Origin of the sequence: Pseudomonas sp. NFX1 (assembly GCF_051123555.1) — a bacterium.
Classification (GTDB): domain Bacteria; phylum Pseudomonadota; class Gammaproteobacteria; order Pseudomonadales; family Pseudomonadaceae; genus Aquipseudomonas; species Aquipseudomonas capeferrum.
On record NZ_CP169366.1, the window covers coordinates 2053768 to 2111438 of the forward strand.

The following is a 57671-nucleotide window of genomic DNA, read 5'->3' on the forward strand; positions in this document are numbered from 1 at the left end:
GACGGGTTTCGACGTCCGGGTACTCGCCCGCCTCGGCCAGCGCCAGCAGGTGCGCGTAGTTGCGCTCCAGCACCAGGCGCAGGCCATCGACGATGATCGTCGCCTCGGCCACCGTGGTTTGCGCCACCGGGTCGTCGGCCGTGCGCATGCCATGCTTGCCAATGTGTGCGGCGGCGTTGGCACGGAACTCGTTGATGGCCCCTTGCAAGGCGCCGATGGCCGATGACGACACGGCACGGGTAAACACCTGGGCAAAGGGAATGGCGTAGATCGGGTTGGTGTTGACCAGGCGCCCCGGTGTCGCCTCAAGGGTGCAGTTGTTGGTGCGCTGCACGCGGTGCGCCGGCACGAAGGCGTCTTCGACCACGATGTCGTGGCTACCGGTACCGCGCAGGCCCAGGACGTCCCAGTTGTGTTCGATGCGGTAGGCACTGCGCGGGATCAGGAAGGTGCCGTGCTCGGCAGGCTGCTCGCCGCTTGCCGGCAATATGCCGCCGAGGAAGCACCATTGGCAGTGTTCACTGCCGCTGGAAAACCCCCAGCGGCCGCTGATGCGGTAACCGCCTTCAACCGGCTCGACCTTGGCCACAGGCATGTAGGTGGACGAGATCAATGTGGCTTGGTCCTGGCCCCATACCTCGCGCTGGGCCTCGACCGGGTAGCGCGCCAGTTGCCAGGGGTGCACACCGATCACCCCGTAGATCCAGGCCGTGGACATGCAGCCTTCGGCCAGGGTCATCTGGATTTCGAAGAAGGTGCGCAGGTCCACTTCGTAGCCACCGAATGCCCGCGGCTGCAAGGCCCGCAGCAAACCGGCCTGCTGCAGCTCGAACATCGTCTCGTCAGGTACCCGGAACTCTCGGTCCGCCTGCGCCGTGCGGCTTTTCAGCGCGGGCACCATACGCCGGGCGCGTTCCAGCAGTTCGACTTCTTCGGGCGTTTTTACTCGCATGCTGTCCATCCGTTCGTTCTCCCAATCTCGTTGCGCGGTTGCGCGGGCGGTGATTGATGATCGAACGCAGCAAACGATTATTCATCGTCAAAGCGGACTAGAGCACAGGCCTGTGGCGCCTTCCGTGGCACCGTCCGGGTTACACCGGGGCGCGTCGTGCAGCCCAGGGGCGGTCCTGTTCCAGTTGCGAAGCCAGGCGCAGCAGCACGTCCTCGCCCCCGAGTCGCGCGGTGAACATCATGCCCACCGGCATGCCGCTGTCGCTCATGCCCAGCGGCAGTGAAATCGCCGGTTGGCCACTGACGTTGGCGAGCACGGTGAAGCCGGCACTGCCCATGGCTTTTTGCGCATAGGTTTCGTAGGGCTGATTCAGCGACAGCTCCCCCAGGGCCGGGGTAAGGCTGGAGGTGACGGGCGACAAGATCACATCGAATCGCTCGAACTGTTGCTCCATGGCCATGCTGATATCTTCGAACGATTGCCGTGCGCGCACCACGCCCTCGCCCGTGACTTTGCTGGCGCGCGCCAACACGCCGAAGGTGATCAGCTCGAGGTCTTGCTGGCCCAACGCACGGCCGAGCGCTTTCTCCCGGTCATTGACCATGGCCAGCAAGGCATTGCCCATCGCCGCGCCATGCGCGCCGAACAACTGCTGGGGCGCAATGGGCAAACGCAATTCTTCAATCTCATGGCCCAGGCCGAGCAATTGCTTGACGGTTTGCTCAAGCACCTTGGCAACCGCAGGGTCCAGCGCCGCACCGGTCATGGACTCGCGCACCAGGGCCACCCGCAAGCGGCCCGGGTCGCGGCCAAGCTCTTGCACGTAGGGCCGTTGCAGCGGTTGCGTCCAGTAGGGGCTGCCAAGCTCATGCCCTTGCCCGGCGTCGAGGAACAAGGCCGTATCCCGCACGCTGCGCGACACCACGTTGGCGACGCTGGCACCGAACGAGGCTTCCAGGCGCATCGGCCCGCTGGGTGTGCGGTAACGCGTCGGCTTGAGCCCCACCACACCGCAATAGGACGCGGGAATACGGATCGAGCCACCGCCGTCGGTGGCATGGGCGACCGGGACAATGCCAGCGGCCACTGCGACGCTGGAGCCACCGGACGAGCCGCCGGCACTCATTGCCAGGTTCCATGGGTTGCACGTTTGCCCCCAGAGCAGCGACTCGGTGGTGGTGGTCAGGCCAAACTCGGGGCTGGTGGTCTTGCCGAACGGCACCGCGCCGGCCGCTTCATAGCGGCTGATCAAGGTGCTGGTGACACTGGCCGGCGGCGCATCCTTGAACAAGCGGCTGCCGTTACTGGTGCGGGTGCCCTGCAGGAAGGTGTTGAGGTCCTTGAGCAGAATCGGCACCCCTGCCAGCGAGCCCTGGCTCAGGGTGCCCGCCTGGCGCCTGGCGGCAAGCAGCGCCTTGGCGTAATCATCGTGGCGCATATTGACCGCGTTGAGCTTCGGGTTGACCTGCTCGCAGCGCGCAATGGCCGCCGCCAGCAGGTCTTCGGCGCTGAACTGGCCGGCCTGCAGGCCCTTGACCATGTCCCAGGCGTCCAGGCCAAGGTAATCGCTGGCCGACAGGCCCGCCGCCCGAGCATCGGCAAAACGCCCCAGCAGCCCTACCCCCACGGCCACGGCACCGGCCTTGAGGACCTGGCGCCGCGGCCACACCTGCACGGCCCCCTCAGCTGCCAAGCCTGCACTGTCGCCGAGGGGCAAAGAGTTCTTATCCATGTACTGAATTCCGCTTTTTTGTTGTGATTGTCATATGGTCGATGCACCCGCGGGCACAACCGCGCTCAGTCCGGGGTGATCTGCGCCACCATGGCTGCCAGAAAGTGCTCGCTGTACGGCGGCAACAAGCCCCATTCGCGGCGTGGGTCGTGCTCGGGCGCCTTGAGCACCGTGCGCATGTGGCTGAATTCGAGAAAACCTTCACGGCCGTGGTAATGGCCCATGCCAGAGGCGCCCACACCGCCGAACGGGGCGTCATGCAGGGCGGCATGCATCATGACGTCGTTGAGGGTGACACCGCCCGACAGGCTGTGCGACAGCACGTGCTGCTGCTCTTGCGGGTCAGTGCCGAAGTAGTACAGGGCCAGCGGCCGCGGCCCGGCGTTGATCCGGGCCAGCACGGGGTCGACCTCGTCATACGGCAGTACCACCATTGCCGGGCCGAAGATCTCTTCCCGCAGGATCAGGCTGTCGGCAGGTGGGTCGATCACCAGTTGCAGCGGACGGCGTCGGTTGCCCGCATCGACCGCTAGCGCGTAAGGCAGGCTCACCACGCGGGCACCGGCGCCCTGGGCCTGCTGAACCAGGTTTTCAACCCGCGCCAGGTGCCGGGCATTGACCACCGCGACCACATCCGGGTTGTCGCTGACCTCAGGAATCAGCTCGCGGTAGGTACTGGCAAACGCGTCGAGAAACCCTTCAAGCTGCTCACGCGGCACGTAGACCAGGTCCGGGTTGATGCACACCTGGCCACCGTTGGTGGTCTTGGACACGGCAATGCGGTACGCCGCCGTGGCCATATCGGCACTGCGCCCGACAATCACCGGCGACTTGCCGCCCAGCTCCAGGGTTACCGGCACCAGGTTGTCGGCGGCGTGGCGCATCACCGACTTGCCCACCTCGGTGCCGCCGGTGAACACAAGATGGTCGAAAGGCTGCGCGGTAAACGCCTTTGCCAGGTCTTCGCCACCGGTGACCACGGCCACTTCGAGCGGGTCGAACCAATCGCCTATCAGCTGGGCAATGAGCGCGGCGGTATGCGGTACCACCTCCGAAGGCTTGAGGATGGCCCGGTTGCCCGCCGCCAGGGCCGAGGCCAAGGGGCTCAGCAAGGTATACAGCGGGGCATTCCAGGTACCCAGGATGCCCACCGTGCCCTTGGGCTGATGCAGCACCCAGGCCTCGGCGCCCAGTTGGTCGTACGGCGTGAAGACTTTCCGAGGCTGATCCTGCATCCAGCCCTCCAGGTGATCGCGCGCATGCTTGAGCGACCCCAGCGAACCCAACACATCGTTCATCAGTGAAAAGCCTTGGGGGCGGCCGCCAAAATCGGCATCCATGGCCTCGGCCAACGCCATGTGGTGCGCAACCAGCATGTCGATCACGCGCTGGATACGGGCCCGGCGCGCCTGCGCGCTAACGGCCCCTGCTGCGGCAAACGCAGCCTTTTGCTCTGACAACAGGGCCGACAGACCGTCGACGGATGAAATTGCACAACCCATTGGTGCCTCCTCAACTGTTCAAAGGCCAGCATGTGCGCGCTGTACCCACCATGGCCGCCCACCTCGACGCCCTCACCGCAAACTAGCCCCAGACCTGCGCCGGGCGCCTCGTCCATGTAGACGAGTAGGCCGCAAACGTTAGTCCATTGAGACGATGTAAAGCCCCGCAACGCTGGGAATACTGCAAACACGCACAACCACTCCATGAGGCCCATCATGGCAACGCCTGCCTGTTTCGACCCCCAAGCGTTTCGCGCCGCGCTCGGCACCTTTACCACAGGGGTGACCATCATCACCACTCAGGCTGAAGACGGCACGCCGGTTGGCATCACCGCCAACAGCTTCAACTCGGTTTCGCTCAACCCGCCGCTGGTGCTCTGGAGCCTGGCGAAGAATGCCAGAAGCCTGCCGGTGTTCAGCGGTGGCCGCCACTGGAACGTGCACGTGCTGTCCACCGAACAGGAATGCCTGTCCGGGCGCTTCGCGCGCCAGGGCGAAGACAAGTTCGCTGAAATCGAGCTGGACACCGGCATCAGCGCCGCGCCCTTGCTGCAGGACTGCACCGCGCGCTTTCAATGCCGCACCGCCTTCCAATACGAAGGTGGCGACCATGTGATCTTTGTCGGTGAAGTACTGGCCTTCGACCACAGCGACCGCGCGCCGCTGGCCTTCCAGAGTGGCCAGTACGCCCTGGCGATGCGCAAGCCGCGCAGCGAACTGCGCCTGGCCACCACCCCGCCGCCGCCTGAATGCAGTTACACCGAAGACCTGCTTGGCTACCTGCTCGGCCGCTCGCACTACCAGATGCTGTATGCCTTGCGCCGGCTGTTGAAAAACCAACAGCTCGACGAGCACGCGTTCTTCATCCTTTCGACGCTGTGCATCCGCGACAACCTGAGCCTTGATGAAATCAACGCATTCGTCGGCTACACCGGCCACGTGGTCAGCGCGTCGAGCATGCGCTTTCTCGAACGGCAGAACCTGGTGGCCAGGGAAATCGACGACAACCAGGTGCGCTATGTGCTGACCGCCGATGGCCGCGCCGCCTCACTGCAGGAAGTGGCACTGGCCAAGGCCGTCGAGCAGGACATCGCCGCACGCCTGGGCGCCGGCGATGCCCAGGCACTCAAGGTGTTGCTCAAGCGCCTGATCGCCACCTCGGACCCTGGCTTGCCGGACCTCTGGGCGCCACGTTGAGGCAGCCCCGGCAGCACCCCGATAGCCCCCTGGATTGAAAGGACAGCCATGAGCATTCTGCAACGTTTCAACCTCACCGGCAGTGTCGCCATTGTCACCGGCAGCGGCCGCGGCATCGGCCGTGCCATTGCCCTGGCCTACGCCGATGCCGGCGCCGATGTGGTCTGTAGCGCGCGGTCACTGGCCGATGTCGAAGCCGTCGCCGATGCCGTGCGCAGCCGAGGGCGCCGCGCCCTGGCGATCAGCTGCGATGTCACCGACAGCGAGCAACGCATCGCCCTGGTCAGCCAGGCCCGCGAACAACTGGGGCGCGTCACCCACCTGGTCAACAACGCCGGCGGTGGCGGCCCGAACGACCCGCTGACGATGAGCCCCGAGGCCTTCGAGCAGGTGCTCAGCTTCAACGTCAGCGCCGCCTATGCGTTGTCCCAGCTGTGCGTGCCGCTGATGCGCGAAGCCGGCGGCGGCAACCTGATCAACATCACCTCGGTGGCAGCGCGCTATGCCCAGCGCCACTTCAGCGCCTATGGCACGGCCAAAGCGGCATTGACCCACCTGACACGGCTGCTGGCACAAGAGTTTGCACCGCAGATCCGGGTCAATGCCATCGCCCCTGGGCCGATCCTCACCGACGCCTTGGCCGGCGTGATGCCGGCTGCCATGCGCAGCGCGATGGAAGCCAACACCCCGCTCAAGTGCCTGGGCCAGCCAGAGGACATTGCCGCAGCAGCCCTGTACCTGGCGTCGCCCGCCTCGGCCTGGGTCACCGGCAAGATCATCGATGTCGATGGCGGCGCCGACGCCAGCGTCTGGCCGGGCTGAGCCTCGTTGCCGCGGCTGGCGCAAGCAGGCTGGCCTTTCGTTCACTTGTCACAGAGCGACCTTTTTATGGATGCGCACCTGATTGAAGCCTTGGGCGACGAGCTGTTCAGCGCCCTGCAAACACGCAAGAGCGTGGCGCCGCTGAGCCAGCGCCACGCCGACATCAGCCTGGACGATGCCTACCGCATCTCCCTGCGCCTGCTCGCCCGGCGTGAAGCCATGGGCGAGCGGGTGATCGGCAAGAAGATCGGCGTGACCAGCCGGGCCGTGCAGGAAATGCTCGACGTGCATCAACCGGACTTCGGCTTTCTCACGGATCGCATGCAGGTTGCTGGCGACAGCGACGTCAGCTTTGCCACCCACCGGTTGATCCAGCCCCGTGCAGAAGGCGAAATCGCCTTCGTGCTGGGCGACGACCTGAAAGGCGGCGAGGTCAGTGCAGACGATGTACTGGCGGCCACCGAGTGGGTGCTGCCGTGCTTCGAAATCGTCGACTCACGCATCGACAACTGGCAGATCCGCATTCAGGACACGGTGGCCGACAACGCCTCCTGCGGGGTATTCGCCCTGGGCCAGCAGCGCATCAACCCGCGCGAGCTGGACTTGGCCCAGGTTCAACTGCAGCTGTTCAAGAACGGCCACACCGCCGGCAGCGGCCTGGGCGCCGCCGTGCAAGGTCACCCTTGCAATGCCGTGGCGTGGCTGGCCAACACCCTGGGCAAGCTGGGCATCCCCTTTCGCAAGGGCGAAATCATCCTGTCCGGTGCCCTGGCACCCCTGGTGCCCGTCGCAGCGGGGGATTTCGTCAGCCTGTCATTGAGCGGCATGGGCGTGCTGCACCTGAACTTCGTGCCCTGACCCGCTCGCTTCAACTTCTTCTGATCGAGAACAATGCCATGCGCCAAAAGATCAAATGCGCCCTCATCGGGCCCGGCAATATCGGTACCGACCTGCTGTACAAGCTCAAACGCAGTGAAGTGCTGGAGCCGGTGTGGATGGTGGGCATCGATGCCAACTCCGAAGGCCTTGCCCGCGCCGCCGAACTGGGCCTGAAAACCACCAGCGACGGTGTCGACGGCTTGCTGGCACATGTCCTTGAAGACGGTATCCAGATCGCCTTCGATGCCACCTCCGCATATGTGCACGCCGAAAACAGCCGCAAGCTCAATGCCCTGGGTGTGCTGATGATCGACCTGACACCCGCCGCCATCGGCCCTTACTGCGTACCGCCGGTCAACCTCGAACATAACCTTGGCCTGGGCGTGATGAACGTGAACATGGTCACCTGCGGTGGCCAGGCGACCATTCCGCTGGTGGCTGCGGTATCCAGCGTGCAACCGGTGGCGTATGCCGAAATCATCGCGACGGCAGCGTCCAAGTCGGTGGGCCCCGGCACGCGCAAGAACATCGACGAGTTCACCCGCACCACCGCTGCGGCGGTCGAGCAGGTGGGCGGGGCGAAAAAGGGCAAGGCGATCATCATCGTCAACCCTGCCGAGCCGCCGCTGATCATGCGCGACACCGTGCATTGCCTGACCGAAGACGAGCCCGACCAAGCCGCCATCAGCGCCGCCATCGCGCAGATGATCGAGCAGGTGCAGCGCTATGTGCCGGGGTACAAGCTGGTCAACGGGCCGGTGTTCGACGGCAACCGGGTGTCGATCTTCATGGAAGTCGAGGGCCTGGGCGACTACCTGCCCAAGTACGCCGGCAACCTCGACATCATGACCGCTGCCGCCGCGCGCACCGCCGAAATGTTTGCCGAAGCGATGCTCAAGGGCGAACTCGCGCTGCCCCGCCCTGCCCCCCAACCTGCCACCGTTTAAGGAACGCGCCATGGACCTTCACGGCAAACGCATCACCGTACACGACATGTGCCTGCGCGACGGCATGCACCCCAAACGCCACCAGATCTCCCTGCAGCAGATGAAAGACATTGCCTATGGGCTGGACGCCGCTGGTGTGCCGCTGATCGAAGTGACCCACGGCGATGGCCTGGGCGGCAGTTCGGTGAACTATGGCTTCCCTGCGCACACCGACGAGCAGTACCTGTCGGCGGTCATTCCGTTGATGACCCACGCCAAGGTCTCGGCCCTGCTGCTGCCCGGGATCGGCACGGTCGACCACCTGCGCATGGCGTTCGAGCTCGGTGTCAGCACCCTTCGGGTCGCCACCCACTGCACCGAAGCCGATGTTTCGCAGCAGCACATTGCTGCTGCGCGAACGCTGGGAATGGACACTGTCGGCTTCTTGATGATGGCCCATATGAACAGCCCGGAAGGCCTGGCCCAGCAGGGCAAGCTGATGGAAAGCTACGGCGCCAATTGCATCTACATCACCGACTCGGCCGGCTACCTGCTGCCCCACGATGTCAGCGCACGGGTGGCGGCGCTGCGCGCAGCGCTCGAACCCGGTACCGAAATCGGCTTCCATGGCCACCATAACCTGTCGATGGGGGTGTCCAACTCCATCGCCGCCATCGCTGCGGGTGCCACGCGCATCGATGCGGCCTGCGCCGGCCTGGGCGCCGGTGCCGGCAACACGCCGATGGAAGTGCTGGTTGCGGTGTGCGACCGGATGGGCATCGAGACCGGGGTCAGTGTCTTCGGCATCCAGGATGTGGCCGAAGACTTGGTGGTGCCGATCATGGACTTCCCCATCCGCAGCGACCGCGATGCCCTGACGATGGGCTATGCCGGCGTCTATGGCTCGTTCCTGCTGTTCGCCAAACGCGCCGAGCAGAAATACGGCGTGCCGGCACGGGAGATTCTTGTGGAAATGGGCCGCCGTGGCATGGTCGGCGGCCAGGAGGACATGATCGAAGACACCGCCCTGACCCTGGCCAGGCAACGCAAGGCACACGCCTGACCTCCCCTGTGGCCCGGGCGCAGCCTGGGCCTTCGCGCTCGGCACCTGCAGGAGTCACCCATGCGCACTACGCCTGTTTCGCCCCTTGGCTGGCGCAGCCATGGGCTGCTGCTGCTGCTGGCGATGATGTACGCCGACAACTTTGTCGGCCGGCAGATCATTGCCGTGATGATAGAGCCGATCAAACAGGAGTTCGCAGTCAGCGACACCGCCATGGGTCTGGTTTCAGGCCTGGCATTTGCGGCCGTGTATGTACTGCTGGGCCTGCCCGCCGGGCGGTTGGCCGACCACATGCCGCGGACCCGCCTGCTGGCCGCGTCCACGCTGTTGTGGGCGCTGGCGACCGTGGTCTGCGGCCTGGCCGGCAGCTTCGCGATGCTGGTGATCGCCCGCATGGCCGTGGCGGTCTGCGAGTCGCCCAGCACCTCTACCTCGATGTCGATCATTGCCGACCTCTATCCACCCCACCGACGTTCGTTCGCCATCGCCTGCTACACCGCTGCGCCGACTTTTTCCACGATCATCGCCTTGTGCGTGGGCGCCTGGGTCGTGGATGAATACGGCTGGCGCAGCGCCTTTTTTGCGGTCGCCGTGCCCGCTTTTGTCATCAGCGCGCTGTGCGCCTTTGTCGTGCGCGACCCGGCACGCGGGCGTTTCGACCTCACGGTACAGGCCGCCCATCCCTTGCCGGGCCTGTGGGCCAGCGCCCGTGAACTGTGGGCGCAGCCGCCTTACCGCTGCCTGGTGCTGGCCTGCGGGCTCACCACCTTCAGCGCCTATGGCTATGCGATGTGGAACGCCAGTTTCCTGGTGCGCTCGCACGGTATGCCGCTGCAGTACGCCGGCATCCTCGCGGGGCTGGTGGGCGGCACCTGTGCCGGGCTCGGGGCCTTGTTCAGTGGCTGGCTGACCGACCACCTGGCCGTGAGGAGCCTGCGTTGGCACATTGGCGTACCGGTGATCGGCCATCTGCTGGGCAGCAGTGCGCTGATCATCTACCTGCTGTGGCCCCGCGATATCCTGATGCAGGTGGGTAGCGTTCCGGTACCCAGCGCGATGCTCTGGTGCGCACTGACCAGCTTCTTCTCGGTGTGGTGGGTGGGCCCTTCGTTCTCACTGCTGACGCAGATGGTACCGGCCTCGCGCCGGGCAACGGCGGTAGCGTTGCAAACCATTGTCTCGACCTTGTGTGGTGTCGGTATCGGCCCGCTGGCCACAGGGTTGCTCAGCGATGCCCTGATGCCGGTGTTTGCCGAGGAATCACTGCGTTACGCCTTGCTGCTGGTCAGTTGCACGATCGTCATACCGCTGGCGTTGCTGTGGCGCACCCACCAGCACCTGAACGGCCTCGTCCGGGGGGCCAGCTATGCCTAAGCAAGGCAACCTGGCGGCGGATGCCGAATGCGCACGGTTCATCATTGACGCGGCCACCGAACTGCTTGCCGAGGTGGGTTACGGCGCCATGTCCATGCGCCAGCTGGCAAGCCGTGCCGGCTTGCTGCCAGGCAGCCTCTACCACCATGTAGCGAGCAAGCAGGACTTGTTGTCGTGGGTACTCATGGACCTGCTCGAAACACGCGACAGCGCCTGGCGCGCGTTCCCAAAGCGTCGTGGCGTACTGGGTGAATTGCACAGTTTCATACGCTTCGTTCTGGCTTGGCAGGCCGCGCACCCGCTGCACGTCAAGGTGCTGGAGCGCGAACAGCATCACCTGGAACCGCACCTGCAGCACTGGCTGGCACGCCGTCCGGATAACCTGCGGCTGCAGTTGCAGGCCCTGGTGCACAAAGGCCTCAAGCAAGGGATTTTTGCAGGTATCGAAGCCGAGTTGGCCGCGCTGGCGATCATGGCCCTGGTGGGCACCGCCGACGCGCTGCGCCACACATCGCCCGCGTGGACAGCCTCACGCCTGGAAGCGCACTTCGTACAGATGACCCAGCGCCTGCTCAACGTGCAGGGCCAGCCGAACCTCTAGCAACTGTTCACACCGTTGAAACTTTCCCAGCGCAAGCCCAGTCCAGACCCCTATCGACCACAGCACGGGAGCAGACAATGACGGGCACGGTAGGCGACTTTCTGGTGGAGCGTTTGTATCAATGGGGGGTGCGGCGCATCTTCGGCTACCCCGGCGACGGCATCAACGGCGTGTTCGGCGCGCTGAGCCGGGCCAACGGCAAGATCCAGTTCATCCAGGCGCGCCACGAGGAGATGGCCGCGTTCATGGCCAGTGCCCACGCCAAGTTCACCGGCGAACTGGGCGTGTGCATTGCCACTTCAGGCCCCGGCGCATCGCATTTGCTCACGGGCCTGTACGACGCGCGCATGGACCACATGCCGGTGCTGGCCATCGTCGGCCAACAGGCGCGGGCGGCACTGGGTGGGCACTATCAGCAGGAGCTGGACCTGCTGTCGATGTTCAAGGACGTGGCCGGTGCATTCGTCCAGCAGGCCTCCACACCTTCGCAGGTACGCCACCTGCTCGACCGCGCCGTGCGCACTGCCGTCGGCGAGCGGCGGGTGACGGCGGTGATTCTGCCCAACGACCTGCAGGACCTGCCCTACCACGAACCGCCACGTGCCCACGGCACCGTGCATTCGGGCATCGGCTACAGCAAACCCAAGGTGGTGCCCTATGACAGCGACCTGCAACGCGCCGCCGAAGTGCTCGACGCCGGGCGCAAGGTCGCCATCCTGGTGGGCGCCGGGGCCTTGCAGGCAACCGAAGAAATCATCGCCATCGCAGACACGTTGGGCGCTGGGGTGGCCAAGGCGCTGCTGGGCAAGGCTGCAGTAGCCGATGACCTGCCTTGGGTGACCGGCGCCATCGGCTTGCTGGGGACCGAGCCCAGTTACCAGATGATGAACGAATGCGACACCCTGCTGATGGTCGGTTCGGGGTTCCCCTATGCCGAGTTCCTGCCCAAGGAGGGCCAGGCCCGTGGCGTGCAGATCGACCTGCAACCCGACATGCTGAGCCTGCGCTACCCCATGGAGGTCAACCTGGTCGGTGACGCTGGCGAGACCTTGCGTGCATTGCTGCCCCTGCTGCAACACAAGACCGACCGGCGCTGGCGCAAGAAGGTCGAGGGCTGGCGCGCACGCTGGGACAACACCCTGGCCAAACGTGCCATGGTCCATGCCGAGCCGATCAACCCGCAGCGCGTGGTGTACGAGCTGTCCCCGCGCCTGCCAGACGACAGCATCGTGACCAGCGATTCCGGCTCTTGCGCCAACTGGTATGCGCGCGACCTGCAGATACGCCAAGGCATGCAGTGTTCATTGTCCGGCGGCCTGGCCTGCATGGGCGCCGCCGTGCCCTATGCCATTGCCGCGAAATTCGCCCATCCGCAGCGCCCGGTGGTGGCCCTGGTCGGCGATGGCGCGATGCAGATGAACAACCTGGCCGAGCTGATCACCGTGGCCAAGTACTGGCAGCAGTGGGAGAACCCGCAATGGATCTGTGCGGTGTTCAACAACGAGGACCTCAACCAGGTCACCTGGGAACAGCGGGTCATGGAAGGCGACCCCAAGTTCGAAGCGTCGCAGTCGATTCCCGACGTGCCCTACCACCTGTTCGCGATCTCCATCGGCCTGCAGGGCATTTTCGTCGACCGTGAAGAAGACATCGCAGCCGCCTGGGAACGCGCACTGAACGCCGATCGCCCGGTGCTGATCGAGTTCAAGACCGACCCCAACGTGCCGCCCCTGCCGCCGCATATCAAGCTGGAACAGGCGAAGAAATTCGCCAGTACCTTGCTCAAGGGCGACCCCGACCAGGCCGGGGTCATCGTGCAGACGGCCAAGCAGGTGCTCAGTTCGGTGTTACCGGGGAAGAAGTGACGGCAGCTGGGCAGAAACGCTGAACGTTTGCCCGCCGGGGTCAGTCGCACACCGTAGACGCAGTCGACTGTGCGACCCCCAACCGTGAGGACACCCAATGAGCGCAAACTCCCCCCAGGGTGGCGAAGCACACCCCCTCCGCCTGACGATCAACGGCCAGGCCAGGTCGCTGCAGGTTCACCCCTGGACGACACTGCTCGACTTGCTGCGCGAGCAACTGGACCTGATCGGCACCAAGAAAGGCTGTGACCATGGCCAATGCGGTGCCTGCACGGTGTTACGGGACGGCAAACGCGTCAACGCCTGCCTGACCCTGGCCGTCATGTGTGACGGCGCCGACCTGGTCACCATCGAAGGCCTGGCCGTGGGTGACGAACTGCACCCCCTGCAGCGCGCATTCATTACCCATGATGCCTTTCAGTGCGGTTACTGCACCCCAGGCCAGATCTGCTCCGCCGTTGGCCTGGCAGAAGAAGGGCGCGCCTGCACGCGCGACGCCATTCGCGAGCAGATGAGCGGCAACCTCTGCCGCTGCGGGGCCTACAGCAACATCATCGCGGCGGTGGAAGAAGCACTGCCGCTGATGCGCGCCAAGGCCAACCTGCAGGGAGGGCCGCGCGCATGACGCCGTTCAGCTACCACAAGCCGGCATCGGTCGGCGAAGCCGTCGGCCTGGCCGACGCGTCCTCACGCTTCATCGCCGGTGGCACCAACCTCGTCGACCTGATGAAAGAAAACGTGGTGCGCCCCGAGCGCCTGATCGACATAACCGGCCTCGGGTTGAACGGTATCCAGGCCACCGCGAACAGTGGCGTGCTGATCGGCGCACTGGTCAGCAATGCCGAGCTGGCCTGGGCCTCTGTGATCGAACTGCACTATCCCCTGCTGGCCGAGGCCATTCTGGCAGGCGCCTCGCCGCAGTTGCGGAACATGGCCAGTACCGGCGGCAACCTGTTGCAACGCACCCGCTGTTACTACTTTTATGACACCGGCACACCCTGCAACAAGCGCGAGCCAGGCAGCGGCTGCCCGGCGCGCACAGGCCTGAATCGCATCCACGCCATCCTCGGTGCCAGCGATGCCTGCGTTGCGACACACCCTTCGGACATGTGTGTGGCGCTGGCGGCGCTCGAGGCCGTGGTCCATGTGCAGGGCCGGGCCGGCAAACGCCAGATACCCTTCGCCGACTTCCACCGCCTGCCCGGGGACGCACCGGAGCGCGACAATCAACTGGCCGCCGATGAGCTGATAACCGCCATCGAACTGCCGCCCCCCACGTTCGAAGACCACTACCGCTATTTGAAGATCCGCGATCGGGCGTCTTATGCGTTTGCACTGGTATCGGTTGCCGCCGGGTTGAACCTCGATGGCGGCGTGATCCAGGACGCACGCCTGGCGCTGGGTGGCGTGGCCCACAAGCCCTGGCGAGACCCGGCTGTCGAACGCACGTTGATCGGCCAGGCGCCCACGCAGGCGCTGTTCACCCAAGCGGCCGACGCCCTGCTGCAAGGCGCAGAACCCTTGGCCCACAACGGCTTCAAGGTGCCCCTCGCGCAACGTGCCATCGTGCGCGCATTAAGCGATGCGGCGCTCGGGGCAAAAGCCAGGGGGGCAACGTCATGAACATCAAAACAGCGGTAGTGGGCACGGCCATGGACCGTGTCGACGGGGTGGCGAAAGTCACCGGGCAGGCGCGCTATGCGGGCGAGTACCCAGAGGCCGGGTTGCTGCATGGCAGCGTGGTGTCCAGCACGATCGCCCGTGGGCGGGTGCTGAGCATCGACACTGCCCAGGCACTGAGCGTGCCGGGGGTAATCGCCGTGCTGGACCATGCCCATCGCCCTCGCGTTTCCAGTTACGACGACGATTACAGTGACGCCGACTCGGCCGAGGGCACGCCATTTCGGCCGTTGTTCAACGATCGCGTGCTGTACAGCGGCCAGCCCCTGGCGCTGGTGGTCGCGCAAAGCCTGGAGCTGGCAAGGTATGCAGGCTCGCTGGTGAAGGTCGAGTACCTCGAAGAACCCCATGAAACCGACCTGGCCAGCGTACTCGACAAAACGCACCCGGCACCCGCCGAAACGCCCGCCCCTCGCGGCGATTTTGCCGGGCAGTTTGCCAACGCCGCGGTGCAGGTAGACGCGACCTACCTCACCGCCAACGAACACCACAACCCGATGGAGCCCCATGCTTCGACGGTGCTGTACCAGGCCGACGGCAGCCTGGAAATCCATGACAAGACCCAAGGTACGCAAAATTGCCAGGACTACCTGCACAAGGTATTCGACCTGCCCAAGGAAAAAGTCCGGGTGCTGGCAGCGTTCGTCGGCGGTGCCTTCGGCTCGGGGTTGCGCCCGCAGTACCAGCTGCCCCTGGCGGTGATGGCGGCCTTGCACCTGCAACGTTCGGTGCGTGTCACGCTGACCCGCCAGCAAATGTTCACCTTCGGCTACCGGCCCCGCACCCAGCAACGGCTGCGCCTGGGGGCCGATTCGCAGGGGCGGTTGCTGGCGATTGCCCATGACGCGCTTGGCCAGACCTCACGCTTCGAGGACTTCACCGAGCACCTGGTGGAATGGAGCGGCATGCTCTACCAGTGCGACAACGTTGCCCTGAGCTACCGCCTTGCGCCCCTGGATGTGTACACCCCGCTGGACATGCGCGCACCGGGTGCCGCGTCCGGGATGATCGCCCTGGAATGCGCCATGGATGAACTGGCATGCGCAGCCGACATCGACCCGCTTGAGCTGCGCCGTCGCAATTTCACCGCTATCAATGGCAACGAGGGCAAACCCTATTCGAGCAAGGAGCTGCTGGCCTGCTATGACCAGGGTGCCCAGCGTTTTGGCTGGGGCAACCGCCGCCCACAACCCCGCAGCATGCGCCATGGGCAGCAGTTGGTTGGCTGGGGCATGGCAGGCGGGGTCTGGGAGGCCATGCAGATGAAAGCCAGTGCCAAGGCGCGCATCGATGGCGCAGGGCATTTGACCGTCAGCAGCGCGACTACCGACATCGGCACCGGCACCTACACCGTCATGACGCAGATCGCGGCCGACGCCGCTGGCGCCCGTGTGCAAGACGTGACCTTTGTGCTGGGGGACTCTTCGCTGCCGACCGCGCCGCTGCAGGGTGGGTCTTTCACGGTGTCGTCGGTAGGTTCGGCCGTGCGCCAAGCGTGCCTGGCCCTGCGCAGCAACGTGCTTGCGCATGCACGCCAGCATTACCCTGAGGTCGGCAACACGCCGGTGGAAGCAATCACGTTCGCTGACGGCTACCTGCTGGCAAGTAACCACCGCCTTGCACTCGCGGACATCGTGGCCAGTGCCCCCGAGGGGTTTTTCGAGGTGCAGGTCGAAGCAGCGCCCAGCGCCAAGCGCAAACCCTTCGCCACCGCGACCCATTGCGCCGTGTTCGTCGAGGTGCAGGTCGATGAAGACCTGGGCTCGGTCAAGGTCACCCGGGTGGTCAGCGCTGTGGCAGCGGGCCGCGTCGTCAACCCCAAGACCGCACGCAGCCAGATCCTCGGCGGTGTCATCTGGGGTATCGGCATGGCATTGCACGAAGCGACGCAAACCGATCACCGCTTGGGGCGAATCCTCAACCACAACCTGGCGGAATACCACATACCGGTAAACGCCGACAGCGGTGAAATCGAGGTCATCTTCGTCGAAGAGCACGACGACATCGTCAACGAGCTGGGCTCCAAGGGCGTGGGGGAAATCGGCGTGGTCGGTGTGGCGGCGGCGGTAGCCAACGCCATTTACCACGCCACCGGCAAGCGGGTGAGGGAATTTCCGATCACGCTCGATAAACTGCTGTAGCACGCCCTCAGCTCAGGCAGGCCAGCGTTGTCAGGGCATTGCCCAAGGCTGCGCCCGAAGCGGTATTGTCGAAGATGCACCAGGTCGGCACCCCCGCAGCATGGCTGCGCTGCAGCCGTGCCGCCAGGTTTTGCATCGGCCTCAAACCGCGCCGGGCTGGCAGCCACTCAGGCGACCTGAAAATCAATCATCCTGGTGTTCCTGAATGAGGTGCCGGCGCGGTACCACGCCCGTTTGCATGCACAACGGGGGGATGACAAGCATGATAATCCAGCCCCGCAACCGCCTTGAGAAAGGCCCAATCGGCCAGGCGCCGCAAGTCACGCCACTCTTGCCATTGGATCAGGTGCAAGCGGTCCATTTCATCGGCCTGGCGTAGCAGTTGCTCGTGATAGCTGCTGGGGCAATCGCGGCGCAATTGGTGGTCGTCGAAATGCTGGAACCATCGATTGATGGCTTCGAGGCGGCGCTGCGCCAGCCCTGTCTGCTGTGTAAACGCATTCATCCCGGTCATCCCGCGCGCTTCTGACAATCGAGCCGTCGGCAGCAAAATAGGTTCATTCAGAACTATCAACGGTCGAAGTCGCCGCTGAACCTGTTGGTCTGAACTTTGCGGTGCCCGTCAGTTTCCTCTGCATAGCCTCGTACATCCACCACTGCAGGAGATGCATGCCATGAGAGCGTTGACCTATCACGGAGCCAACGATGTCAGGGTCGATACCGTGCCTGACCCCAGCCTTCAGGAGCCGGACGACATCATCCTCAGGGTGACGGCCACCGCCATCTGCGGCTCGGACCTGCACCTCTATCGGGGCAAGATCCCGCAGACCGAATCGGGCGATATCTTCGGCCACGAATTCATGGGCATCGTCGAGGCCACCGGCAAGGACGTCACCCACCTGCAGGTTGGCGACCGTGTGGTGATCCCCTTTGTCATCGCCTGCGGCAGTTGTTTCTTCTGCCAGCACGATCTGTTTGCCGCGTGCGAAACCACCAATACGGGGCGCGGCTCCATCGTCAACAAAAAAGGCATCCCACCGGGGGCAGCCTTGTTTGGCTACAGCCATCTGTATGGCGGCATTCCTGGCGGGCAGGCCGACTATGTGCGCGTGCCCAAAGCCAATGTCGGCCCGTTCAAAGTGCCCACCGACCTGGCCGACGACAAGGTACTGTTTCTCTCCGACATCCTGCCGACCGCCTGGCAGGCGGTGATCAATGCTGAAGTCGGCCCAGGTTCGTCGGTGGCAATCTACGGTGCCGGGCCGGTGGGGCTGCTGAGCGCTGCCTGCGCGCGAATGCTTGGGGCACAGACCGTGTTCATGGTCGATGACAATGACTACCGCCTGGCGTATGCCCAGGAGGCTTACGGAGTGGTCCCGATCAACTTCGAGCAGGATGACGACCCGGCCGACAGCATCATCCGCCACACGCCAGGGATGCGCGGAGTGGATGCCGTGATCGATGCAGTCGGTTTCGAGGCCAAGGGCAGCACCGCAGAGACCGTGATGACGGCGCTGAAGATCGAGGGCAGCAGCGGCAAGGCCTTGCGCCAGAGCATCGCTGCCGTTCGTCGCGGCGGCGTGGTCAGCGTGCCCGGGGTGTACGCCGGCTTCATTCATGCCTTCATGTTCGGTGACGCGTTCGACAAGGGCCTGACGTTCAAGATGGGCCAGACCCATGTGCACAAGTACCTGCCTGAACTGCTGGAGCATATCGAGGCCGGGCGCCTGCAACCGGAGATGATCGTTACGCACCGACTTGCCCTGGAAGAAGCAGCCCTTGGCTACAAGCTGTTCGACCAGAAACAGGACAGTTGCCGAAAAGTCATTCTTGTTCCGGGGGCGGCACCCGGAACCCTGGGCAGCGACTTCGCATAGCGCTGATGAGGGCGGTGCAACCAGGCCCCGCCCTCCCCAACCGATCAGGCCAGCTGGATGTACACCGCGTAAGTGCCCAATAGCACCCAGAAGCCGAGAAAGATCCAAGGCGTGCGAAGTGAGAACAGCAGGGATTTGCGATGCCCTGCCCGGGAGGTTTCAGCCTCACAGAACAGCGGCGATTCGTCGTAGGCCAAGCCCATCATCGGCTCACTGCGCAGCAGGTGGCTTTGCTTGAGCTGCCAGTGATCGATGATCCGATAGGCAGCGCGAATACCCGGCCAGGCATTGAGCGAACTCAAAACACCCAGCAGCGCGAGAAAGGCAGGCACGATCAGGGTGAACATCTCACCCCAGCTCTGGTTCAGGTTGCCCATGGATGACACGAACGCAATCACCAGAAAAGACTGTGCAGCAAGATAGGCGTCGGTACGGTTGGCCAGGATGGTGGTTTCGTACTGGATTTCCCTTCGATAGAAATCAAGACGTTCCTTGGCGGTACCAAACATTCTTGCATTCTTTTCCTCGATCTCATGTTCGGGCGTCGATGGCGTGATGATACGAGGCACTTGCAGGCTCCGGTGTCGTTAAGCGTTGCGCGAAATGCGGGCTGTTCAGCGATAGAGCCATCGAGCGAGCGAAAAATTCAGTGCATCTGCGTGGCCTGACCGTCCGTCGTTGAAACCCGGCATCCACTCCAACACTCGCGTTACCCCCCTTTCGAATCGGTATGAACGTTCTCAACTGATGGAGCTTCTGCCATGCGCGACTACCCCACCCCACCCTTCCCGTCACAGCCGCAAAACGTGCCAGGCGCTCAACGCAAGATGGAGCCCTACCCCGATTGTGGCGAGCAGACGTACACCGGCAGCGGCCGGCTCGATGGCAAGATCGCGCTGATAACCGGTGCCGACAGCGGCATCGGCCGTGCGGTGGCCATTGCCTATGCCCGCGAAGGGGCAGACGTTGCCATTGCCTATCTCGATGAGCACGACGATGCGCAGGAAACCGCGCGCTGGGTCGAGGCCGCAGGCCGGCAATGCCTGCTGCTGCCCGGTGACCTGCGGCAAAAACAGCAGTGCTACGACATCGTCGACAAGACCGTGGCGCAATTTGGCCGTATCGACATCCTGGTCAACAACGCGGCGTTTCAGATGGCACATGAGTCGCTGGATGAAATCGACGATGACGAGTGGGTGATGACCTTTGATGTCAATATCACTGCCATCTTCCGCATTTGCCAACGGGCCTTGCCGTCGATGCCCAAGGGCAGCTCGATCATCAACACCAGTTCGGTCAACTCCGATGACCCCTCGCCCAAGTTGCTGGCCTATGCCGCCACCAAAGGCGCCATCGCCAACTTCACTGCAGGCCTGGCTCAGTTGCTGGCAGACAAGGGCATCCGGGTCAACAGCGTGGCACCTGGGCCAATCTGGACGCCGCTGATCCCGGCGACCATGCCCGATGAGGCTGTGAAGAACTTTGGCTCGGGCTACCCGATGGGCAGGCCGGGGCAGCCCGTCGAAGTGGCGCCGGTGTACGTATTGCTCGGGTCCGATGAGGCCAGCTACATCTCTGGCGCGCGCTACGCAGTAACGGGCGGCAAGCCTGTGCTGTGAAATGCCTGGCCCTTGCCAGCTCAACCGCTGCCGGCGAAGTTCACATCATTGGCATCGTCGTAAGTGTTGCGGGTTGCACATTCGAACTCGGCTTCGGCGCGTGTTGGAAAACTCAAACTGAGGCGGATTTTGTCTTGTGTGTCGTATAAGTCGTAGCCCTCGCCCAGGGCACTGGGGAAACCGATGCGCCGAGGCAAGATCTCTTTCTGACGAGGTACGGCGGGAACCACAACAAAGCGCCTATGCATGATCAGCCCTCTTCCGGCAGTTCTTTAGTATTAGTCCGACTATGACAAAGACTCAAGACGACTCATGCAAAGTTTTTTAATTCGCGGCACCCAATGCCAACAGCACCGAGGCTATTGGAGCCACAAATGCCGCTCCCCCAGTTGTTCAGGCGTTTTGTCTGAATCTGAAGCAATAAATGAACAGCCTCAAACGGTCACGGAGTCACAAATGAACACAGACCTTCCTGTGTTCGAATAGAGGTATGCGGTCATGGCTAACAATCAGGACAGGGGCGCAAATCAAGGCGACAACGCCGACTCCAAGGCCGGCGATGCAGGCCAAAGAGGTGGCCAGGGTGCGGGCGGTGACATGCCCGACAAACAAAAAGGCGGCCAGCAACCTGGGCAAAAGCCTGAAGACAAGATGAACAAGGATTGGGAACGCTCCAGGGACACCGGCAGCCAGGGTGGGCAGGCAGGTACCGATCAATCCACCGGGCAAAACCCGTCTGACCCTGGCCGTATGGGCGGCGGTCAAGCCGATCAAGGCGATACGCAGCACCAGGACAAGAATCGTTGATGCCAGTGGCCCCGGGGTGGCATTGCTGCCCTGGGGCCATAACGCAGGCGTATGTTGCTAGAGTTTGAAGCGCACGTGAATCGTGCTTTTACGTTCACTGCGATCCACCGTAATCGCCAGACTGCCATAGCCCGAATAGCTTTTTACCAGGCGCATGCCCAGCCCGGTGCCGGTGGGTTTGGGGTAAGACTCCGGAAAGCCATCGCCCTCGTCCGATACCGTGATCAGGGCATGATCACCGTGGCCCATTACGCTGACGTCCACCGTGCCTCTTCCATACTTCAGCGAGTTGGTGATCAGTTCGGATATCACCAGGCCCAGTGGCGCCATTCTTTCGGGCGCAAGAATGAACGTGTCAGCATGCAGCACTATCTTGCGGTCGGCCAATGCCTTGCCCAGATCACCCAGCAGCGCCTCCAGATAATCCGAGACGCGCACGTGCTGCGTTTCAGCATTCTGATAAAGACGCTCATGGACGCTGGCAATGGTCAATACGCGGGTCGCGGCTGTTTCCAGTTGCAATTTGACCGCTTCATCAGCGGCCATATTTGCCTGCAACAGCAATAAGGTGTTGACCAAGTGCAGGCTGTTCTTCACCCGGTGGTGGATTTCTTCCAGGTGCAGGTCGGTTCTATTCAACTTGGTATTTTGTGCATCGATCAACGATAACAATTGGGCTTCATGATGCCGACGTTCGGTAATGTCACGCGACACTGCGATGATCTTTGCAAATTCGCCTTGTTCACCAAATATAGGCGCCACCGTCACATCCCACCATTTCGGCTCGTTCTGCAGCGTTGGGCAGAAGGCCTCGAAACGCGCTGACTCCCCACTCGTTACTCTTCTGATAGCGTCCAGCACCACACTGCGGGATTCATCTGGCCAGATCTGCGGCCACGCCACCCCACGTATCTGAGCGAGGTCGCCGATGTGCAACAGGCACATGCCGGCATCGTTCATGAACTCGATGTCGCCGCTCGCCGAGAGGATTTTCACGCAGTCGGGGCTGGCGTTCAGCACACTTTCGGAATAGGGGTCCGAAGACTGCATTTCTGCGCCTGCAGTGATCCTTTCCACCGCCATGGAGATGACGTTGGCAATGCCTTCCAGGAACACCAGGTCGCTTTCGATGAAGTCTTCGCCATTACTGCTGTCCGCTTCGAGTACTCCAAAGGGGGCAGTGGTGCCTCGAATAGGCACGTTGATCGCTCGCTCGATGCCGTACTTCTTGAGCAGCGAGGGGGTTCTGAAACGTTGCTCCTGCCCCAGATGGTTCGACAGCACAGGCCTGTAGGTCGAAATGGCGTAGCCCGCAGGGCTGGCGATATCGCCACCTACCGTGGCGTGCCCGATATCAGCGTCATCCCAACCCACACCATGGGACAGCAGAAACTCATCGCTGTCGGGTATCGGCGTAAGCACCTTGGCAAAGCGGGTGTCCATGCCCTTGGCCACGGCAGAGCAGGCTTGGGTCAGCAACCCATCCAGGTCAGACGACTTGAGTGACATGACGCCGTACTCGACCACCAGTTCATGCTGGCGATGAAGCCTGGCGTGCGACTTCTGCAACGCGGCGCGAATCGTTTCGTCAGGGGTTTGATGCATGGGGACGATATCCAAAGCTGGTTGAGATGCACGCTGAAACGGTTGCGCCGCTGTGCCAGACGCCAAGTAACATAGCAGCAGATGCCAAGCTAAGAACATGGCTGACAGACGTGAATTCAGCTATCTGGTTTATCACCGCTTATCGCCTGGGCGCAACGACGAAAACAGTCTAACTGCGCGGCAAGCAGATACGCCCTGCGCTACCCAAGGCCTATTCGCACCTTGTCGAGCAGGTCACTGACCTGAAACGGTTTGATCAGCAGGTCCATCCCGGTATCCAGGAACGCCTGACGATCCAGCGCAGTCTCGGCGTAGCCGGTCATGAACAACACCGGTAGCGCCGGGCGGTAACTACGCGCCATATCCGCCAGTTCGCGGCCGCTCATGCCTGGCAGCCCCACATCGGTCAAGAGCAATTCGATACTGGCGTCTTCACGCAAGCAGTCCAGCGCTTGTTCGGTGGTTTCCGCCAAGGTGCAACGATAACCCGCATCGGCCAGCACTTCGGCCACCGACAGGCGTACCGAGGCCATGTCCTCGACAACCAGCACATGCTCGCCGGCACCCTGCTGGTCCAACGGCGACGCTTGCTCCTCACAGGCCACCTGACGGCTACTGGCCGGCAACATCAACGTCACCTCGGTGCCCTGCCCTGGCACGCTGCGGATCGACACATGCCCGCTCGATTGGCGGGCAAAGCCGTAGATGGTCGACAACCCCAGCCCGGTACCTTGGCCGACCGGTTTGGTGGTGAAAAAGGGGTCGAAGACCCTTTCCAGAACCTCTGGCTCGATGCCAGCGCCATCGTCGCGTACGGTCACCGCCACATAGGGGCCGTCTTGCAGGTAGGCATTGCCGTGCGACCAACTCGCGGCAGTGTTGACCCAGATATGCCCACCTTGGGCCAAGGCATCACGGGCGTTGATCACCAGGTTGAGCACTGCGCTCTCCAGCTGGATCGGGTCGACCAGGGCAATCGTCGGCTCGCTGGAAAGCTCCAGCTGCAGCACGATACGTTCGCCAATGGTGCGGGTGATCAGCTCTTCAAGCGAGCGAACCCGTTCGTTGACGTCCACCGGGCGGGTGTCGAGCGGTTGCTGGCGTGCGAACGCCAACAGCCTGTGGGTCAGCGATGCCGCGCTCATGGCCGAACTGAGCGCAGCGTCTGCGTAAGTGGGGATTTTCTCCAGTTGGTTTTGCCCCACCCGTTTGCGGATCAGTTCCAGGCTGGTAATGATACCGGTCAGCAGGTTGTTGAAATCATGGGCGATCCCGCCTGTGAGGCTGCCCAGGGCATCCATCTTCTGCAATTGCAGCAATTGCGCCTCGGTCTGCGCCCGCTGCGCCATTTCCCGCGCCAGGCGGGTATTGGCGTCGTCCAGGCGCGCCAGGTGCGAGCGCTCGCGGTGGCGATGCTCGGTGACGTCCTCGACAAACACCAGGCATAACCCCGGCGCCCGGTAGGGCGAGAGCTGCCATTCGGTGTCGCGTTGCACGCCGCGCACGCTCATGCCGAGGGTGCCACGCCAGCGCCGGCCATCGGCCATGTGCTGGCGCAAGGCGACAATGGCGGCTTGCTGGCCGTCGACAAAGCACTCCTGCAGTGTGTCGGGGTTGCAGTTGTCCTGGATCAGCTGGGCAAATGCACGGTTGCACTCATGCACCTTGAGCCCGGCATCGAGCACGGCGATCGGTGCCGACACATTGTTGAAAATTTCCCGGAAGTTGGCCTCGCTTGCGCGCAGCGCCCGCTCGGTATCGCGCACCCGCATCAGGGTCCGCAGGGTGGCGACCAGCACATCCGGGTCCACCGGGTGCACCAGGTAGGCGTCGGCACCGGCATCGAGCCCGGTAATGATGTCGCCGGTCTGGATCGACGCCGCCGACACGTGAATTACCGGCAGCAAGGCGGTCTCAGGGTCGGCACGGAGCAACCGGACAATATCGAAGCCGCTCATGTCGGGCAGGTTGACATCCAGGATCAACCCATCGATCTGCTCACTGTGGATCAGTGCCAACCCCTCGCCACCGGTGCCCGCTTCGAGGATCTGGTAGCCATGCAACGCCAGGCGCCGGCGCAGCGCATAGCGGGTGGCTGCGTTGTCGTCGACGATGAGCAGGCGAATGTCAGGGTTCATCAGCGCTCTCCTGAGCCAGAGCCAGCGGAATGATGACAAAGAACGTGGAACCGGCGCCCGGTACGCTCTCCACCCCCACCTCGCCGCCCAGCAGGGCCGCGAAGCGTTTGCACAGTGACAAGCCAAGGCCGGTGCCGCGCAGGCGTTTCTGCAGCGGCGAGTCGATCTGGGCGAAGTCTTCGAACAAGCCACCCAGCAGCTCAGGGGCGATGCCGATGCCGGTGTCGGTGACAGCAAAACGGATCTGGTCGTTGCCCAGCAGTTGCGCCGACACCCGCACCTCTCCGCGGGTGGTGAACTTGAGCGCATTGGCGATGAAATTGCGCAGGATCTGCGCCAGCTTCTTGTCATCGGTGTAGATCTGCGGCAACCCCTCTGGCTCTTCGAAGATCAGGTCCACGCTACCGGTGTCGACGATTGGCCGGAACATCCCGCGCAAGGCGGCGAACAGGTCGAGCATGTCGAACCAGGCTGGCGAGATGGTGATACGGCCGGCCTCGATCTTGGCCAGGTCGAGCAGGTCGTCGACCATGTCGCTGAGTTCGCGCGTTGCAATGCTGACGAAGGCCACCTGCAATTGCTGCTCCTTGCTCAGCGGCCCGTCCACCTCATCGGCGAGCAGGCTGGTGATGCTCAGGATCGAGCCCAGCGGCGTGCGGAACTCATGGCTCATGTAGGAAAGGAAGCGGCTTTTCAGGTCCGATGCCTGGCGTAACTGCTCGGCTTGGGTGTCCAGCTCTGCGTAGAGCGCCAGCACCCCCTGGTTGGTTTCTTCCAGTTCTGCGCGCAGCGCTTCATTTTCGGCCTGCAGGCGTGCCACACAGGCAGCCTGCGCGGCGCGGTTTTCGGGCGTTGACTCAGGCATGCACGGTCTCCAGGTCGAGCACCAGCACAGTCACATCGTCCCGCCCACGGCAGAAGTCGCGATGCAGTACCGCAGCGATCACGGCCGGGTGGCGGTGCAGCAGGCCCGGGTAGGCTTGGAGGTTCCAGCGAGATTGCAGGCCGTCACTGAACATGATCAACAGATTCCCCTTCACATGAGCGTAGTCGAACACTTGCCCCTTGCGGTACTGACCACCGACGATGCCCGGGTGAGAGGCCAGGCCACGCGGTCTATCGCCACCGACCAATGTTGCGCCAATGTTACCGATGCCGATGAACTTCACGCTGTCGTGCCCCCCTTCATACTGGGCAATCGCAACAGCCCCACCGCGCGTACCTGCCATGGCCTGGTGCAATTCGCCCAGCAGATGTAGCGGTGCACTGAACGGGCTCTGGGCGAACGCCTGGGCACCGGCCTTGGCGGCGCGTTCAGCCTCCTCGCCATGGCCCAGGCCGTCGATCAGCAACGCACTCAAACGCTGCTCGCCGAGCGTCACGTGCCACGTATCACCGCAGGCCGGGTCGTCATGCAGCGAATGCTGGCTGATACCCAGGCGAATGTCCCTGGGCGTATCAGCCTGTTTATAAAGGCGCGCCAGCACCACGGCCCCTTGGGCATCGCTGTGCACATCGAATACCTGCGCCAAGCGGCTGACAGCGCCCAGGCCAATACCCGCGGTTGCGCCGGTGGAGTAACCGTCGACCAGGCAATGGTTGAGGTCGAAACCTTGGCCGCGATCCACCGCCAGCAGTTCGATGCCAGGCTGGCTGGCAGAGCCAAGCACGCGCAGGTGCAGTTCGCCGCATTTGGCATGCTTGAGCACATTGCTGGCCAGTTCGGTCGCGACAATGGCCGCCCGGCCCGCATCGGTGGCGTCAAAGCCCTGCTGTTCGGCGAGTTTCTGCGCGACCCGTCGGGCGTGCCCGACCTGGGTGCCATCATCAATGCGCAGGACCTGGGTCAGGCTTGCGGTCAGGTTCATATCCATCGGGTGATCATTACCCGGGTGCCTTGCCCGGGCGCGGTATTCAGCTCGAACTCATCGACCAGGCGTCGCGCCCCGGTCAGGCCAAGGCCCAAGCCACTGCCGGATGTCCAGCCATCGGTCAAGGCCAGTTTGATGTCGGCAATGCCTGGCCCCTCATCCCGGAAGACCAGACGTACACCCGTACGCCCAGCCTCTTCGATGACCTCCCAGTCCATGTCGCCGCCCCCGCCGTACACCACGGTGTTGCGGGCCAGCTCACTCACGGCCGTGACCAGCTTGGTCAGGTCGACCAGGCGCATGCCGCAGTCACTGGCGAGCTTGCGCGTCAATTGGCGGGCCAGCACGACGTCCTGTTCGATGCGTACCGGCTGGCTGCCATGCTCGCGAATGGTCATGGGCGGCCTACCCGCTTGCGCAACAGGTGCATGCCACGATCGACATTGAGTGCAGTGCTGACCCCGGACAGGGTTAGCCCGAGCTCCACCAGCGTGATCGCGACCGCTGGCTGCATGCCGACCAGAACGGTCTCGGCATCCATGATCCGTGACAACCCCGAAATAGTGGCGATCATGCGGCCGATGAACGAATCGACCATGTCCAGCGCCGAGATGTCGATCAGCACGCCCCGGGCGCTGGTGTGTTCGATGCGATCGGTAAGATCGTCCTGCAGGCGCAGTGCCAGTTGGTCATGCATGTCGACCTGGATGGTCACCAGCAGGAACTCGCCCATTTGCAATATGGGGATACGCTCCATTGCCTCACACTCGCTCGCCAGCAGTGGTACCCAGGCGCGACAGCGCCAGTTTCAGCGCATCGGCCAGGTTGGACTTGGTGGTCAGGGTGCCCAGGTCCAGGCCCAGGTGCACGATGGTTTGCGCAATCTGCGGGCGCACGCCGCTGATGATGCAGTCGGCGCCCATCAGGCGGATGGCGGTTACGGTCTTGAGCAGGTGCTGGGCCACCAGGGTATCGACCGTCGGCACACCGGTGATGTCGATGATGGCGATTTCCGAGCCTGTGTCGACGATGCGTTGCAACAACGACTCCATCACCGTCTGGCTGCGCTGGGAGTCAAGCGTGCCGATCAATGGCAGCGCCAGTACGCCCTCCCACAGTTTCACCACCGGGGTGGACAGCTCCAGCAGTTCCTCTTGCTGACGCTTGATCACTGCCTCGCGGTTTTTCTGGTAGGTGCGGATGGTATGCAACCCGAAGGCATCGAACAGTGAAGAAATTTCCCATAGCTGTTCGGCCAGCAGCGCGGGCTGCTCGCGGTAATGGGCTTGCAGCAGGTCGAACAGCGGCCCTTTCAGGGCAAAGATGAAGAACGCGGTCTGGTGGGATTCCTGACCGACCTGCGCACGGCTGGCAGAGAGTTTTTCCAGGAAGCGGCGCGTCTCCTCCCAGCCTTCGGCGCCAATGTTGGTGCCGCTCTCACGGCCCAGGCCGTCGATCACCAATTGCAGGAAATCACGGGTCTCCTGGCGCAGGTCCTGTTCACGGATATTCCGCGCCGCCCCCTTGGCTTCGAGTGCTTCAAGCCAACTACGCTGCAATTGCGCCTGATTGCCGACAATCGCTTCCAACGTACTGCTTTGCAGTGCTGCCATGTCAAGTTCGCTCCGATATGCCTCGCCGGTGCCTCGAGAATCGTGCCGGCTCCGGAAAGTGACATTTGCCAATGAAAATAGTTGTGGCGATCGGCAATTAATTGCATTGCGCCGCCATGCGTGCCGCTAACTCTAGGCCATGTTTACGGCCCGCGTTGGCGACGAGCTATCTCCCGACAAGCAAATCGCAGCCCCCTACTTCCCCAGCCATGCATGAACCGCCGTTTAAACCTCGCCATCGTCGTGACCGCCGCCTCGCGGGCGCTACTGCCCGCCGGCTGCGGGCAAGCTGGCTAGAAATTCAGCGATCTGCCGGCTGCCGCGCAAGTGCACGGTAGCAACATCGGGCCCGATCGCCTGGCGCAGTGCATCGATACCTGGGCGGTAGCCACGGTCGAACTGCCACACGAAATTCAGGAACGTCAGGAACGCCCGGTCGAGCTTCTCTGTACACCCCGCGGGCAGGTCAGGCCGGGGCCGGTTCATCACGCTGCGTACGATCACCCGCTTGAAGCAGGTCAGCCGAGGCGTATCGAGCCAGATGACCAGGTCGGCACGGGGCAGGCGCAGGTCGAAGGTGCGCCGGGCATAGTTGCCTTCACACACCCAGGCCTGCCCCGCAATCGCCTCGCCGACCCGGGTGCGGAACTGCTCGGCGTCAGGCTCGACCCAGCCGGCCTCCCAGAACAAGGTGTCCAGGTGAACCACCGGCAGGCCGAGGCGCTTGCCCAGGGCGCGGGCAAGGGTCGACTTGCCGCTGCCGGCATTTCCCAGAATCACAATCCGTTGCATGGCGGCTTCCTGTGGCGAAAAAAGCCGGCAAGTGTACAAGTTTGGCCGTGCATTCCCCCTATCCATGCATTGATGAATGCGTTCAGCCCGCTCATGCCCCCATGTGCATCTCGCGAATCAGCTTCTTGTTGATCTTGCCAATGCTGGTCTTGGGGATGTCGGCAACGAAATGCACCTGCCGCGGAATCGCCCACTTGTTGATCTGCCCGCAGTCGACGAACTGCTTCAGGTGCGCCTCGAGCATCGGCTGGTCAAGGCTGCCGCCTGATGCACGCACCACCAGGGCGATAGGCCGCTCGCCCCACTGCTCGTCAGGGATGCCGACCACCGCCACGGCGCTGACCGCCGCATGCTGGCTGATCAGGTTTTCCAGGGTCAACGAGCTGATCCACTCCCCGCCGGTCTTGATCACGTCCTTGATCCGGTCCTTGATCTCCAACACCCCGTGGCGGTCGATCGAGCCCATGTCACCGGTGTGCAGCCAGCCGTCCTGCCACAGTTCGGCGCCTTTGAGCGGCTCGTGCAGGTAGCCCTGGGTCAACCAGGGTGAGCGCACCACGATTTCACCCAGCGACTCACCGTCGTGGGGCATGGCGTAACCCTGGGCATCGATGATGCGCAGGTCGACCATCGCCACGGGGGCGCCGGTTCTGATCCGCTGCGTGACCTGCTCGGCCATGGGCAAGGCCAGGTCGGCTTCGCGCAAGTGGGTCAGGGTCAGCAGCGGGCAGGTCTCGGACATCCCGTAGCCACTGTAGATCAACATGCCACGCTCGCTGGCCTGGCGGGCCAGGCCGTGGGTCAACGCGCTGCCACCGAGCAGGATCTTCCAGCGGCTGAAATCGGTGTGCTGGCCTTGCTCGCAGTCCAGCATCATCTGCAACAGGGTCGGCACGCAGTGGGAGAACGTCACCCCTTCGTCGCGGTACAACCGCACCAGGGTGTTCGGCTCGTAGCGCCCGGGGTACACCTGCTTGACCCCCAGCATCGTGGCCACGTAAGGCACGCCCCATGCGTGCACATGGAACATCGGCGTGATGGGCATGTACACGTCGCTGGACCGTAACAGTGGCTGGCCATCGTAGGCGGCGAAGGTGCCCAGTTCGTTGAGGGTGTGCAGCACCAGCTGGCGGTGGGAGAAGTACACCCCTTTGGGGTTGCCCGTGGTGCCGGTGGTGTAGAACAGCGTCGCCACCGAGTGCTCGTCGAAGTCGTCGAACTCGGCTTCAGGGCTGGCGGCGGCCAGCAGCGCTTCGTACTCGCCCAGCACGGGCAACGAAGTGGCCGGCGCCTGCGCGTCCGTAAGCTGCACGTAGCCGCGCACAGTCCCCAGCTGACCGTGAATCTGCTCCAGCAGCGGCACGAAGTCGTCATGCACCAGCACCACTTCGTCTTCGGCGTGGTTCATGGTGTAGGCAACCTGCTCGGGGGACAGGCGCACGTTCACCGTGTGCAACACCGCACCCAGCATCGGCACGGCAAAAAAACACTCGAGCGAGCGGTGGCTGTCCCAATCCAGTAGCGCCACGGTATCCCCGGCCTGCACCCCGGCCGCACGCAGCGCATTGGCCAGGCGCCGGACCCGCTGGTCGAGGTCGCGGTAGGTGTAGCGCAGCTTGTCGGCGTAGACGATCTGCTGTTCCGGCTGGTGGCGGACCCCTGACATCAGCAGGCGTTTGATCAGCAGGGGGTAGGCATAGGCACCGGCTGCCGGCGGCATTATTTTTGTCTTGGCCATGTAGGTAGCTTCCAGTTGTTCGTGTTCGGTTCGACTAAAAGGCACTCACGCGCTCATCCGCGTGGGCGCCTGGGGTTGGCACACGCGCTCGTCAGGTGGCGTCGGCGCAGCACACGTCTCGGGCTCGGCGGCAACAAAGCGCTTGTCCGGCAGCAGGAAGTACGACAACGCCGGGATCAGCACCAGGGCACCCAGCATGTTCCACAGGAACATGAAGGTCAGCAGGATGCCCATGTCGGCCTGGAACTTGATCGGCGACCAGGCCCAACCGACCACGCCCGCCGCCAGCGTGATGCCGACCAGGCCGACCACCCGGCCTGTGAAGGCCACGGCGTTCTGGTAGGCCTCGCCCAACGAGCGGCCCTGGCGCTGGTAGTGCAACTGCACGCTGAGCAGGTACAAGGCGTAGTCCACGCCAATCCCGACACCCAGGGCGATGACCGGCAACGTGGCCACTTTCACGCCAATGCCCATCGCCACCATCAAGGCCTCGCACAGCACCGAGGTCAGCACCAGCGGCAACAGCGCCACCAAGGTCGCCCGCCAGCTGCGGAAGGTGATCAGGCAAAACAGCGTGACCGCCAGGTAGACGAACAGCAGCATGGTGCGGTTGGCGTCTCGGACCACGATATTGGTTGCCGCCTCGATGCCGGCGCTACCGGCCGCAAGCATGAACTGGCGCTCTGGGGTGCTGTTTTCGCGAGCAAAGCGGTCGGCGATAGCCACCACATCGTCGAGGGTCTGGGCCTTGTGGTCCTTGAGGTAGGCGATCACCGGCATCAGCGAACAGTCGTTGTTGAACAGCTCCGGGGCGTTGACCGACGCTTGTTGGGCGGCATAGTTGAGCATGTCCTGGTTGCGCTGCAGGCTGCTCATCTTCGGGTTGCCCTCGAACGAGCCTGCGGTGATCTGGCGCACGGCGTTGACCAACGAAACGGTGGTCTGCACGCCCGGGTACTGCTGCAGCTCCCAGGCCAGGCGGTCGGCGAGCATCAGCGTCTGGTAGCTCAGGCAACCTTCCGGTGGGGTCTTGATCATCACCGCAAACAGGTCGCTGGACAGTGCGTAGTGGCGGGTGATGTAGGCGTTGTCGCGGTTGTAGCGCGAGTCGGCGCGCAGCTCCGGCGCGCCGCTGTCGAGGTCACCGATCTTCAGTTGCAGGCTTGCCCAGAAGCCAACTGCGCCCATCAGCACGGCCACCAGCACCGCGCCGGTCGCCCACTTGCGCGTGGTGAAGCGGTCGAGCGCATCCCACAGCTTGCCAAAGCCGCGGTGCTCTGCGGCGCGGCGGTCGATGCGCAGGGCACGCTCGGCGGCCTTGCGGCCCACGCCGACATACGACAGCGCCACCGGTATCAACAGCAACGAGGTGAAGATCAGTACCGCAACCCCAATGCTCGCGGTGATCGCCAGGTCCTTGATCACCGGGATGTCGATCAGCATCAGCACGGCAAAGCCCACGGCGTCGGCCAGCAGCGCGGTGACCCCGGCCACGAACAGGCGCCGAAAGGTATAGCGCGCGGCTACTTGCCTGTGCGTGCCGCGGCCGATGTCCTGCATGATGCCGTTCATCTTCTGCGCCGCATGAGAGACGCCGATGGCGAAGATCAGAAACGGCACCAGGATCGAATAAGGGTCGATGGCATACCCCAGCCAGCCGACGATACCCAGTTGCCACACCACCGCCGCCAGCGAACAGCACACCACCAGCAAGGTACTGCGCACACAGCGGGTATACAGGTAGATGATCAGCAGCGAAGTGCCCACCGCCAAGGCGAAGAACATCATCACCTGGACCAGCCCGTCGCTCAGGTCGCCCATCAGCTTGGCAAAACCGATGACCCGCACCTTGTACTTGCCGTGGCCCTCCTCGCCTGCCCTGCGCGCCTTGCTGTCACCGGCGTACTCGTACTTGTCGCGCAGTTGCTGTTCGAGCATCTGCGAGAACTGCCGGTAGTCGATGCCGCGGCCGGTGGCCAGGTCGTGGTCGAGCAGCGGCACCACCAGCATGCTCGACTTGAAGTCGGTCGCCACCAGGCTGCCGACGATGCCGGCACGGTTGATGTTCTGCCGCAGCTGCTCGATGTCGGCCGGCTTGCCCTGGTAGTCGTCGGGCATCACCGTGCCGCCCTGAAAGCCCTCCTCGGTGACTTCGGTCCAGCGCACCCCGGGGCTCCACAACGACTTCATCCAGGCGCGGTCCACGCCCTGGGCGAGAAACAGCTCGTCGTTGATCTGCTTGAGCACAGTCAAGTACTCAGGGTCGAAAATGTCGCCCTGGGTGTTCTCCACCACCACCCGCACCGAGTTGCCCAGGCCGCGCAGCGATTTGCGGTTGTCCAGGTAGTTCTGGATGTAGGGTTGGCTCTGCGGGATCATTTTCTCGAAACTGGGCCGCAACTCCAGGCGGGTCAGCGCCAGGTAGCCCAATACCCCCGTGACCAGCACCATGAACAGCATGAACAGCGGGCGGTAGTTGAAGACCATGCGCTCCAGCAGGTTGCCGGAGCGGGGATCGAAATCCTTCAGGTCGCGGATCACCGGCAGGGTGTCTTGCTTGATGTTGGCCATCACGAGTTCTCTTCGAATGCTCAGGGTTGTTATCGGGCCGGTAGCACGCGTACACCGCGTTCACCCACCAGTACGGTGCCGTTGCTGCGGGCCTGCACCGCAGCGGTCACCGGCGCCGGCGGCACCTGCGGCTGCACGGCAAAACTCAGGCCGCCGTCGCGGCTGCGCAGTACCTGGCCGGCCTGGCTGAACAACCAGTAGTCGCCGTTGCTGTCGATGCTGGCAGCCGTGATGCTTTGCGTAACCCCCGTGTTCACCCGGGCCCAGCTCTGCCCGCCGTCACTGCTGCGCGCCACATGGCCACGCAGGCCATACGCAAGCACTTCGCCGGGTTTGCCGAGCACCCCGAACCAGGTCCCCTGGTAGGGGCTGGGCAAGCTGACGAAACGCTGTTGCCCAGCCTGCCACTTGAGCAGCAAGCCCTGTTCACCGGCCACGTACAGCTCATCACCGATTGCATGGATGGCATTGAGGTGCAGGCCTTGCGGGTTGTCGGTGCGGTCCTGCATCGGCACCCAGCTGTTGCCGCCGTCGTCGGTGCGCAGGATCAGGTTGAACACGCCCACTACGTACCCGTGCCGGGCGTCGACGAACCACACGCCAAGCAAGGGTTTGTCGGCGCCCTCCTCCACCAGCCGCCGGCCTTCGGCGGCAAATGCCGGCCATTGGGGGTCGTCCGGATGCGCCTTGGCCAAGGCCTGGTAATGCGCCTCGACCAGCGTGCCGATCTGCCGGCCGTCAAGCTGCCGGGCCCAGCTCGCCCCCCCGTCGCGGCTGTGCAGGACCACGCCATCGTTGCCCACCGCCCAGCCTTCGCGCGCGTTCGCAAAGACCAGGGCGTTGAGGTCGGCACTGACCGGCACACTGGCCTGGTGCCAGTCCTGGCCCTGGTTGTCGGAATACACGATGTGCCCACGCGGCCCCACCGCCACCAGCCGATCCCCCGCCCGCGTCACATCGCGCAGGGGGCTGAGCACCGCCAGCGCGCTCGGCTTGGCCGGCAAGTCCAGCACATCGACATACCCAGCCGCCCGCGCCGGGCCTTGAACGCCAGCCACAGCCATGGCCAACGCCAGCGCCCAGGGCGCCCATTTTCTTGAACAAGCCATGCCACATCCTCTGCAGACTCTGCCGGCTGCCCTTCTGGCGCAGCCGGCAGGTTGATCGTCGGGGGTCAGCGAATACCGGCGCCGGCGAGGGCTTCGGGCGACCACTGCGCCTTGGACAGAGGGCTGATGTACTCGATACCACCGTGCGGGCCGATCAGGCCGTTGATGTTGTAGCTGCCGCCGACCAGGTCGTAGACCACATGCGGGTTGTTGTTGGGGATCTGCACGTCGTAGCTCTGCGTGAAGAAGCTGTAGGAGCCGCGATACAACTGGCCTCGGGCGTCGTACTGGTCGGACGCCAGGGCGAACCAGCTGTCCTCGTCCAGGTAGAAGCGGCGTTTGGCATAGATGTGCCGGGCATTGCCCTTGAGGGTGCCCTCGACCACCCAGACCCGGTGCTTCTCCCAGCGCACCTGGTCTGGCGCCAGGTGGTTGGGCGTGGTCAGGCTTTTCGGGTCGTGAATGTAGGTCAACCGGTAGGTGTTGTACGGCACATACATTTCGCGCTTGCCCACCAGGTGCCAGTCATAGCGGTCCAGCGCACCGTTGAACACATACACATCATCGAAGGTACCGGAGCCGGCCGTACCGGGGTTTGGCGTGTCGTAAGCCAGGTTCGGTGCCAACTTCACCCGGCGCTGGCCCGGCAGGTACTGCCAGGCACGGCGTTCCTGTACCAGTGGGTTGGCGGCATCCTTGAGCATCATCGACTCACCGGCACGGCGTGCCGGGCCTTCGAAGTACAGCTTGGTCTGGAAATAGATGTCCTTGGCTCCGATGACCTTGTTCAGGTCCTCGTAGATCGGGTAGGCGTTGTAGGCCAGGCCCGTGGTGGCCAGGGCTGCCACACCGGCTGCGTCGACGTTCCACGAATCGTACTTGGCCTTCTGCGCTACGCCCTGGTAGCGCAGCAGGTGGTTCCACATGGCTTCGGCGCCCGACTGCGGGATGGGGAACGGCACGCCAGGCAACACATTCTCGATGGCCAGGCCATCCTGCAGCGACTTGGCGTTGGCGGCATTTTTCAGGGTGTTGTCCAGCAGCGCCTTGGGCAATGCCGCCGTACGGTGGCTTGGGTAGACCTCGATGCGGAAGGTGGGGAAGCGCTTGGCCAGCTCCACCGTGGTGGCGGTCAGCGAGCCCTGGTACTGGTCGACGTTCTTGCCATCGATCACCAGCAGTGGCTTTTCCGCCGTATAGGGGTCAGGCCGCAGGGTATCGCCTTGCTTGAAACCGGCAGGCGGGGTGTTCAGGCCGCCCTCGTAGGGCGGGATGGAGCCGTCGGCGTTGCCCGCCTGGTCGGCCCCCACCACGGTCAGGTCCTTGCCCAGCCGGGCGATGTCCTGGGCCGGTGCGCCCGCGTGGGCATGCCCGGCGAAGATGACCGCCAGCGAGGCGCACAGCAGGCTGTTGAGATGCTTCATCGCGTTTCTCCGCTTGTTGTTGTAGTGGCGTTTCAGAAGGTGGTCTTGAACGACGCGGTGACCATGCCGCGGTCCTTCAACAACGGCGCCAGGCCTGCCTGCGAGGTAATCTGGCCGGGGATGCACTGGTAGCGCCCGTTGGTGCCTGGGGTGTTGTTGTCGGTACCGGTTTCGCAGGTATCGAACTTGCCGAAGGAGTCGACATACTTCAGGTCGAACTTGTACTTCTGGTAGACATCGGCGGCGATGCCCACCGAGTAGCTGCCCGAATCCTCGTTGCCGCCCAGTTGCACGGCAGAGTTGCCCTTGAGGCCGACGTTGTAGGACAGCGGCATGGAGATATCGACCCCAGGCAGCGCCTGGAACCAGGTCGGCGTGAAGTTGACCGCCAGGGTGTAGGCGTTGGTGGTGACCTTGTCGACACCCTCGTAGCTGGAATCACCCTTGAAGGTCTGCTCACCCTTGTCGACGCTGACCAGGTGGGTCATGGCGCCCTCCACCGCCAGCGACGAGGCGTCCCACAGTGGCGTGGCACCGAACGTGACCAGGCCGTTGAGCACCACATGCAAGGTCTTGCCGCGGGCCAGGCCGGTCTCGCCGTTGCCCGGCACCTCGCCGATCAGGTTGGTGCCGCCCGCCGTGCCCGCCAAGGCCTGGTACAGCGGCCCGTTGATGGTGGTGAAGTTGCTGATCAGCGGCATGTTCTCGCGGTAGTTGACGTCCAGCCCGACACTCACCGGCCCGACGTTCTTCGCCAGGCTGATGCCGTAGATATCGATGTCGTCGGCGTAGGCCGCCATATAGCTGGTACCGTCCAGGCTGCCGGTGTGCAGGTTGGGCGCATTGATCAGCACGGCCGGGGTCGGGTCGGAGGTGTTGCGGTAGTAGAAGCCCAGGGTGCCGTCGAGCCATTCCGGGCTCCACTTGGCCATCAGGCCGAAGTCGCCCGCGTTGCGTGGCCGGATGTCATGCCCGCGGGGCGCACCGTAGAACGCACCGGCCCCGCCAACGGCATTGGGCACCGGCAGCCAGAAGATATCGCCACCCTCGCCGAGCATGTCGTAGGCGCCCATGTAGGTACCGCCTTCGGGCAGGCGCGAGTTGTCGAACTCGAGGAAGTACTGCGCCGCCAGCGTCAGCTCGGGGTTGACCGTGAAGCTCAACGACAGCTGCTTGCGCGGCAGGAACAGCTCTTTGGTTTCGGTGCCCGGCACGTTGTACAGCTTGGCCAGGTCCAGTGCCGACTGGCCATAGTTGATGCCGTTGGCGGCGTTGAACAATGTCTCGCCCCAGTACACCGAGTGCCAGCCAAGCTTGCCACTCAACATCGACTCGTCGCCGATCTCGGTGTTGTAGAAGACGAAGGCATCGAGAAACTCGCCGGACGGCCCATTGTAGTAACGGTCGCTGTAACGGCTCAGGCCATGATGACGCGCCGGGCCGCCGGCCAGCACGGTGCCCGCCGGCAAGCCTGCGGCCGGGCGCGCCAGCACCAGGTTGCCGGCATTGCCCTGCTGGCCGGGGAACGGGTTGCTGTTCGAGCCGACGTCGTCATAGGCATGGTCGTACCAGCTGGCGGCGCTGACGCGCATGCCCATGCTGCCCTGATAGACGATATCCAGCTCGGTGAGCAGGTCCAGGCGCTGGGTCACCGCGCTACCCACACTGAAATTCTTGTCGCCGTCATTGAGATTGGAGGTGCGGGCGACCTTGGCGTTTTCGCCTTCGACCCGCTGGCCGTAGCTCAGCTTGGCGGTGTTGTCGAAGCGCACGCTCCAATCGGGGTCGGCGATGTCCAGCTGGAATGCCTGGGCAGCGGGTGCACCGGCGATCAGCAGCAGCGTGACCATGAGGTTACGGCGGGGAAGGCAGAAGAGAACGTTCTTATTGTTGTTCATGCGATGTCTCTGCTTGGGTGAGTCTCTGCTTGGGTGATAGGTGCGCCCTAGTAATCGAGTTGCCGGATCAGGGCCTCGGCGTGGGGCCATGGGCCGTAGCCCGAGGCAGGGTTGAGGTGGCCGACGGCACCGAGCTCGAGCAGCTCGCTGCCCCACTGCGCGGCCATGCCGGCCACTGCGGCGGGGCTGGCCAGGTGGTCATTGCTGCTGGCCGCCAGCAGGCTTGGGAAAGGCAGCGGGCCGCCCGGCAGCGGCGCCCAGCCGTGGGCGCGCAGGCTGTCAGGGCTGGGGTAGCCTTGCGGCCAGTCGCTTTGCAGGTCAGGGGGGGCGGCGAGCAAGGCGCCCTTGATCGGGCGCTGATAACGTGCGGCCCAGTGCACCACCATCAGCACACCGGCACTGTGCGCGACCAGGATCACCGGGCCATCGATTGCGGCCAGTTCACGCTCGATCGCCTCGACCCGCGCCGTGCAACTGAGCCCGTCGGTTGTCAGCGGCGGCACGGCACGCACCTTGGCCAGGCGAGCCTGCAACAGGGTTTGCCAATGTTCTGCCACATGGTCGCGCAGACCGGGAACGATCAGCACGGTAGCGGCGGTTTGCAGTTTTTCCATGTCAGGGCCCTTTGCTCTGGATCACTCGGTCGATTGCCGACTGCTTGAGGGCCAGAGTAAAGCGTCGTTCCGGCACACGCTTTACATTGCGCGTCAGCCATTTTTCAGTTGATGACACAGTTGGCATGGCGGCCCGCACGCCCTTGGTGAGTGGGACCAGCGGTCTGAAAATGGCTTTGCATCCGATGACACAAACGCTATAAGTGACTACCCGCCAGCGCAGCGGGACGCCCATCAAGAACACGTGGAAAACAACAAATATGACCGTGCTCGCCCGTGCTGCTTCGCTGACCAATTACCTGGAAGTCTCCCGCCATCTGGGCCTCAATGGCCATGGGCTGCTGGCCCAGGCTGGCCTCAGCGCTTCATTGCTCGAAGCCCCCGACCAGCGCATTCCAGTCGCTGCTGCGATCAACGTGCTCGAAGAGTCGGCGCGCCTGAGCGGCTGCGAAGCCTTCGGCCTGCGCATGGCCGAACTGCGCCAGTTGTCGGATTTTGGTGAAGTCAGCCTGCTGATCAGCCACCAGCATTCGCTGCGCGATGCGCTGCAGGTGATCGTGCAATATCGCCATGTGCTCAACAATGCCCTGGCGATTCACGTCGAAGAAACCGGCAAGACGGTGATCATTCGCCAGGAAGTCATCACCGAGCAGCCCATGCACAGCCGCCAGGCCATCGAGCTGGCCATCGGTGTCATGCACCGCTTCTGCTCGGCGTTGCTGGGCGCGCACTGGCACCCGGTCAGCGCCAATTTCACTCACGCAGCCCCCGCCGACCTGGCCATCCACCGCCGCATCTTCGGCTGCAAGCTGGAGTTCAACAGCGACTTCAACGGCATCGTCTGTTCCGCCGCCGACCTGGACACGACCAACCCACAGGCTAACGAAGCCATGGCGCGCCTGGCTCAACGCTACGTGTGTGCCCTGCAGGATGACGGCAACCCTTCGCTGGTGCACGAGGTGCGCAAATCGATCTTTCTGCTGATGCCGATGGGCCGCGCCACCATCGAGCACATCGCCCAGACCCAGGGCATGAACGTGCGCACCTTGCAGCGCCGTCTGGAAGAAGATGGCGCCACCTTCAGCGAGCTGGTCAACAGCGTGCGCCGCGACCTGGTGCTGCGCTACCTGGAAAGCCCCGGCTATTCACTGGGGCGTATCGCCGACATGCTTGGCTATTCCATGCACAGTTCATTCACCCGCTGGTTCATCAACCAGTTCGGCCAGCCACCGGCCACCTGGCGTGTGCAGCATGACCTGCACACGCCGCACAAACGCGCCCGCAGCGCCGCGCAAGGGCCTGTCACCACGCGCTGAGCGCCTGGTGTATTTGGGGCCACCAGGTGCCTGGCTTGGCATTTTCAGCGCCTATCAGATCGAGCGCCGCCCGCGCGGCGCATCGCGAGCGCAGCTCGCTCCTACATTTGTTTCGGGCCAATTATTCCTGTGCCATGGGCGCGCGATCCCTTTGGCGCCCGCCTGAATATCGCGTCGTGCCGACAAGGCGGTCGCGCGCAAATGCCACAGGCCTCACTGGCCCGAAACAAATGTAGGAGCGAGCTGCGCTCGCGATGCGCCGCGCGGGCGGCGCTCGATCTCCGCCCCACCTCCAAACCCAAGACAGGCACCTAGCCGCCATCATCCTATCTCCCGACAAGCACAAACCAGCCCCACTTCCCCAACATTCCGTGAAGAAACCTAAAAAAGCCGAGGCCATCCTGGCCTCCGTCGCCTGGGCAAGCGCCAGGCTGTTCATGACAGGGTCTCCTGGCAGGCCATCACGATGAACACCCGGTCACCCTCCACCTCCACGGGGTAGCTGGCCACCTTGAGCGCCGTGGAATTGAGCAGGTAGCCGCTGGCCAGGTCGAAGCGCAGGCCATGGGCCCGGCACTGGATAACGCCACCGTCCAGCTGGCCGGCACACAGCGACGACCCTTGGTGCGGGCAATTGTCGTCAATGGCCAACAAGCGCCCGGCGATATTGAACAGCGCCAGGCTTTTGCCTGCATGCTCGAACAACGCGCGCCCGCCGACAGTGGGCACGCGCTGGGCCGGCACCTCGATACGCTGCGTCATGCGCCGGCCCCCGCTGCTGCCGAACGCGACAGCGCCAGCTGCATGGCGTCGAGCAACGCCTCTGGCGGCTGCGCACCGAACACGGGCAGATGATCGTCGAACACGAAACACGGCACACCCCGGCTGGCGATGTTCGCGCTGGCACTGGCAAACGGCCGGCCATCGCCGCGCAGGCTGCCGGCCATCGCGGCAGGCGCAAAACCGCACTGCTCGGCAATACGCAACAGCGTGGTGCGGTCGCCCAGGTCTTCGCCCAGCCGGAAATACGCTGCAAACAGCCGCTCCAGCAGCGCTTCGAGCTGCTGCTCGCTGCCCAGCTCGGCGGCATGCAACAGCAAGCGATGGGCGTCTGCAGTGTTGGGCATGCGCGCAATGCGGTTGAAATCGAGCTGTTCACCTACCGCACTGGCGGCCTCCTGTACCTGGGCCTGGCGTTGGCGCACCGCCTCGTCACTGCCCAGGCGGCGCTGGTAGAACGCGGCGAACGGCTGGCCGGCCACAGGCATGTCGGGCAACAACTGCACGCCCTGCCAAGCCAGATTGATCACGACCTCGGGCCGCGCTTCGCGCAACTGCGCCAGCGCACGCTGCAATTGCCGCTTGCCGATCAGGCACCACGGGCAGATGAAATCGACGTACACATCAATCGACAATGAAGGGTTCACGTTCGGGCCTCCAGTACAGGCTCGACAGGCGCTGGCATGCTTTCGCCCAGGGCCAGGCGCGCCATGTCACGGTGGTAGTGGCGCTTGGCGTAGAAGAACACCGCCGCGGCGGCGATGCTGATCAACGGCACCAGTTCAAAGGCGGCCTGCAAACCGATCAGGTCGGACACCTTGCCGGTGATCAACGGGCCGGTGGCCAGGCCGAGCAAGTTGTTGCTCAAGGTCAGGGTGGCGAAGGCAGTGCCATGCACCGTGTAGTGGGTCAGGTTGGCGACCATGGCGCTGGACGGGCCATTGGTGCCGGCGGCTATCATCATGCCCAGGCAGATGAGCACCAGCTGCGGCATGCCCGCCGGCAAGGCGAAGGCCACCGACAGCAGCACGCAACTGCCCAGGCAATAGGCGATGGCCAGGCTGATCTTGCGATCAGGGCGGTTGCGCCCCATGCGGTCGCACAGCATGCCGCACAGCACGATGCCCACCCCACTGCACAGCACGATGAGCGCCGCCACCGCGCCGGCCTGGTCGGTGCTCATGGCGTAGTAACGGTTCAGGTAACTGGGGAACCAGACGATCACCGTGCCGCCGACGAACAGCTGCAAGCCGCTGCCCACGTAGGCGCTGATGACCGAACGGCTGGAATACAGCGTGCGCAATGGCCGCAATGCCTTCAGCGCAGCCTTGTCGGCGGCATCGGCCAGGCCCCTCGGGGCAATGCGCGCCTCACGCACGATCAACGGGTAGAGCACCGCCAGGGCCAGGCCAAAGAACGCCATGCCGGCAAACGCCCAGCGCCAGCCCAGGTGCTGGGCCATCACGCCGCCCAACGCCATGCCCAGCACCGAGCCGAACATGCCACCGGCCATGAACGAGCCGGCCAGGGTGGCGCGCATCTCGCGCGGGAACACCGCCACCACCACGGCGATGCCGACGCTGCCGTAAGCGGCCTCGCCAACACCGACCAGAAAGCGCGCGATGAACATCTGCTGGTAGTTCTCGGCGACAGCGCAGCCCAGCGTGGCCAGGCTCCACATCACCGCCATGAAGGTCAGGCTCTTGATCCGGCCGATGCGGTCGGCGAGCAAGGACAGCGGAAAGGTCAGCAGGCCGACCATCAAGGCAACGATGCCACTGAGCAGGCCGAGCTGGCTGTCGCTGAGCTGCCACTCCTGCTTCAGCAGCGGGAACACGGCATTCAGCACTTGCCGCGACATGTAGTCGGAGATCAACAAACCGAAGGTCAGGGCAAAGACGATCCAGGCGTAGCGCCGGGGGATGCCCAGTGATGTATCAGTGCCGGGTTCTGACGCACTGGCGTGGTAGGTGGCCATGCTGCCTCCTCGGGTATCTGGCTTGGGTTGTTTTTGTTGTTATGGATAACAGCCGATCAGGTTCTACTGGAAGAACAACAGCGCGCTATGGGCCCTGCAAAAACATGTGGGAGCAACTGCCTTGCTCAAGCGGCTCCCACAAGCCCCTGCTCATTCATCACGCGCGCTGTGGCACGCCCTTCTGCCCTGGCCGGCGGTTCGGCGCCATGCCGTTGGCCAGCAAGGTTTGCTCGACGGTCGCGTACTGCTCGCCGATGCGGTAGATGGCGCGCGCTTCCTTGCCGCTGGCCACCTCACGCCCCAGTTCGTGCGCCACGCGCACGGTCTGCTGAATCTGCTGCACCGAGGTGAACGGCTTGCCGTGCTGGTCGATGATGGTGTCTTCGATGCCACAGCGCGGGTGCAGGCCCATGGCCAGGGCCATGGTATTGAACGGCAGCACATTCTTGAGCAACGACTCCGCAGTCAGGGTGCAACCGTCCGGCGCCCGGTGCACGAAATTGAAGAAGTTGAACGGGTTGGGGCCGTCAAAGCCGCCACCAATGCCGATCCAGGTCAGGTTCAGCGGGCCTTTGTAAACGCCCTTGCGCACCAGGCGCTCGAGGGTCTCCAGGGCATGCATGCCGGTCAGCTGGAAGTGCGGCTGGATGTTGCTCGCCTGCAGGCGGCGCAAGTGCTCTTCGACCCAGGCCGGCCCCGCAGGCACGGTCATTTCACTGTAGGCGGCCTGGATCCCGGGGCTGGCCAGCGATGTGCCTTCCAGGTACTCCGGGTACAGCAGCTCCATGATGTTCATCTGGGTGGTGTTGATCGCCACCGTCACCTGGTCCGGCTTGGGGGTCAGCTCGGCCAGCATGTGCCGGGTGTCGTCGCTCAGCCACTTGGCCGCTTCACCTTCGCCTTCGGGCGCAAAGGAAATCGAGCCACCCACCTGGATGATCATGTCCGGTACCGCTTCGCGGACCCCAGCGATCAGTTCGTTGAACTTGGACAGGCGCTTGGAGCCGGTGCCATCGAGTTCGCGAACGTGCAGGTGGAGCACCGTGGCGCCCGCTTCATAGCAGTCGACTGCCTTTTGCACCTGCTCATCCATGGTGACCGGGATGTCCTGCGGGAAATCATCCGGCATCCACTCGGGGCCATAGGGCGCCACGGTGATGACTACCTTTTCCATGTTTTCCGGGTGCAGCGAGTCGTCGAAGAATTGCATGTCTGATCCTCAGTCTTGTTCTTGTCTGTTCAGAAGGTGCTGTCGCCCATGATCCCGGCACGCTCCATCTTGCGATGGCAGGCCGGGTAGTCCATGACGGCGTAATGCTGGGTGCTACGGTTGTCCCAGATGGCGATGCTGTTGGGTGTCCAGCGCCAGCGCACCTGATACTCGGGGATGTACACCTGGCTCACCAGGTAGCGCAGCAGGTCGGCGGCACCGGGGTTGGCGTCCTGGCCGAAACGCACACGTTCGGGGGTGTGGTAATTGCTGAAATGGGTGGCGAAGGCATTGACGAACAGCACCTTCTCGCCGGTTTCCGGGTGGGTGCGCACCACCGGGTGCTCGGCGTCGGGGTAACGCGCCTTGAGCGCAAGGCGCTTGTCCAGCGGCATGGCCGCCCCAAAGCTGGCCTCGATGCTGTGCCGGGCGCGCAGCCCTTCGACCCTGGCCTTGATCTCGGCCGGCAGGTTGTCGTAGGCCAGCACCATGTTCGCCCACATGGTGTCGCCGCCTACCGGTGGGCATTCGACGCAGCGCAGCACGCAGCCCATCGGCGGCGCTTCGCGCCAGGTGGCGTCGGTGTGCCAGGCATTCTCATAGCGGTCGGCCGGCTGATCGGGGCGCTTGTAGATCTGCACCAGGCCGGGATGCTCCGGGTCGCTGCCAGCGACCGGGTGGTCTTCCAGCTCGCCGAAGCGGCGGGCAAAGGCCACATGCTCGGCGCGGCTGATGGCCTGTTCACGCAAGAACAGCACCCGGTGCCTGAGCAGTTGGGCGCGGATCTCGGCGAACAGGCCGTCATCATGAATGGCATCGGCCAGCCTGACGCCCACCAGTTCGGCACCGATGGCGCAGGTCAGTTGTTCGACTTGCATGGCAGTGCCCCCTCAGATGACGAAGATCGACGAACCCGTGGTCTTGCGTGACTCCAGGTCACGGTGGGCCTGCACCGCATCCTGCAGGGCGTAGTGCTGGTTGATCTCGATGCGGATGCGGCCACTGCTGACATGGTCGAACAGCTCGCTGGCCAGGCGGGCTTTTTCCGCCGGCTCGGCGATATAGTCGGCCAGGGCCGGCCGGGTCATGAACAGCGACCCCTTGATCGCCAGGATCTGCGGGTCGAACGGTTCGATGGGGCCGGACGCAGTGCCCACGCAGACCATCAGGCCGCGGCGCTTGAGCGAGTCCAGCGAGCCCATGAAGGTGTTGCGGCCAACGCTGTCGAAGACCACGTTGACGCCCACCCCGTCGGTCAGCTCACGCACGCGGCTGGCCACATCCTCGTGGCTGTAGTTGATGGTGTGGTCGCAACCATGGGCGCGTGCCACCTGGGCCTTGGCGTCGGTGGACACCGTGCCGATCACGGTCAGGCCCAGCAGTTTGGCCCACTGCGAAACGATCAGGCCGACGCCGCCCGCCGCAGCGTGCAGCAGGATGCTGTCACCCGGCTTGAAGTCGTACAGGCGGCGCATCAGGTACGACGCCGTCAGGCCGCGCATGGTCATGGCGGCGGCGGTCTCGAAGGACAGGGTTTCCGGCAGTTTGATCAGTGCTGCTGCGGGGATCAGGCGTTCGGTGCTGTAGGCGCCGAGGGTGTTGATAAAGCCGGTGTAGGTCACCCGGTCGCCAACGGCCACATGGCTGACGCCCTCGCCCACCGACTGCACCACACCCGACGCTTCCACGCCCATGCCATTGGCCAGCGGGATCGGGTAGGTGCCGTTGCGAAAATAAGTGTCGGCGTAGTTAAGGCCAACCGCCACGTGGCGCAGGCGCACCTGCCCAGGGCCCGGCTCGCCGACTTCGACGTCTTCGTAGCGCAGGACCTCAGGCCCTCCGGTTTCGTAGAAACGTACCGCTTTGGCCATGCCAATCTCCTTTCTTGTCGTTCTTGTTAACCGATAAACCGCGTGTTGAAGGGCAATTTAGGCCGTTGCGCCAAGCGGCGCTTATCATCGGACGACAACGGTTTTTCAGTTGATGACAGCGCGCATGGCACAAGCGCTCAGAACGCTGAAAGGGCACCATCGACGGCGATGGCCTGGCCGGTCATGTAGCTGTTTTCGCGGGCACACATTGCCCGCCCCCCGTGGCGGCACGGGCGAGGATCTTCTTCGCCAGGCTCATTCGGTGCACTTCGTTGGGGCCGTCATAGATGCGGAAGCTACGGGCATCACGGAAGATCCGCTCGACAATCGATTCGCCCGTGACGCCCTGCCCGCCCAGCACCTGCACGCAGCGGTCGATCACCCGCCAGATGGCCTCGGAGCTGAGCACCTTGGCCATGCTCGACTCGAAATTGCCACGCTCGCCCTGGTCCAGTACCCAGGCGCAATGCCAGATAGCCAGGCGCGTGGTATGCAGGTCGATTTCGTTGTCGGCGAGCATGAAGCCCACGCCCTGATGCTCGCCCAGCGGCTTGCCGAACGACATTCGCCGGTTGGCATAGTGGCAGGCCTCGTCATGGGCGCGGCGGGCCTGGCCCAACCAGCGCATGCAGTGGGTCAGGCGGGCCGGCGCCAGGCGCACCTGGGCGTAACGGAAACCTTTGCCCACCTCGCCCAGCACATCGCTGGCCGGCACCCGCAGGTTGTCGAAGCGCAACACCGCATGGCCGCCGGCAAAGCAGCTGTCCAGCGAGCCCATCATGCGTTCCAGGATAAAGCCCGGGCGGTCGGTGTCGGTCAGGAACATGGACGCGCTACCGTCCTCCATGCGCGCCATGATGATCGCCAGCTGCGCGCCTTCGGCACCGGTGATGAACCACTTCTGGCCATTGATGACGTAGTCGTCACCGTCACGCACTGCCTGGGTCGTCAGCATCGAGGGATCGGAGCCGGCACCTGGGCTCGGCTCGGTCATGGCGAAGCACGAGCGGATGTGGCCCTGTACCAGTGGCCGCAGCCAGCGGTCTTTCTGCGCCGCCGTGGCCACGTGTTCCAACAGGTGGATATTGCCTTCGTCGGGCGCGTGGATGTTCAGGGCGACGGGCCCCAGTGGCGAATAGCCCGCCTCTTCGAAAATGATCGCCTTCTCGATATGGCTCAGACCCAGGCCGCCCATTTCACGCGAGGCATGCGGGGTCAGCAGGCCGTGTTCACGGGCCCTGTCGAGCAGCGTCTGGCGCAGCTCAGGCGATGGACCATGGGCTGTCTGGCGGGGGTCATGCTCCATCGGCAGTACCGATTCGGCAATGAAGTGCCGGACTTTGGCTTGCAGGGCGAGCTGTTCGGCTGGCAGGGCAAAATGCATGGTGGGGTTCCTTGTAGAGGCTCAGGCGTGCAGGCGACGCGGGTCGATGGCGGCATGCAACTGCTCCATGACGGTCTTGTCGATCGATGCCTTGCCGGGGTCGTAGGGGGTGTAGTTGAGGGTGCGTATGCACGCGTGGGTTACCTGCGCGCCCGCCATGTCGATATCGACGATGTTCAGGCAGGCAGGGTCTTGTTCGAAGGCGGCAAGCCCGCCCAGCCCGGCACCGCTGGCCCAGGCCAGCAGGATGCGGTTGACGGCGTCGTGGCTGACCAGCAGCAGCGATGTCCAGCCGGGCTCGGCCAGCAATTGCTGAAAGCTGTCCAGCACCCGTTGCTGGAACGCCGCCCAGGGTTCACCGCGCAGAAAGGCAGCGCCGCGGTGGTCGGCCATTTGGTAGGCCTGGGCCACTTCGCGGTACAGGCAATCCAGGGGGATTTCCCGCAGGCGGCCGGCCCGCACCTCGCGCAAGGCGGCGCGCTGTTCCACCTCCAGGGCGCGGTGGCCCAGCAGTTGGTCGAGGGTCTGGCGGGTGCGCGGGTAGTCCGAACACACCGCACGGTCGAACCGAGTGTGCGCCAGCACACGGCCCAACGCCCGGGCCTGGGCCACGCCTTGCGCCGACAACGGTACAGTGCGCGGGTCGAGTGGGCGGCCGTCGGCGTCGAAGTAATCGACATGGCCATGCCGAACCAGATAGCAGCGGCGACGCTGTACGGGCAATTCAGTCATGGGCCAGCACCTTGGGGTTGCTGATGCTCAACTGCGCCCGGTTGATTGCCCGCAGTGCCTCCAGCAAGCGCGTAGCGTGCTGATCGTAGGCCCCTTGGCGAATGTTCCGCGCTAGCCACTCGCGGGCCTGCTCAAGCTCGGTCACTGCGTGGCCGCCCTGTGCCAGCAAGGCCTCCAGGGCCTGGCGCTCGACCTCGGTACAGTCCGCTGCCTGCGCCAGTTCGCGGCTGGCAATCAGCATGGCGCTGGCGACCATCCGCCCTTCGTAGTGCAACCCTTTCGGCAACGCCGGCAGCAAGTGCGTGAGCAGGGCTTCGCGCGCGGTCACAAGCAGGTCATGGGCATCGGGCTGGTTCATGCGTGGCCTCCACGGGTGAGCAAGATGATTTCCTGTTCCAGTTCACTGACCATCCGCCCGGTCAACGCCAGCTCCAGCGAACGTTGCTGGCCCGACACGTGGCGTTGAGCCTGCTGCAGGGCGATCACTGCCCAGCGCAGGTGGGCCATGACTTGCCAAAAGCGCAGCGCCTGGCGGTCCAGTTCCAGCGCCGACACGCTGCGGTACCCGGCGAGCAGGTCATCCAGGCGGCCGACGCCGCCGGCCTCCAGGTCCGGCCGGCCGAACCGCCAGCAACGTGCGGTGAACCAGCCCAGGTCTTCACGCGGGTCACCCCAGCCGGCGAACTCCCAATCCAGCACGCCGGTCAACGCGCCGGCCTCGACTAGGTAGTTGCCGGTGCGGTAGTCGCGGTGGATCAGGCACGCGGGCAAGGGCGCAGGCTTGTTCAGCTCGCACCAGCGCAAGCCCCACTCCAGTGTCGGGTGGCTACCTGGCAAGGCATCCAGAAAGCTACGGTACTGATCGACGCTGGCCTGCACCGCGTCAGGCGCTGCAGCGGGCAGAAACGCCAGCGCCGGTTGCGGCGGACGCAACTGATGCAGGCGCGCGAGGTTGGCGCCCAACTGCCGGCATAGCGCCGAGTTGCCCTCAGGCGCGGCGTGGTCGTGGGTGAGGCGGTGGCCGCTGGCATTGCCGTCGAGGGCCTGCATGATGAAGAAGCTGCGGCCGATCACCTGCACGTCCTGGCACAGCCAGAGTGGCTTGGGCACCTTGACGCCGGCCTGGTGAACGGCGCTGAGCACCGCGAACTCTTGCGCGCGGCTCAGGCTGGCGGCCACAGCGGACACCGCGTCAGTGCGCAGGACCCAACGCTGGGGCTTGCCGGCGACATCGGCTTCGAGTAGCCAGTTTTCCTGGATGGCACCGCCTGACAATCGTTCACTGCGGGTGATGTGCACTGGCGGGGTGTCGAATTGCTGAGTCAGGTAGGTAGACAGTGGGGCATGGGCGCTGGCGATGTCGAGGCGAGCGCTGGGTTGCGGCGCGTGGTGACGGGATGGCATAGGCGGTCCGGTTGGCTGTTCGTAGGTGAACAGGGCAATAGCAAGATGACTGCCAGGTTTTTTGATATTTAGTTAAGTCTTGTTTATCAATGGGTTGGGTATGGTTTTGCGGGGTGTTCTGGGCAGGTTTGAACGGGGCGGTTTCATTTTTGAAACGGTTGTTCAGGGGTGCACGCTCGACACGACATCTTCAGCGCCTATGAAATCGAGCGCCGCGCGGGCGGCGCTCGATTTACGCCCCACCTCAACACCTGAGCCAAGCGCCTTGCGGCCCCCTCACCCACCCGCCCCCCCACCAATAACCAAAATTCCCCCCGCACCAAGCGCCCCCTAGGCTAGGATGTCTGGCTGACCCGACGGAGCACTGCTTGCCATGCACCTTCCCGCGCTCAAACCGAACCAGCTGCGCCCGCCCGCAGATCCCCCAAAGGGCCTAGTGCGCATACGGTTGCTCGACCAGCTGACCAGTGCGCTGGACGACGGCGCTGTCATCCTCCTGCAAGCGCCCTTGGGCTATGGCAAAAGCACATTGCTTGGCCAGTTCGCCCGCCGCCTGGCAGGCCCCTTCGCCTGGCTGCGCCTGACCCGTGCCGAGAACCAGCCCCTGGCCCTGCTGCTGCACCTGCACGCAGCACTGCAGTTGCCCGCGCAAGCGCGTGACACGCCCCACGGCGAACTGCTGTGGAGCCAGATCCTGGCCGACCTCGAAGCCCGCCAGGCACCCGTGACCTTACTGATCGACGACTTGCACCTGCTCAACGCCGCCCAGGCCTGGCACTACCTCGACACCCTGCTGCACGACCCGCCCGCGGCACTGCGCCTGATTGCCGCCAGCGAAGGCCCGCCGCCACTGCCGCTGGCCCACCTGCGCCGTAACGGTCGGCTGGTGCTGCTGGGCGCCCGTGAACTGGCCCTGGACAGCGAAGAAACCCGGCAATTGGCACTGGCCCGCGATGTCAGGCTGGGCAGCGATGCGCTGTACCAACTGCGCGCTGGCAGCGAGGGCTGGCCCAGTGGCGTGCTGTTCTGGTTCGAGGCCTACCGCGAGGCACTGCACAGTACCGGCCAGCCACCCGCCGACCTGCGCCCGATCACCCGCCAGGCCTATGCCCATGCCCGGCAGTTTCTTGAAGAAGAACGCCTGCGCCACTTGCCCACGGCGCTGCGCGGTTTTCTCGAACACACCGCCGTGGCCCAGGTGTTCGATGCAGGCCTCGCCCGCGAACTGGCCGCCGACACCGATGTCGCGGCCGCGCTGCGCCAGTTGCAGCGCCTGGACCTGATCATCGAAGTGCCGCACGCCAGCCACGCCGAATACCGCTACCACCCTGCCCTGCGCAACAGCCTCTACCAGCGCCTCGAACAACGCGACCCGCAGCGCCTGCGCCTGCTCCATCGCCAGGCGGCAAACTGGCTGCTGGTGCAGCGGCGCTACACCGAGGCGATCTACCAGTTCGGCCGGGCCAGAGACCTGGATGCCGTGCTCGGCATCGTCGACCGACATGGCTTCGAGCTGTTGCGCGAGGGCAAGGTCAACACCCTGGTCGATGTGCTCGACGAAGTGGCCGGCCATGCCGGCAACGACAGCTTCACCCTGGCGGTGACCGAAGCCTCCACGGTGATGGTCACCAATGATATCGCCCAGGCGTGCCAATGCCTTCGCCAGCTGTACGCCCTGCAGCGTCGCCAGGCAGTGCCGCGGCACCCCGAGCGGGTACAGCAGACGGTGATGTTCCTGCGCAGCCGCCTGGCCTACCTGGGCGGCAACCTGGCGCACGGCCTGGCCCTTGCGGCGCGGGCACTGCAGCAGTTCGGGCAACACAACGCGGCGCGTTCGGTGCTGTATTTCGACCGGGCCAACTGCCTGGCGGCCCTGGGTCAACTGCAACCGGCCCACGCCGAAGCCAGCCGTGCCCTGGTCGAGTTGCAGGGCTTCGGCCTGAGCGGCTACACCAACTTGCTGCAACTGCTGCTGGGCCAGATCGAGCTGGCCCAAGGTGCCAGCGAAGCGGCCTGGGCGCGCCTGCAGAACATGGCCGAACTGCCCGCCGCCGGCAGTTCGGGGCGTTTCTACGAACTGTTCCGGCACTTGGGTAAAGGGCTGGCGCTGCTTCAGGCCAACCAGCTGACTCAGGCGCGCCACGCCTTGGCCCAGGCCGAAGTGCTGGCCCTGGGTTTCCCGCACAGCGCCGCGCTGCCCTGGGTGTTCCACCACCAGGCCTGCCTGCACTGGGCGCTGGGCGAGACCAGCCAGGCCAAGGCGCGCTGGGCCGAAGTGCGGCGCCTGGCCCTGCAGTACCGCTTGTTCACCCTGTATCGCCAGGCCGGTGCCTGGCTGGCGCGCCTGGCGCTGCGCGACAACGACACGGACTACCTGCCCGGCTGGCTCGACCAGTGGCACTGGTGCAACCGCCAGTATGACCAGCAACTGCTGCCGGAGGAGTGGCTGGCCTATGCCTGGGTGCAGCGCCACCTGGGGCAGCGGGACAAGGCGCGGCAGATCCTGGCAACACTGCAGGCTCAGGCCCAGGCCCAGCTGAACCGCCGGCTGTTGCTCGACACCCTGTTGCTCGACGCGGCCCTGCACCAGGACCGCAGCGCCCACGACGACGCCCTGCACAGCCTGGAACAAGCATTGCAACTGGCGTGTCAGCACGGTTTCGGGCAACTGTTGCAGTACGAGGGCGACGCCTTCCTCGAAGCCTTGCGCCAACTGCTGCTGCCGCAGGTTCGCGAACGCCTGGCCCTGGCCGCCCCGGCACCGCCACGCGAACGCCTCAACAGCCTGTTCCGCCCGTTGCTGGCCGGCCGAGAGCACGCCGACAGCGCGTTGATCGTGCCATTGTCACGCCGTGAGCTGGAGGTGCTGCAACGCATGGCACGTGGGCAGAGCAACGGGCAGATCGCCGAAGCGATGTTCATCAGCCTGAGCACGGTCAAGACCCACATCAACAACCTGTTCCGCAAACTCGACGTGGTCGACCGCGACAGCGCCTTGTGTTCGGCACGCGAACTGCAACTGCTGAACTGACTCCACCCCGCGCAACACCGATTCCACCCCCCATTCCACCGGGGGGGTGGACGCGGCGCCCAGGCCTGCCTGCTACAACATGCCGAGTCCACCCAGCCAGGAGTCCGGCATGCCCAGCTACAAAGCCCCGTTGCGCGATATCACCTTCGTTGCCCAGGAACTGCTCGACCTGAGCAGCCACTATCAACAGCTGGCCGGCTGCGAAGCCCCCGACGCGGCCACCTTCGCCGCCATCGTCGAGGAAGGCGCCAAGTTCGCCGAACAGGTACTGGCGCCGCTCAACGCCGTCGGCGACCAGCACGGTTGCCAATGGCAGGATGGCAAGGTCAGCACCCCGCCGGGCTTCGCCGATGCCTTCCAGCGTTTCGCCGCCAATGGCTGGTTGGGCCTGGACAAGGACCCCATCTACGGCGGCCAGGGCCTGCCGCCCTCGCTGGGCTTCGTCAACCACGAAATGGTCTGCAGCGCCAACCACGCCTGGGGTATGTACGGCAACCTCACCGGTGGCGCCATCAGCACCCTCAGCGAGCATGCCGACGCGGCGCTGCGCCAGCGTTTGTTACCGCCGATGATTGCCGGCCGCTGGAGCGGCACCATGTGCCTGACCGAGGCCCACTGCGGCTCGGACCTCGGCCTGCTGCGCACCAGCGCCCGGCCCGAGGCCGACGGCAGCTACCGCATCAACGGCAGCAAGATCTTCATCTCGGCGGGTGAGCACGACCTGACGGAAAACATCGTGCACCTGGTGCTGGCACGCATCGAAGGCGCGCCAGCGGGGGTCAAAGGCATTTCGCTGTTCGCCGTGCCCAAGCGCCAGGTGGATGAAGCCGGTAACCTGGGCCAACCCAACGGCGTCAGCTGCGGCGCCATCGAGCACAAGATGGGCATCCACGGCAACGCCACCTGCGTGCTCAATTTCGATGGCGCCACCGGTTACCTGCTGGGCGAGGCCAATCGTGGCCTGAACGCCATGTTCACCTACATCAACGAGTCGCGGCTGGCCGTATCACAACAGGCCCAGGCCCACGCCGAAGCTTCGTTCCAGGGGGCCCTGGCGTATGCCCGCGACCGCCTGCAGATGCGCACCACGCCGCGCCTGCGGGCCGACCAGCCGGCCGACCCGATCATCGGCCACGCCGATGTACGGCGCATGTTGCTGACCCAGAAGGCCTACGCCGAAGGCGGTCGCATGCTCGCCTACACCTGTGCCAAAGGCGTCGACCTGCTGCACCACGGCGCCACCCCGGGTGTGCGCCAGGCGGCAGCACGCCGGTTGGCCCTGCTCACGCCGATTGCCAAGGGCTTCCTGACCGAGACCGGCAACGAGGCGGCGCAGCTGGGCATCCAGGTATTTGGCGGCCACGGTTTCATCCGCGAATGGGGCATGGAGCAGATCGCCCGCGATGTGCGCATCACCGCGATCTACGAAGGCACCAACACCATCCAGGGCATCGACCTGCTGACCCGCAAGGTACTGGCCGATGGCGGCGAGGCCTTGTCAGAACTGCTGGCTGAAATCGAAACCTTCATCCACACCACTTCGGCGTCGGCCGACCTCGCCCAGGCTTTGCACGACCGTGTGATCGCCTGGCGCGAGGTTAGCGAGTGGCTGAGCGACGCCAGCGCCACGGATGCCAACCTGGTTGGTGCCAGCGCGTACGACTACCTGATGCTCTGCGGCTACACCTTGATTGGCTACTTGTGGTTGCGTGCCGCCTGCGTCGCCGAACAGGCACTGGCGGCCGGCAGCGAGGACATCGCGTTCTACCAGGGCAAACGCGAGACCGCGCGCTTCTACCTGCAGCGCCTGCTGCCCAGGGCAAGCCTGCACGAAACGCTGATCCGCACCGGCAGTGACAACCTGATGCGCATCAGCGACAGCGCCTTTGCCCGCTGACCCTGCACGGCAGCGGTTTTTTCGGTGGTGGCCGAGGCTCCGGGCCGCCACCTGTTTTTCCAGGACACTCACAAGAAGGTTCCCATGCAGCTGATCGACTACCGTCGCGACAACCAACTGGCCCTGATCGGCCTGTGCAACGCCCCGGTCAATGCCCTCGGCCACGGCCTGCGCCAGGCGCTGATGCAGGCTTGCACACGGGCCGCCGCCGACCCTGAAGTGAAGGCCATCATCCTGCATGGGCACCACCTGCCGTTCAGTGCCGGCGCCGACATCAGCGAATTCGGCAGCCCACGCACCTGGCAGGAACCCGCCCTGCCGCAACTGCTCGATGATCTGGCCCGCTTCAGCAAACCGCTGATCGCCGCGCTCGACGGAGTGGCCCTGGGTGGCGGCCTGGAACTGGCCCTGGCCTGCAGCCACCGGGTCGCCAGCGCCACTGCCCGCCTGGGCTTGCCGGAGGTGCGCCTGGGCCTGCTGCCCGGTGCCGGGGGTACCCAGCGCCTGCCACGGCTGATCGGCGTGGCACCCGCCCTGGCACTGATGCTCGGCGGCGAGCCGATCGATGCCCGCCAGGGCCTGACGTTGGGCCTGGTGGACCACCTGGTAGAGCCCGGCCAAGACCTGCTCGAACAGGCCTGCGCCTTTGCCCGCAGGCAGCTCGCGCGCCCCGCCCCTGCGCTCACGCCTGCGCCGCTGTCACAGGGCCTGGCCGATGACTTCTTCGACACGCACGCGGCGCAACTGGCTGCACGCAAACCCGGCCAACGGGCACCGCTGCGGGTGCTGGCAGCGCTGCGCGCCGCCTGCGAGCTGCCCTTGGCCGAGGGCCTGGCACGCGAGCAAGCACTGTTCCGCGAAGCCCTGCAAGACCCCCAGGCCACGGCACTGCGTCACCAGTTCTTCGCCGAACACGAGGCTTTGCGGGTGCCGGGTATCGACGCTGCCACCGCGCTGCGCAGCATCGCTCAGGTCGCCGTGATCGGCGCCGGCACCATGGGCGCCGGCATCGCCATGAACTTCATCAACGCGGGCCTGCCGGTGCGCCTGCTGGAGCTCAAGCCCGAGGCGCTGGACCGTGGCCTGGCGCAGATCCGCAAACACTACGAAAGCAGCATCACCCGCGGCAAGCTCACCCCCGCGCAACTCGAACAGCGCATGAGCCTGTTGCAAGGCACCCTCGACTATGCCGACCTGGCTGACGCTGACCTGGTGATCGAGGCAGTATTCGAGGACCTGTCGATCAAGCAGTCGGTGTTTCGCACCCTCGACCGGGTGTGCAAGCCCGGCGCGATCCTGGCCAGCAACACCTCGACCCTGGATGTCGACCGCATCGCCGCCAGCACCCGCCGCCCGCAAGACGTGGTCGGCCTGCACTTCTTCAGCCCGGCCCATGTGATGCGCCTGCTCGAAGTGGTACGTGGCCGGGCCACGGCGCCCGACGTACTGGCCACCACGCTGAAAATCGCCAAGCGCATCGGCAAGCTGCCGGTGGTGTCTGGCGTGTGCTTCGGCTTCATCGGCAACCGCATGCTCGAACCCTACGCCCGCGAAGCCCATCGCCTGGTGCTCGAAGGCGCCTCGCCGGCCCAGGTGGACAAGGTGCTCACCGACCTGGGCCTGGCCATGGGGGTATTCGCCATGTACGACCTGGCCGGCATCGACGTGGGCTACCTGGTGCGGCAGGCGCGGCGCAACGAACTGGCCCACGACCCGAGCTACTTCCGCCTGGCCGACGAACTCTACAGCCTGGGCCGCCACGGCCAGAAGAGCGGGCGCGGGTTCTACCGCTACGAAGGCCGCGAGCGCATCGAAGACCCCGAGGTGGTGCAGATCGCAGCGCGACTGGCTGGCAAGCTGGGCATCAACCGGCGCAGCATCAGTGACGCAGAAATCCACGACCGCTGCCTGTTCATGCTGATCAACGAAGGCCTGCAACTGCTCGACGAAGGCATCGCCTTGCGCAGTGGCGACATCGACCTGGTCTGGACCAACGGCTACGGCTTCCCTGCCTGGCGTGGCGGCCCGCTGCACTATGCCCGCGACCTGGGCCTGGACAACGTGCTGGCAGGCATCGAGCAACTGCGCGAGCGCCTCGGCGCCTATGGCCAACTGTGGTTTCAGCCAGCGCCCTTGCTACGGCGCCTGGCCGGCAGCGGCAAGCTGCGCGTGCAAGGCCACTGAGCTGCAAAAACCCTCGCCAACAAGGAAACCCTGATGAAAGAAGCCGTCATTCTCTCGACCGCCCGCACCCCGATTGGCAAGGCCTTTCGCGGTGCCCTCAACAACTTGCGCTCACCCAGCCTGGCCGCCCATGCCATCAAGGCTGCCGTTGCCCGCGCCGGCATCGCCGCCGACGAAGTGGAAGACCTGGTGATGGGCACCGCGATGCCCTCTGGCACCGCCGGCTGGAACCTGGGCCGCATGAGCGCGCTGGCGGCCGGCCTGCCGGTTTCGGTGAGTGGCCAGACCCTGGACCGGCAATGCGCCTCCGGGCTGATGGCGATTGCCACCGCCGCCAAGCAGATCATTGTCGATGGCATGCACGTTACCGTCGGCGCCGGCCAGGAGAACATCAGCGCGGTGCAGGTGCGCAACCTCGAATGGGCCTTGGCCGAGCAAGACAACGCGGTCATCCAACAGGTACCGCACGCCTACATGCCGATGCTGCACACCGCCGAGCATGTTGCCCAACGCTACGGCATCAGCCGTGCTGCGCAGGATGCCTACGCCCTGCAATCGCAGCTGCGCACTGCCGCCGCCCAGCAAGCCGGGCTGTTCGAGGCCGAGATCGTGCCAGTGACCGCCCAGCAGTTGATCAAGGACAGGCACACCGGCGAAGTCAGCTACCGCCAGGTGACCCTGACGCAAGATGAAGGCAACCGCCCGCAGACTCGCCTTGACGACCTGGCAGGCTTGCAGCCGGTGGTCGAGGGCGGCTGCATCACCGCTGGCAATGCCAGCCAGCTGTCCGACGGGGCCAGCGCCTGCGTGCTGATGGATGCGCGCCTGGCCGAACAGCGCAACCTCAGGCCGCTGGGCCTGTATCGGGGCATCGCCGTGGCCGGCCTGGCGCCGGAAGAGATGGGCATCGGCCCGGTGTACGCGGTGCCGCGCCTGCTCAAGCAACACGGGCTCAAGGTCGCCGACATCGGCCTGTGGGAGCTGAACGAAGCCTTTGCCTGCCAGGTGCTGTACTGCCGCGACAAACTGGGCATCGACCCGGCGCGCCTGAACGTCAACGGTGGGGCCATCGCCATCGGTCACCCCTATGGCATGAGCGGCGCGCGGATGGTCGGGCATGCCCTGCTCGAAGGCAAACGGCGCGGGGTGCGCTATGTGGTGGTGACCCTGTGCGTAGGCGGCGGCATGGGTGCGGCCGGCCTGTTCGAAGTGCTGTGAAGAAACCCCAGCCCTCCACAAGTCCCAGCTGAATCATCGAACAAGGAGAGACCATGCTAGCTACCCCCTTTTCCCTGGCCGGCAAGACCGTGCTGGTGACCGGTGCCTCCAGCGGCCTGGGTGCCCACTTCGCGCGTCTGGCCCAGGCCGCAGGCGCCCGCGTGGTGCTGGCGGCGCGCCGGGCCGAGCGCTTGCAGGCGCGGGTCGAGCAACTTCAAGCCCAAGGCGGCGAAGCGCTGGCCGTAGTGCTCGATGT

General features: G+C 64.5%; 50 protein-coding genes and 1 pseudogene (2 of these 51 only partly in view). 20 read left to right on the forward strand and 31 right to left on the reverse strand.

Annotation, left to right across the window (positions count from 1 at the left end; genetic code table 11):
* From DJ563_RS08955 to DJ563_RS08965, 3 genes are all read right to left on the reverse strand, one after another.
* A protein-coding gene (locus DJ563_RS08955) for an acyl-CoA dehydrogenase family protein (protein ID WP_434519314.1) crosses the window boundary here: on the reverse strand, nt 1-961 show its 5' portion. 227 nt of this gene lie to the left of the window's left edge; the window shows 961 of its 1188 coding nt (coding positions 1-961); the start codon lies at nt 959-961; the stop codon falls past the left edge of the window.
* Between the two features lie 130 nt (nt 962-1091).
* Entirely contained in the window at nt 1092-2684 is a 1593-nt protein-coding gene (locus DJ563_RS08960) for an amidase (protein ID WP_274099324.1), read from the reverse strand.
* Between the two features lie 65 nt (nt 2685-2749).
* Entirely contained in the window at nt 2750-4186 is a 1437-nt protein-coding gene (locus DJ563_RS08965; RefSeq protein WP_434519315.1) for a coniferyl aldehyde dehydrogenase, read from the reverse strand.
* Between the two features lie 216 nt (nt 4187-4402).
* Between DJ563_RS08965 and DJ563_RS08970 the strand changes: the two genes are divergently transcribed.
* From DJ563_RS08970 to DJ563_RS09020, 11 genes are all read left to right on the forward strand, one after another.
* Entirely contained in the window at nt 4403-5383 is a 981-nt protein-coding gene (locus DJ563_RS08970; RefSeq protein WP_186664390.1) for a flavin reductase, read from the forward strand.
* 48 nt (nt 5384-5431) lie between these two features.
* Complete coding sequence (locus DJ563_RS08975) at nt 5432-6205, forward strand: glucose 1-dehydrogenase (protein ID WP_274099326.1); 774 nt, start codon at nt 5432-5434, stop codon at nt 6203-6205.
* 66 nt (nt 6206-6271) lie between these two features.
* Nucleotides 6272-7063, forward strand: a complete 792-nt coding sequence (locus tag DJ563_RS08980; protein ID WP_274099327.1) for a fumarylacetoacetate hydrolase family protein — start codon at nt 6272-6274, stop codon at nt 7061-7063.
* A 38-nt stretch (nt 7064-7101) separates the two neighbouring features.
* The gene (locus DJ563_RS08985) at nt 7102-8031 is read left to right on the forward strand and encodes an acetaldehyde dehydrogenase (acetylating) (protein ID WP_434519316.1); all 930 of its coding nucleotides are present in this window, start codon (nt 7102-7104) and stop codon (nt 8029-8031) included.
* A 10-nt stretch (nt 8032-8041) separates the two neighbouring features.
* Nucleotides 8042-9073 carry a 4-hydroxy-2-oxovalerate aldolase gene (gene dmpG, locus DJ563_RS08990; protein ID WP_434519317.1) on the forward strand — a complete coding sequence of 344 codons (1032 nt, stop codon included), beginning with the start codon at nt 8042-8044 and terminating at the stop codon, nt 9071-9073.
* A 60-nt stretch (nt 9074-9133) separates the two neighbouring features.
* Nucleotides 9134-10447 (forward strand): spinster family MFS transporter, encoded by a 1314-nt coding sequence (locus DJ563_RS08995; protein ID WP_274099329.1) that lies wholly within the window; start codon nt 9134-9136, stop codon nt 10445-10447.
* Complete coding sequence (locus tag DJ563_RS09000) at nt 10440-11048, forward strand: TetR/AcrR family transcriptional regulator (RefSeq protein ID WP_434519318.1); 609 nt, start codon at nt 10440-10442, stop codon at nt 11046-11048. Before DJ563_RS08995 ends, DJ563_RS09000 begins: the two co-directional genes overlap by 8 nt.
* A gap of 77 nt (nt 11049-11125) precedes the next feature.
* Entirely contained in the window at nt 11126-12913 is a 1788-nt protein-coding gene (locus DJ563_RS09005; RefSeq protein WP_274099331.1) for a thiamine pyrophosphate-requiring protein, read from the forward strand.
* 97 nt (nt 12914-13010) lie between these two features.
* Entirely contained in the window at nt 13011-13538 is a 528-nt protein-coding gene (locus DJ563_RS09010; protein ID WP_434519319.1) for a (2Fe-2S)-binding protein, read from the forward strand.
* Complete coding sequence (locus tag DJ563_RS09015; RefSeq protein ID WP_434519320.1) at nt 13535-14536, forward strand: FAD binding domain-containing protein; 1002 nt, start codon at nt 13535-13537, stop codon at nt 14534-14536. The genes DJ563_RS09010 and DJ563_RS09015 overlap by 4 nt, the downstream gene beginning before the upstream one ends.
* Nucleotides 14533-16734, forward strand: a complete 2202-nt coding sequence (locus tag DJ563_RS09020; protein WP_434519321.1) for a xanthine dehydrogenase family protein molybdopterin-binding subunit — start codon at nt 14533-14535, stop codon at nt 16732-16734. The genes DJ563_RS09015 and DJ563_RS09020 overlap by 4 nt, the downstream gene beginning before the upstream one ends.
* 7 nt (nt 16735-16741) lie before the next feature.
* Here the strand turns inward: DJ563_RS09020 and DJ563_RS09025 are convergent.
* Nucleotides 16742-16870: pseudogene (locus DJ563_RS09025) on the reverse strand (DUF72 domain-containing protein); the annotation flags it as partial.
* Nucleotides 16871-16921: 51 nt separating this feature from the next.
* Nucleotides 16922-17248, reverse strand: coding sequence for a hypothetical protein (locus DJ563_RS09030; protein ID WP_434519322.1), 327 nt, complete (start codon nt 17246-17248; stop codon nt 16922-16924).
* A gap of 160 nt (nt 17249-17408) precedes the next feature.
* On the opposite strand from DJ563_RS09030, the gene DJ563_RS09035 reads away from it, so the two are divergent.
* Nucleotides 17409-18611 carry a zinc-dependent alcohol dehydrogenase gene (locus tag DJ563_RS09035; protein ID WP_274099335.1) on the forward strand — a complete coding sequence of 401 codons (1203 nt, stop codon included), beginning with the start codon at nt 17409-17411 and terminating at the stop codon, nt 18609-18611.
* A 44-nt stretch (nt 18612-18655) separates the two neighbouring features.
* Here DJ563_RS09035 and DJ563_RS09040 read toward each other — a convergent pair whose 3' ends face one another.
* On the reverse strand, nt 18656-19180 hold the full coding sequence (locus DJ563_RS09040; protein WP_033698504.1) for a hypothetical protein: 525 nt from the start codon (nt 19178-19180) through the stop codon (nt 18656-18658).
* 192 nt (nt 19181-19372) lie between these two features.
* On the opposite strand from DJ563_RS09040, the gene DJ563_RS09045 reads away from it, so the two are divergent.
* A complete protein-coding gene (locus tag DJ563_RS09045) occupies nt 19373-20230 on the forward strand; it encodes an SDR family oxidoreductase (protein ID WP_186660901.1) in 858 nt (285 codons plus the stop codon).
* A 20-nt stretch (nt 20231-20250) separates the two neighbouring features.
* On the opposite strand, the gene DJ563_RS09050 is transcribed toward DJ563_RS09045, so the two are convergent.
* Nucleotides 20251-20484 carry a hypothetical protein gene (locus DJ563_RS09050; RefSeq protein WP_274099339.1) on the reverse strand — a complete coding sequence of 78 codons (234 nt, stop codon included), beginning with the start codon at nt 20482-20484 and terminating at the stop codon, nt 20251-20253.
* A gap of 343 nt (nt 20485-20827) precedes the next feature.
* Between DJ563_RS09050 and DJ563_RS09055 the strand changes: the two genes are divergently transcribed.
* Nucleotides 20828-21037 carry a hypothetical protein gene (locus tag DJ563_RS09055; RefSeq protein ID WP_434519323.1) on the forward strand — a complete coding sequence of 70 codons (210 nt, stop codon included), beginning with the start codon at nt 20828-20830 and terminating at the stop codon, nt 21035-21037.
* A 57-nt stretch (nt 21038-21094) separates the two neighbouring features.
* Here the strand turns inward: DJ563_RS09055 and DJ563_RS09060 are convergent, their stop codons facing one another.
* From DJ563_RS09060 to DJ563_RS09125, 14 genes are all read right to left on the reverse strand, one after another.
* Nucleotides 21095-22642, reverse strand: coding sequence for a sensor histidine kinase (locus tag DJ563_RS09060; protein WP_434519324.1), 1548 nt, complete (start codon nt 22640-22642; stop codon nt 21095-21097).
* A gap of 200 nt (nt 22643-22842) precedes the next feature.
* Nucleotides 22843-24780: a response regulator gene (locus tag DJ563_RS09065; protein WP_434519325.1), complete on the reverse strand. Its 1938-nt coding sequence runs from the start codon at nt 24778-24780 to the stop codon at nt 22843-22845.
* Nucleotides 24770-25645 carry a sensor histidine kinase gene (locus DJ563_RS09070; RefSeq protein WP_186664427.1) on the reverse strand — a complete coding sequence of 292 codons (876 nt, stop codon included), beginning with the start codon at nt 25643-25645 and terminating at the stop codon, nt 24770-24772. The genes DJ563_RS09065 and DJ563_RS09070 overlap by 11 nt, the downstream gene beginning before the upstream one ends.
* A complete protein-coding gene (locus tag DJ563_RS09075) occupies nt 25638-26654 on the reverse strand; it encodes an ATP-binding protein (RefSeq protein WP_434519326.1) in 1017 nt (338 codons plus the stop codon). Before DJ563_RS09075 ends, DJ563_RS09070 begins: the two co-directional genes overlap by 8 nt.
* Nucleotides 26645-27049: an anti-sigma regulatory factor gene (locus tag DJ563_RS09080; RefSeq protein WP_186660907.1), complete on the reverse strand. Its 405-nt coding sequence runs from the start codon at nt 27047-27049 to the stop codon at nt 26645-26647. Before DJ563_RS09080 ends, DJ563_RS09075 begins: the two co-directional genes overlap by 10 nt.
* A complete protein-coding gene (locus tag DJ563_RS09085; RefSeq protein ID WP_434519327.1) occupies nt 27046-27408 on the reverse strand; it encodes an STAS domain-containing protein in 363 nt (120 codons plus the stop codon). Before DJ563_RS09085 ends, DJ563_RS09080 begins: the two co-directional genes overlap by 4 nt.
* 4 nt (nt 27409-27412) lie before the next feature.
* Nucleotides 27413-28264, reverse strand: coding sequence for an STAS domain-containing protein (locus DJ563_RS09090; RefSeq protein ID WP_156311480.1), 852 nt, complete (start codon nt 28262-28264; stop codon nt 27413-27415).
* A 264-nt stretch (nt 28265-28528) separates the two neighbouring features.
* Nucleotides 28529-29056 (reverse strand): AAA family ATPase, encoded by a 528-nt coding sequence (locus tag DJ563_RS09095; protein WP_434519328.1) that lies wholly within the window; start codon nt 29054-29056, stop codon nt 28529-28531.
* 91 nt (nt 29057-29147) lie between these two features.
* Nucleotides 29148-30794, reverse strand: a complete 1647-nt coding sequence (locus DJ563_RS09100; RefSeq protein ID WP_156311478.1) for a fatty acid--CoA ligase — start codon at nt 30792-30794, stop codon at nt 29148-29150.
* Between the two features lie 45 nt (nt 30795-30839).
* Nucleotides 30840-33365, reverse strand: coding sequence for an efflux RND transporter permease subunit (locus tag DJ563_RS09105; RefSeq protein WP_033698536.1), 2526 nt, complete (start codon nt 33363-33365; stop codon nt 30840-30842).
* A gap of 29 nt (nt 33366-33394) precedes the next feature.
* On the reverse strand, nt 33395-34474 hold the full coding sequence (locus tag DJ563_RS09110; protein WP_274097765.1) for a WD40/YVTN/BNR-like repeat-containing protein: 1080 nt from the start codon (nt 34472-34474) through the stop codon (nt 33395-33397).
* A 65-nt stretch (nt 34475-34539) separates the two neighbouring features.
* Nucleotides 34540-35898 carry a DUF1329 domain-containing protein gene (locus tag DJ563_RS09115; RefSeq protein WP_258713761.1) on the reverse strand — a complete coding sequence of 453 codons (1359 nt, stop codon included), beginning with the start codon at nt 35896-35898 and terminating at the stop codon, nt 34540-34542.
* 32 nt (nt 35899-35930) lie between these two features.
* Nucleotides 35931-37796 (reverse strand): DUF1302 domain-containing protein, encoded by a 1866-nt coding sequence (locus tag DJ563_RS09120; protein ID WP_434519329.1) that lies wholly within the window; start codon nt 37794-37796, stop codon nt 35931-35933.
* Between the two features lie 47 nt (nt 37797-37843).
* Nucleotides 37844-38410: an RBBP9/YdeN family alpha/beta hydrolase gene (locus tag DJ563_RS09125; RefSeq protein ID WP_258713763.1), complete on the reverse strand. Its 567-nt coding sequence runs from the start codon at nt 38408-38410 to the stop codon at nt 37844-37846.
* 260 nt (nt 38411-38670) lie between these two features.
* Here DJ563_RS09125 and DJ563_RS09130 point away from each other — a divergent pair, with 260 nt between their 5' ends.
* Entirely contained in the window at nt 38671-39726 is a 1056-nt protein-coding gene (locus DJ563_RS09130) for an AraC family transcriptional regulator (protein ID WP_033698543.1), read from the forward strand.
* 435 nt (nt 39727-40161) lie between these two features.
* On the opposite strand, the gene DJ563_RS09135 is transcribed toward DJ563_RS09130, so the two are convergent.
* From DJ563_RS09135 to DJ563_RS09180, 10 genes are all read right to left on the reverse strand, one after another.
* Complete coding sequence (locus tag DJ563_RS09135; RefSeq protein WP_033698544.1) at nt 40162-40488, reverse strand: Rieske (2Fe-2S) protein; 327 nt, start codon at nt 40486-40488, stop codon at nt 40162-40164.
* A complete protein-coding gene (locus tag DJ563_RS09140) occupies nt 40485-41153 on the reverse strand; it encodes a DsbA family oxidoreductase (RefSeq protein ID WP_434519330.1) in 669 nt (222 codons plus the stop codon). Before DJ563_RS09140 ends, DJ563_RS09135 begins: the two co-directional genes overlap by 4 nt.
* Nucleotides 41150-42484 (reverse strand): MFS transporter, encoded by a 1335-nt coding sequence (locus tag DJ563_RS09145; protein WP_258713765.1) that lies wholly within the window; start codon nt 42482-42484, stop codon nt 41150-41152. The genes DJ563_RS09140 and DJ563_RS09145 overlap by 4 nt, the downstream gene beginning before the upstream one ends.
* 157 nt (nt 42485-42641) lie before the next feature.
* Nucleotides 42642-43694 (reverse strand): 3-keto-5-aminohexanoate cleavage protein, encoded by a 1053-nt coding sequence (locus tag DJ563_RS09150; RefSeq protein WP_258713766.1) that lies wholly within the window; start codon nt 43692-43694, stop codon nt 42642-42644.
* A 29-nt stretch (nt 43695-43723) separates the two neighbouring features.
* Nucleotides 43724-44572, reverse strand: a complete 849-nt coding sequence (locus DJ563_RS09155) for a TauD/TfdA dioxygenase family protein (protein ID WP_434519331.1) — start codon at nt 44570-44572, stop codon at nt 43724-43726.
* 12 nt (nt 44573-44584) lie between these two features.
* On the reverse strand, nt 44585-45565 hold the full coding sequence (locus DJ563_RS09160; RefSeq protein WP_033698552.1) for a quinone oxidoreductase family protein: 981 nt from the start codon (nt 45563-45565) through the stop codon (nt 44585-44587).
* A 181-nt stretch (nt 45566-45746) separates the two neighbouring features.
* Complete coding sequence (locus DJ563_RS09165; protein ID WP_033698553.1) at nt 45747-46949, reverse strand: acyl-CoA dehydrogenase family protein; 1203 nt, start codon at nt 46947-46949, stop codon at nt 45747-45749.
* Between the two features lie 21 nt (nt 46950-46970).
* Entirely contained in the window at nt 46971-47681 is a 711-nt protein-coding gene (locus tag DJ563_RS09170) for a histidine phosphatase family protein (RefSeq protein WP_434519332.1), read from the reverse strand.
* The gene (locus tag DJ563_RS09175; RefSeq protein WP_434519333.1) at nt 47674-48039 is read right to left on the reverse strand and encodes a DUF6285 domain-containing protein; all 366 of its coding nucleotides are present in this window, start codon (nt 48037-48039) and stop codon (nt 47674-47676) included. The genes DJ563_RS09170 and DJ563_RS09175 overlap by 8 nt, the downstream gene beginning before the upstream one ends.
* The gene (locus DJ563_RS09180) at nt 48036-49085 is read right to left on the reverse strand and encodes a phosphotransferase family protein (RefSeq protein ID WP_434519334.1); all 1050 of its coding nucleotides are present in this window, start codon (nt 49083-49085) and stop codon (nt 48036-48038) included. The genes DJ563_RS09175 and DJ563_RS09180 overlap by 4 nt, the downstream gene beginning before the upstream one ends.
* 373 nt (nt 49086-49458) lie before the next feature.
* Between DJ563_RS09180 and DJ563_RS09185 the strand changes: the two genes are divergently transcribed.
* The 5 genes from DJ563_RS09185 to DJ563_RS09205 form a co-directional block, all read left to right on the forward strand.
* Complete coding sequence (locus tag DJ563_RS09185) at nt 49459-52116, forward strand: LuxR C-terminal-related transcriptional regulator (RefSeq protein ID WP_434519335.1); 2658 nt, start codon at nt 49459-49461, stop codon at nt 52114-52116.
* 109 nt (nt 52117-52225) lie between these two features.
* Nucleotides 52226-54013, forward strand: coding sequence for an acyl-CoA dehydrogenase C-terminal domain-containing protein (locus DJ563_RS09190; RefSeq protein ID WP_274097755.1), 1788 nt, complete (start codon nt 52226-52228; stop codon nt 54011-54013).
* 84 nt (nt 54014-54097) lie between these two features.
* Nucleotides 54098-56197, forward strand: a complete 2100-nt coding sequence (locus DJ563_RS09195; RefSeq protein WP_434519336.1) for a 3-hydroxyacyl-CoA dehydrogenase NAD-binding domain-containing protein — start codon at nt 54098-54100, stop codon at nt 56195-56197.
* A gap of 33 nt (nt 56198-56230) precedes the next feature.
* Nucleotides 56231-57415: an acetyl-CoA C-acyltransferase gene (locus tag DJ563_RS09200; RefSeq protein ID WP_410927279.1), complete on the forward strand. Its 1185-nt coding sequence runs from the start codon at nt 56231-56233 to the stop codon at nt 57413-57415.
* Between the two features lie 53 nt (nt 57416-57468).
* Nucleotides 57469-57671, forward strand: partial view of an SDR family NAD(P)-dependent oxidoreductase gene (locus tag DJ563_RS09205; protein WP_274097752.1) — the start only. Its footprint extends 571 nt past the window's final position; 203 of the gene's 774 nt are visible here — the first part of the coding sequence; the start codon lies at nt 57469-57471; its stop codon lies off the right edge, out of view.

Coding starts and splice junctions, on each gene's coding strand:
- DJ563_RS09060 (WP_434519324.1), bottom strand. CDS start 22,642: ATGCATCAAACCCCTGACGAAACGATTCGCGCCGCGTTGCAGAAGTCG.
- DJ563_RS09035 (WP_274099335.1), top strand. CDS start 17,409: ATGAGAGCGTTGACCTATCACGGAGCCAACGATGTCAGGGTCGATACC.
- DJ563_RS09135 (WP_033698544.1), bottom strand. CDS start 40,488: ATGACGCAGCGTATCGAGGTGCCGGCCCAGCGCGTGCCCACTGTCGGC.
- DJ563_RS09080 (WP_186660907.1), bottom strand. CDS start 27,049: ATGACCATTCGCGAGCATGGCAGCCAGCCGGTACGCATCGAACAGGAC.
- dmpG (WP_434519317.1), top strand. CDS start 8,042: ATGGACCTTCACGGCAAACGCATCACCGTACACGACATGTGCCTGCGC.
- DJ563_RS08980 (WP_274099327.1), top strand. CDS start 6,272: ATGGATGCGCACCTGATTGAAGCCTTGGGCGACGAGCTGTTCAGCGCC.
- DJ563_RS09055 (WP_434519323.1), top strand. CDS start 20,828: ATGCCCGACAAACAAAAAGGCGGCCAGCAACCTGGGCAAAAGCCTGAA.
- DJ563_RS09075 (WP_434519326.1), bottom strand. CDS start 26,654: ATGGATATGAACCTGACCGCAAGCCTGACCCAGGTCCTGCGCATTGAT.
- DJ563_RS09000 (WP_434519318.1), top strand. CDS start 10,440: ATGCCTAAGCAAGGCAACCTGGCGGCGGATGCCGAATGCGCACGGTTC.
- DJ563_RS09090 (WP_156311480.1), bottom strand. CDS start 28,264: ATGGCAGCACTGCAAAGCAGTACGTTGGAAGCGATTGTCGGCAATCAG.
- DJ563_RS09180 (WP_434519334.1), bottom strand. CDS start 49,085: ATGCCATCCCGTCACCACGCGCCGCAACCCAGCGCTCGCCTCGACATC.
- DJ563_RS09020 (WP_434519321.1), top strand. CDS start 14,533: ATGAACATCAAAACAGCGGTAGTGGGCACGGCCATGGACCGTGTCGAC.
- DJ563_RS09185 (WP_434519335.1), top strand. CDS start 49,459: ATGCACCTTCCCGCGCTCAAACCGAACCAGCTGCGCCCGCCCGCAGAT.
- DJ563_RS08970 (WP_186664390.1), top strand. CDS start 4,403: ATGGCAACGCCTGCCTGTTTCGACCCCCAAGCGTTTCGCGCCGCGCTC.
- DJ563_RS09105 (WP_033698536.1), bottom strand. CDS start 33,365: ATGGCCAACATCAAGCAAGACACCCTGCCGGTGATCCGCGACCTGAAG.
- DJ563_RS09110 (WP_274097765.1), bottom strand. CDS start 34,474: ATGGCTTGTTCAAGAAAATGGGCGCCCTGGGCGCTGGCGTTGGCCATG.
- DJ563_RS09190 (WP_274097755.1), top strand. CDS start 52,226: ATGCCCAGCTACAAAGCCCCGTTGCGCGATATCACCTTCGTTGCCCAG.
- DJ563_RS09155 (WP_434519331.1), bottom strand. CDS start 44,572: ATGCAAGTCGAACAACTGACCTGCGCCATCGGTGCCGAACTGGTGGGC.
- DJ563_RS09095 (WP_434519328.1), bottom strand. CDS start 29,056: ATGCAACGGATTGTGATTCTGGGAAATGCCGGCAGCGGCAAGTCGACC.
- DJ563_RS09070 (WP_186664427.1), bottom strand. CDS start 25,645: ATGCCTGAGTCAACGCCCGAAAACCGCGCCGCGCAGGCTGCCTGTGTG.
- DJ563_RS09120 (WP_434519329.1), bottom strand. CDS start 37,796: ATGAACAACAATAAGAACGTTCTCTTCTGCCTTCCCCGCCGTAACCTC.
- DJ563_RS09130 (WP_033698543.1), top strand. CDS start 38,671: ATGACCGTGCTCGCCCGTGCTGCTTCGCTGACCAATTACCTGGAAGTC.
- DJ563_RS09145 (WP_258713765.1), bottom strand. CDS start 42,484: ATGGCCACCTACCACGCCAGTGCGTCAGAACCCGGCACTGATACATCA.
- DJ563_RS08985 (WP_434519316.1), top strand. CDS start 7,102: ATGCGCCAAAAGATCAAATGCGCCCTCATCGGGCCCGGCAATATCGGT.
- DJ563_RS09100 (WP_156311478.1), bottom strand. CDS start 30,794: ATGGCCAAGACAAAAATAATGCCGCCGGCAGCCGGTGCCTATGCCTAC.
- DJ563_RS09175 (WP_434519333.1), bottom strand. CDS start 48,039: ATGAACCAGCCCGATGCCCATGACCTGCTTGTGACCGCGCGCGAAGCC.
- DJ563_RS09005 (WP_274099331.1), top strand. CDS start 11,126: ATGACGGGCACGGTAGGCGACTTTCTGGTGGAGCGTTTGTATCAATGG.
- DJ563_RS09150 (WP_258713766.1), bottom strand. CDS start 43,694: ATGCAATTCTTCGACGACTCGCTGCACCCGGAAAACATGGAAAAGGTA.
- DJ563_RS09015 (WP_434519320.1), top strand. CDS start 13,535: ATGACGCCGTTCAGCTACCACAAGCCGGCATCGGTCGGCGAAGCCGTC.
- DJ563_RS08995 (WP_274099329.1), top strand. CDS start 9,134: ATGCGCACTACGCCTGTTTCGCCCCTTGGCTGGCGCAGCCATGGGCTG.
- DJ563_RS08960 (WP_274099324.1), bottom strand. CDS start 2,684: ATGGATAAGAACTCTTTGCCCCTCGGCGACAGTGCAGGCTTGGCAGCT.
- DJ563_RS08965 (WP_434519315.1), bottom strand. CDS start 4,186: ATGGGTTGTGCAATTTCATCCGTCGACGGTCTGTCGGCCCTGTTGTCA.
- DJ563_RS09170 (WP_434519332.1), bottom strand. CDS start 47,681: ATGACTGAATTGCCCGTACAGCGTCGCCGCTGCTATCTGGTTCGGCAT.
- DJ563_RS09010 (WP_434519319.1), top strand. CDS start 13,011: ATGAGCGCAAACTCCCCCCAGGGTGGCGAAGCACACCCCCTCCGCCTG.
- DJ563_RS09160 (WP_033698552.1), bottom strand. CDS start 45,565: ATGGCCAAAGCGGTACGTTTCTACGAAACCGGAGGGCCTGAGGTCCTG.
- DJ563_RS09195 (WP_434519336.1), top strand. CDS start 54,098: ATGCAGCTGATCGACTACCGTCGCGACAACCAACTGGCCCTGATCGGC.
- DJ563_RS09125 (WP_258713763.1), bottom strand. CDS start 38,410: ATGGAAAAACTGCAAACCGCCGCTACCGTGCTGATCGTTCCCGGTCTG.
- DJ563_RS09045 (WP_186660901.1), top strand. CDS start 19,373: ATGCGCGACTACCCCACCCCACCCTTCCCGTCACAGCCGCAAAACGTG.
- DJ563_RS09065 (WP_434519325.1), bottom strand. CDS start 24,780: ATGAACCCTGACATTCGCCTGCTCATCGTCGACGACAACGCAGCCACC.
- DJ563_RS09115 (WP_258713761.1), bottom strand. CDS start 35,898: ATGAAGCATCTCAACAGCCTGCTGTGCGCCTCGCTGGCGGTCATCTTC.
- DJ563_RS09085 (WP_434519327.1), bottom strand. CDS start 27,408: ATGGAGCGTATCCCCATATTGCAAATGGGCGAGTTCCTGCTGGTGACC.
- DJ563_RS09030 (WP_434519322.1), bottom strand. CDS start 17,248: ATGACCGGGATGAATGCGTTTACACAGCAGACAGGGCTGGCGCAGCGC.
- DJ563_RS09200 (WP_410927279.1), top strand. CDS start 56,231: ATGAAAGAAGCCGTCATTCTCTCGACCGCCCGCACCCCGATTGGCAAG.
- DJ563_RS09165 (WP_033698553.1), bottom strand. CDS start 46,949: ATGCATTTTGCCCTGCCAGCCGAACAGCTCGCCCTGCAAGCCAAAGTC.
- DJ563_RS08975 (WP_274099326.1), top strand. CDS start 5,432: ATGAGCATTCTGCAACGTTTCAACCTCACCGGCAGTGTCGCCATTGTC.